49 protein-coding genes (1 of these 49 cut by a window edge) are annotated in these 55,798 nt (G+C 73.2%); 26 read left to right on the top strand and 23 right to left on the bottom strand.

Going from position 1 to position 55,798, the window contains the following annotated elements:
* Positions 1-113, top strand: the 3' portion of a protein-coding gene (locus AB0C59_RS19700; protein ID WP_363006202.1) for a nucleoside deaminase. It extends 454 nt beyond the left edge of the window; 113 of the gene's 567 nt are visible here — the last part of the coding sequence; its start codon lies off the left edge, out of view; the stop codon is at positions 111-113.
* Positions 114-198: 85 nt separating this feature from the next.
* Positions 199-1,005: a maleylpyruvate isomerase family mycothiol-dependent enzyme gene (locus AB0C59_RS19695; RefSeq protein ID WP_363006200.1), complete on the top strand. Its 807-nt coding sequence runs from the start codon at positions 199-201 to the stop codon at positions 1,003-1,005.
* 3 nt (positions 1,006-1,008) lie between these two features.
* Here the strand turns inward: AB0C59_RS19695 and AB0C59_RS19690 are convergent, their stop codons facing one another.
* A complete protein-coding gene (locus AB0C59_RS19690) occupies positions 1,009-1,563 on the bottom strand; it encodes a DoxX family membrane protein (protein ID WP_363006198.1) in 555 nt (184 codons plus the stop codon).
* Positions 1,564-1,736: 173 nt separating this feature from the next.
* Here AB0C59_RS19690 and AB0C59_RS19685 point away from each other — a divergent pair, with 173 nt between their 5' ends.
* Complete coding sequence (locus AB0C59_RS19685) at positions 1,737-4,079, top strand: excinuclease ABC subunit UvrA (protein ID WP_363006196.1); 2,343 nt, start codon at positions 1,737-1,739, stop codon at positions 4,077-4,079.
* A 43-nt stretch (positions 4,080-4,122) separates the two neighbouring features.
* Here the strand turns inward: AB0C59_RS19685 and AB0C59_RS19680 are convergent, their stop codons facing one another.
* Positions 4,123-5,502, bottom strand: a complete 1,380-nt coding sequence (locus tag AB0C59_RS19680; RefSeq protein WP_363006195.1) for a M1 family metallopeptidase — start codon at positions 5,500-5,502, stop codon at positions 4,123-4,125.
* A gap of 90 nt (positions 5,503-5,592) precedes the next feature.
* Positions 5,593-9,468, bottom strand: a complete 3,876-nt coding sequence (locus AB0C59_RS19675; protein WP_363006193.1) for a Pls/PosA family non-ribosomal peptide synthetase — start codon at positions 9,466-9,468, stop codon at positions 5,593-5,595.
* A 344-nt stretch (positions 9,469-9,812) separates the two neighbouring features.
* Here AB0C59_RS19675 and AB0C59_RS19670 point away from each other — a divergent pair, with 344 nt between their 5' ends.
* The 4 genes from AB0C59_RS19670 (at position 9,813) to AB0C59_RS19655 (ending at position 14,468) form a co-directional block, all read left to right on the top strand.
* The gene (locus tag AB0C59_RS19670) at positions 9,813-11,351 is read left to right on the top strand and encodes a multicopper oxidase family protein (protein WP_363006191.1); all 1,539 of its coding nucleotides are present in this window, start codon (positions 9,813-9,815) and stop codon (positions 11,349-11,351) included.
* 57 nt (positions 11,352-11,408) lie between these two features.
* Positions 11,409-12,137 (top strand): hypothetical protein, encoded by a 729-nt coding sequence (locus tag AB0C59_RS19665; RefSeq protein ID WP_363006189.1) that lies wholly within the window; start codon positions 11,409-11,411, stop codon positions 12,135-12,137.
* A 125-nt stretch (positions 12,138-12,262) separates the two neighbouring features.
* Positions 12,263-13,984, top strand: coding sequence for an MOSC and FAD-binding oxidoreductase domain-containing protein (locus tag AB0C59_RS19660; protein WP_363006187.1), 1,722 nt, complete (start codon positions 12,263-12,265; stop codon positions 13,982-13,984).
* A 166-nt stretch (positions 13,985-14,150) separates the two neighbouring features.
* Positions 14,151-14,468, top strand: a complete 318-nt coding sequence (locus tag AB0C59_RS19655) for a hypothetical protein (RefSeq protein ID WP_363006185.1) — start codon at positions 14,151-14,153, stop codon at positions 14,466-14,468.
* A gap of 21 nt (positions 14,469-14,489) precedes the next feature.
* On the opposite strand, the gene AB0C59_RS19650 is transcribed toward AB0C59_RS19655, so the two are convergent.
* Genes AB0C59_RS19650 through AB0C59_RS19640 form a run of 3 tightly spaced genes read right to left on the bottom strand, consistent with a single transcriptional unit; the run spans position 14,490 to position 18,501 of the window.
* Positions 14,490-16,349 carry a GMC family oxidoreductase gene (locus AB0C59_RS19650; RefSeq protein ID WP_363006183.1) on the bottom strand — a complete coding sequence of 620 codons (1,860 nt, stop codon included), beginning with the start codon at positions 16,347-16,349 and terminating at the stop codon, positions 14,490-14,492.
* Positions 16,346-17,755 (bottom strand): hypothetical protein, encoded by a 1,410-nt coding sequence (locus tag AB0C59_RS19645; protein ID WP_363006181.1) that lies wholly within the window; start codon positions 17,753-17,755, stop codon positions 16,346-16,348. Before AB0C59_RS19645 ends, AB0C59_RS19650 begins: the two co-directional genes overlap by 4 nt.
* Entirely contained in the window at positions 17,752-18,501 is a 750-nt protein-coding gene (locus tag AB0C59_RS19640) for an FCD domain-containing protein (protein ID WP_363006179.1), read from the bottom strand. The genes AB0C59_RS19645 and AB0C59_RS19640 overlap by 4 nt, the downstream gene beginning before the upstream one ends.
* 142 nt (positions 18,502-18,643) lie before the next feature.
* Between AB0C59_RS19640 and AB0C59_RS19635 the strand changes: the two genes are divergently transcribed.
* Positions 18,644-19,123, top strand: a complete 480-nt coding sequence (locus tag AB0C59_RS19635) for a hypothetical protein (protein ID WP_363006177.1) — start codon at positions 18,644-18,646, stop codon at positions 19,121-19,123.
* On the opposite strand, the gene AB0C59_RS19630 is transcribed toward AB0C59_RS19635, so the two are convergent.
* Positions 19,076-19,921 carry a SigB/SigF/SigG family RNA polymerase sigma factor gene (locus AB0C59_RS19630; RefSeq protein ID WP_363006175.1) on the bottom strand — a complete coding sequence of 282 codons (846 nt, stop codon included), beginning with the start codon at positions 19,919-19,921 and terminating at the stop codon, positions 19,076-19,078. The genes AB0C59_RS19635 and AB0C59_RS19630 overlap by 48 nt on opposite strands.
* A gap of 240 nt (positions 19,922-20,161) precedes the next feature.
* On the opposite strand from AB0C59_RS19630, the gene AB0C59_RS19625 reads away from it, so the two are divergent.
* On the top strand, positions 20,162-20,599 hold the full coding sequence (locus AB0C59_RS19625; protein WP_363006173.1) for an ATP-binding protein: 438 nt from the start codon (positions 20,162-20,164) through the stop codon (positions 20,597-20,599).
* Between the two features lie 49 nt (positions 20,600-20,648).
* Here AB0C59_RS19625 and AB0C59_RS19620 read toward each other — a convergent pair whose 3' ends face one another.
* Positions 20,649-22,871 carry an MMPL family transporter gene (locus AB0C59_RS19620; RefSeq protein ID WP_363006171.1) on the bottom strand — a complete coding sequence of 741 codons (2,223 nt, stop codon included), beginning with the start codon at positions 22,869-22,871 and terminating at the stop codon, positions 20,649-20,651.
* Positions 22,872-23,085: 214 nt separating this feature from the next.
* Here AB0C59_RS19620 and AB0C59_RS19615 point away from each other — a divergent pair, with 214 nt between their 5' ends.
* Positions 23,086-23,733: a TetR family transcriptional regulator gene (locus AB0C59_RS19615; RefSeq protein ID WP_363006169.1), complete on the top strand. Its 648-nt coding sequence runs from the start codon at positions 23,086-23,088 to the stop codon at positions 23,731-23,733.
* A gap of 67 nt (positions 23,734-23,800) precedes the next feature.
* Here AB0C59_RS19615 and AB0C59_RS19610 read toward each other — a convergent pair whose 3' ends face one another.
* The gene (locus AB0C59_RS19610; RefSeq protein WP_363006167.1) at positions 23,801-24,679 is read right to left on the bottom strand and encodes a YegS/Rv2252/BmrU family lipid kinase; all 879 of its coding nucleotides are present in this window, start codon (positions 24,677-24,679) and stop codon (positions 23,801-23,803) included.
* A 68-nt stretch (positions 24,680-24,747) separates the two neighbouring features.
* Positions 24,748-26,340: an FAD-binding oxidoreductase gene (locus AB0C59_RS19605; protein ID WP_363006165.1), complete on the bottom strand. Its 1,593-nt coding sequence runs from the start codon at positions 26,338-26,340 to the stop codon at positions 24,748-24,750.
* 76 nt (positions 26,341-26,416) lie between these two features.
* Here AB0C59_RS19605 and AB0C59_RS19600 point away from each other — a divergent pair, with 76 nt between their 5' ends.
* The 5 genes from AB0C59_RS19600 (at position 26,417) to AB0C59_RS19580 (ending at position 32,444) form a co-directional block, all read left to right on the top strand.
* Entirely contained in the window at positions 26,417-27,025 is a 609-nt protein-coding gene (locus AB0C59_RS19600) for a TetR/AcrR family transcriptional regulator (RefSeq protein WP_363006163.1), read from the top strand.
* A complete protein-coding gene (locus tag AB0C59_RS19595; RefSeq protein ID WP_363006161.1) occupies positions 27,022-28,608 on the top strand; it encodes a glycerol-3-phosphate dehydrogenase/oxidase in 1,587 nt (528 codons plus the stop codon). The genes AB0C59_RS19600 and AB0C59_RS19595 overlap by 4 nt, the downstream gene beginning before the upstream one ends.
* Positions 28,609-28,776: 168 nt before the next feature.
* On the top strand, positions 28,777-30,999 hold the full coding sequence (locus AB0C59_RS19590; protein WP_363006374.1) for an FUSC family protein: 2,223 nt from the start codon (positions 28,777-28,779) through the stop codon (positions 30,997-30,999).
* 71 nt (positions 31,000-31,070) lie between these two features.
* Positions 31,071-31,475 carry an ATP-binding protein gene (locus AB0C59_RS19585; protein ID WP_363006159.1) on the top strand — a complete coding sequence of 135 codons (405 nt, stop codon included), beginning with the start codon at positions 31,071-31,073 and terminating at the stop codon, positions 31,473-31,475.
* A 108-nt stretch (positions 31,476-31,583) separates the two neighbouring features.
* Complete coding sequence (locus tag AB0C59_RS19580; protein ID WP_363006157.1) at positions 31,584-32,444, top strand: serine hydrolase; 861 nt, start codon at positions 31,584-31,586, stop codon at positions 32,442-32,444.
* 43 nt (positions 32,445-32,487) lie between these two features.
* On the opposite strand, the gene AB0C59_RS19575 is transcribed toward AB0C59_RS19580, so the two are convergent.
* From AB0C59_RS19575 to AB0C59_RS19565, 3 genes are all read right to left on the bottom strand, one after another.
* Positions 32,488-32,955 carry a hypothetical protein gene (locus tag AB0C59_RS19575; RefSeq protein ID WP_363006155.1) on the bottom strand — a complete coding sequence of 156 codons (468 nt, stop codon included), beginning with the start codon at positions 32,953-32,955 and terminating at the stop codon, positions 32,488-32,490.
* Positions 32,956-33,077: 122 nt separating this feature from the next.
* Complete coding sequence (locus tag AB0C59_RS19570) at positions 33,078-34,190, bottom strand: alpha/beta hydrolase (protein ID WP_363006153.1); 1,113 nt, start codon at positions 34,188-34,190, stop codon at positions 33,078-33,080.
* A 140-nt stretch (positions 34,191-34,330) separates the two neighbouring features.
* Positions 34,331-34,720, bottom strand: coding sequence for a nuclear transport factor 2 family protein (locus AB0C59_RS19565; RefSeq protein WP_363006151.1), 390 nt, complete (start codon positions 34,718-34,720; stop codon positions 34,331-34,333).
* 260 nt (positions 34,721-34,980) lie between these two features.
* On the opposite strand from AB0C59_RS19565, the gene AB0C59_RS19560 reads away from it, so the two are divergent.
* On the top strand, positions 34,981-35,793 hold the full coding sequence (locus AB0C59_RS19560) for an SGNH/GDSL hydrolase family protein (RefSeq protein ID WP_363006149.1): 813 nt from the start codon (positions 34,981-34,983) through the stop codon (positions 35,791-35,793).
* A gap of 45 nt (positions 35,794-35,838) precedes the next feature.
* On the opposite strand, the gene AB0C59_RS19555 is transcribed toward AB0C59_RS19560, so the two are convergent.
* Together AB0C59_RS19555 and AB0C59_RS19550 are read right to left on the bottom strand one after the other, a co-directional pair.
* Complete coding sequence (locus AB0C59_RS19555; protein WP_363006147.1) at positions 35,839-36,210, bottom strand: metalloregulator ArsR/SmtB family transcription factor; 372 nt, start codon at positions 36,208-36,210, stop codon at positions 35,839-35,841.
* A 222-nt stretch (positions 36,211-36,432) separates the two neighbouring features.
* Positions 36,433-36,807 carry a hypothetical protein gene (locus AB0C59_RS19550; RefSeq protein WP_363006145.1) on the bottom strand — a complete coding sequence of 125 codons (375 nt, stop codon included), beginning with the start codon at positions 36,805-36,807 and terminating at the stop codon, positions 36,433-36,435.
* A gap of 234 nt (positions 36,808-37,041) precedes the next feature.
* Between AB0C59_RS19550 and AB0C59_RS19545 the strand changes: the two genes are divergently transcribed.
* Positions 37,042-37,875 carry a ribonuclease BN gene (locus tag AB0C59_RS19545; RefSeq protein ID WP_363006143.1) on the top strand — a complete coding sequence of 278 codons (834 nt, stop codon included), beginning with the start codon at positions 37,042-37,044 and terminating at the stop codon, positions 37,873-37,875.
* 92 nt (positions 37,876-37,967) lie between these two features.
* On the opposite strand, the gene AB0C59_RS19540 is transcribed toward AB0C59_RS19545, so the two are convergent.
* From AB0C59_RS19540 to AB0C59_RS19525, 4 genes are all read right to left on the bottom strand, one after another.
* Positions 37,968-40,313: an FtsX-like permease family protein gene (locus AB0C59_RS19540; protein WP_363006141.1), complete on the bottom strand. Its 2,346-nt coding sequence runs from the start codon at positions 40,311-40,313 to the stop codon at positions 37,968-37,970.
* A complete protein-coding gene (locus tag AB0C59_RS19535) occupies positions 40,310-41,002 on the bottom strand; it encodes an ABC transporter ATP-binding protein (RefSeq protein WP_363006139.1) in 693 nt (230 codons plus the stop codon). The genes AB0C59_RS19540 and AB0C59_RS19535 overlap by 4 nt, the downstream gene beginning before the upstream one ends.
* Complete coding sequence (locus AB0C59_RS19530) at positions 40,999-41,523, bottom strand: PadR family transcriptional regulator (protein ID WP_363006137.1); 525 nt, start codon at positions 41,521-41,523, stop codon at positions 40,999-41,001. The genes AB0C59_RS19535 and AB0C59_RS19530 overlap by 4 nt, the downstream gene beginning before the upstream one ends.
* A 105-nt stretch (positions 41,524-41,628) precedes the next feature.
* Positions 41,629-42,780, bottom strand: a complete 1,152-nt coding sequence (locus tag AB0C59_RS19525; protein ID WP_363006372.1) for a low temperature requirement protein A — start codon at positions 42,778-42,780, stop codon at positions 41,629-41,631.
* A gap of 370 nt (positions 42,781-43,150) precedes the next feature.
* On the opposite strand from AB0C59_RS19525, the gene tgmA reads away from it, so the two are divergent.
* Genes tgmA through AB0C59_RS19510 form a run of 3 tightly spaced genes read left to right on the top strand, consistent with a single transcriptional unit; the run spans position 43,151 to position 45,176 of the window.
* Positions 43,151-43,342 carry a putative ATP-grasp-modified RiPP gene (gene tgmA, locus AB0C59_RS19520; protein ID WP_363006370.1) on the top strand — a complete coding sequence of 64 codons (192 nt, stop codon included), beginning with the start codon at positions 43,151-43,153 and terminating at the stop codon, positions 43,340-43,342.
* 16 nt (positions 43,343-43,358) lie between these two features.
* On the top strand, positions 43,359-44,309 hold the full coding sequence (gene tgmB / locus AB0C59_RS19515) for an ATP-grasp ribosomal peptide maturase (protein WP_363006135.1): 951 nt from the start codon (positions 43,359-43,361) through the stop codon (positions 44,307-44,309).
* Positions 44,310-44,360: 51 nt separating this feature from the next.
* Entirely contained in the window at positions 44,361-45,176 is an 816-nt protein-coding gene (locus tag AB0C59_RS19510; RefSeq protein WP_363006133.1) for a Cof-type HAD-IIB family hydrolase, read from the top strand.
* 35 nt (positions 45,177-45,211) lie between these two features.
* On the opposite strand, the gene AB0C59_RS19505 is transcribed toward AB0C59_RS19510, so the two are convergent.
* On the bottom strand, positions 45,212-46,201 hold the full coding sequence (locus AB0C59_RS19505; protein WP_363006131.1) for an aldo/keto reductase: 990 nt from the start codon (positions 46,199-46,201) through the stop codon (positions 45,212-45,214).
* Positions 46,202-46,665: 464 nt separating this feature from the next.
* Between AB0C59_RS19505 and AB0C59_RS19500 the strand changes: the two genes are divergently transcribed.
* From AB0C59_RS19500 to AB0C59_RS19490, 3 genes are all read left to right on the top strand, one after another.
* The gene (locus AB0C59_RS19500) at positions 46,666-47,337 is read left to right on the top strand and encodes a hypothetical protein (RefSeq protein ID WP_363006129.1); all 672 of its coding nucleotides are present in this window, start codon (positions 46,666-46,668) and stop codon (positions 47,335-47,337) included.
* A 167-nt stretch (positions 47,338-47,504) separates the two neighbouring features.
* Positions 47,505-47,921 (top strand): hypothetical protein, encoded by a 417-nt coding sequence (locus AB0C59_RS19495; RefSeq protein ID WP_363006127.1) that lies wholly within the window; start codon positions 47,505-47,507, stop codon positions 47,919-47,921.
* A gap of 108 nt (positions 47,922-48,029) precedes the next feature.
* Positions 48,030-48,203: a CsbD family protein gene (locus AB0C59_RS19490; protein ID WP_363006125.1), complete on the top strand. Its 174-nt coding sequence runs from the start codon at positions 48,030-48,032 to the stop codon at positions 48,201-48,203.
* 87 nt (positions 48,204-48,290) lie between these two features.
* Here AB0C59_RS19490 and AB0C59_RS19485 read toward each other — a convergent pair whose 3' ends face one another.
* The gene (locus AB0C59_RS19485; protein ID WP_363006123.1) at positions 48,291-49,352 is read right to left on the bottom strand and encodes an NAD(+)/NADH kinase; all 1,062 of its coding nucleotides are present in this window, start codon (positions 49,350-49,352) and stop codon (positions 48,291-48,293) included.
* Positions 49,353-49,409: 57 nt separating this feature from the next.
* Positions 49,410-52,265, bottom strand: a complete 2,856-nt coding sequence (locus tag AB0C59_RS19480) for a SpoIIE family protein phosphatase (RefSeq protein ID WP_363006121.1) — start codon at positions 52,263-52,265, stop codon at positions 49,410-49,412.
* A 458-nt stretch (positions 52,266-52,723) separates the two neighbouring features.
* Between AB0C59_RS19480 and AB0C59_RS19475 the strand changes: the two genes are divergently transcribed.
* Together AB0C59_RS19475 and AB0C59_RS19470 are read left to right on the top strand one after the other, a co-directional pair.
* Complete coding sequence (locus AB0C59_RS19475; protein WP_363006119.1) at positions 52,724-53,716, top strand: CorA family divalent cation transporter; 993 nt, start codon at positions 52,724-52,726, stop codon at positions 53,714-53,716.
* A gap of 184 nt (positions 53,717-53,900) precedes the next feature.
* On the top strand, positions 53,901-54,068 hold the full coding sequence (locus AB0C59_RS19470; RefSeq protein WP_363006117.1) for a hypothetical protein: 168 nt from the start codon (positions 53,901-53,903) through the stop codon (positions 54,066-54,068).
* A gap of 26 nt (positions 54,069-54,094) precedes the next feature.
* On the opposite strand, the gene AB0C59_RS19465 is transcribed toward AB0C59_RS19470, so the two are convergent.
* On the bottom strand, positions 54,095-54,934 hold the full coding sequence (locus AB0C59_RS19465) for a hypothetical protein (protein ID WP_363006115.1): 840 nt from the start codon (positions 54,932-54,934) through the stop codon (positions 54,095-54,097).
* 224 nt (positions 54,935-55,158) lie between these two features.
* Here AB0C59_RS19465 and AB0C59_RS19460 point away from each other — a divergent pair, with 224 nt between their 5' ends.
* Positions 55,159-55,662 (top strand): universal stress protein, encoded by a 504-nt coding sequence (locus tag AB0C59_RS19460; RefSeq protein WP_363006113.1) that lies wholly within the window; start codon positions 55,159-55,161, stop codon positions 55,660-55,662.
* Positions 55,663-55,798 lie beyond the last annotated feature (136 nt).

The raw sequence follows: 55,798 nt of genomic DNA, 5'->3' as shown, positions 1-55,798 counted from the left end.
ACTTCACCCGTCCGCTGAGCGAGCGCCGGATCCATGTCGAGCAGCTCCACCCGGAGCTGGGCGCGAAGGCGTACGCGGCCTGGTCGGGAAAGCCGGACCGGCACCCCTACTGACACTCCGGCACCCCCGCCGACACGGGGAAGCCCGCCGCGTTCACACTGGTCAGGACGACATCGGTGATGCGGAAAGGCGCGGCACATGGAGACGACGAGCGGCGCGGGGCACCCCCTGCCGTACGACAGCTACCGGCAGGCGATCGAACAGGAGACGCTGCGCCTGGTCGAGCTGGTCAAGGGCGCGGACCCCGCCTCCCCCGTGCCCGCCTGCCCCGGATGGACACTGGCCGTGCTGACCCAGCACGTGGGCGGGGTGCAGCGCTGGTTCTCGGCTCTCCTGACCCGGCGGGTGCGCCAGGTGCCGACCAGCCGCGACATCGATCTGGGGCTGCCCGAGCGGGCCGAGGAGTACGCCGACTGGCTGGCGGCGGGCGTCCCGGACGTGGCGGACGTGCTGCGGTCCACCGACCCCGAGGCCGCGATGTGGGCGTGGGGCGAGGACCAGCACGCCCGGTTCTGGGCCCGGCGGATGCTCTTCGAGACGCTGGTGCACCGGATGGACGCGGAGCACGCCGTGGGGCGCCCGGCGGAGGTGGAGGCGCTGCTCGCCGCCGACGGGGTGGACGAGTTCCTGGTCAACCTTCCCCACGCGGGGATCTTCGCTCCCCGGGTGAAGGAGCTGAGGGGTGGCGGCGAGACCGTCTCCTTCCGCTGCCTGGACGCCGGCGCCGGGGCCGGCGAGGAGTGGCGGGTGCGGCTGGACGCGGACGGCTTCCGCCTCCTGCCGCGCGCGGACGTTCCCGGCACGGAGGCGACCGCCGCGGTACGGGCGACGGCGGCGGACCTGCTGCTGCTCCTGTACGGGCGGCGCTCCCACGAGGAGAGCGCCTTCGACGTCTCGGGTGACACCGCGCTGCTGGAGCGCTGGTTCGCCCACACGGCGTTCTGAGGGTCACAGACCCAGCGTGATCGCGGCGGCCGCTCCCCCGAGTCCCAGGGCGAGAGCGGCCGCCGCCCAGCCGCCGTCGCGCCAGGGGAAGATCCGGTCGACGGCCACCCGGCCGGGACCGGTGGCGGCCAGGGCGAGGGCCACGACGGCGATGCACACGTTGTACTCCACGCCGCCGTCCGTCTCCCACAGCCCGTGCGCGGCGGTGACGTCCACCATGGCGTTGATCATCACCCCGATGATCGCGGCGGCGGCGAGCGGGGTGAGCAGCCCGAGGGCGAGGCCCAGGCCGCCGAGCAGCTCGGCGAGGCCTCCGACGGTGGCGAACGCCTTTCCCGGGCGGTATCCGAGGGACTCGAATCCCTTCGCGGTGGCCGTCAGGCCCGCTCCCCCGAAGAGTCCGAAGAGTTTCTGCGCCCCGTGCCCGGCCATCAGCAGCCCGAAGGCCAGACGGATGAGCAGCAGCCCCCCGTCACGGGCGGACAGCCATGATGCGGGGGCAGGGTGAACGGCCGGGCCGCCGGGGGGCGCGGGCCGGTCCGTGCTGTGGTTCGTCATCTGATGTGCTCCGGCGGACACAGGACATCCGGAGCGGACCACCACCTCCGATCCTTCCCGATCGCGGGCGGTCACGCACCTCGTCCGGGTCCGCCGCGCGGGCGCGCACCCCCGCGCGTAGAATCGCGGGGTTTGCCCCCGCCCCGCGTAGACCGTACGGAGTGGTCCTTCCCATGCACAGCGAGAGCGCGCACGACCCGTACGTCCGTGTCCGCGGCGCCCGGGAGCACAACCTCAAGGGGGTGGACGTCGACATCCCCCGGGACGTGCTGGCGGTGTTCACCGGGGTGTCCGGCTCGGGCAAGTCGTCCCTCGCGTTCGGCACCGTCTACGCGGAGGCGCAGCGCCGCTACTTCGAGTCGGTGGCGCCGTACGCCCGACGGCTGATCCACCAGGTGGGGGCGCCGAAGGTCGGCGGGATCACCGGGCTGCCACCCGCCGTGTCGCTCCAGCAGCGCCGCGCGACCCCGACGTCCCGGTCCTCGGTCGGCACCGTGACGACCCTGTCCAACTCGCTGCGGATGCTGTTCTCCCGTGCGGGCGACTACCCGCCGGGCGCCGAGCGCCTCGACTCGGACGCGTTCTCGCCGAACACGGCGGCCGGGGCCTGCCCCCGGTGCCACGGGCTCGGCCGGGTGCACCGGACGAGCGAGGAACTGCTGGTGCCCGACCCGTCGCTGTCCGTCCGCGAGGGCGCGATCGCCGCCTGGCCCGGCGCCTGGCAGGGCAAGAACCTGCGCGACATCCTGGACGCGCTCGGGTACGACGTGGACCGGCCGTGGCGCGAACTGCCCGCCGGGCAGCGGGAGTGGATCCTGTTCACGGACGAGCAGCCGGTGGTCACCGTGCACCCGGTGCGCGAGGCGAACCGGGTGCAACGGCCCTACCAGGGCACGTACACGAGCGCCCGGCGCCATGTGATGAGGACGTTCTCGGAGTCCAGGAGCACCGCTCTGCGGGCGAGGGCGGAGCGCTTCCTGACCAGCGCGCCCTGCCCGGTGTGCGAGGGGAGCCGGCTGCGCGCCGAGGCGCTGGCGGTGACGTTCGGGGGCCGCACCATCGCCGAGCTGGCCGCCCTGCCCCTGGCCGAGCTCGCCGGGGTGCTCGACGCCACGACGGAGACCGCCCGGGTCCTCACCGAGGACATCAGGTCCCGGATCGCGCCCGTCGTGGAACTGGGCCTCGGCTATCTGAGCCTGGACCGGGCGGCCCCGGCCCTGTCGGCGGGTGAGCTGCAACGGCTGCGCCTGGCCACCCAGTTGCGCTCGGGGCTGTTCGGAGTGGTGTACGTCCTCGACGAGCCGTCGGCCGGCCTGCACCCGGCCGACACCCAGGCGCTGCTCACGGTGCTGGAGCGGCTGAAGGCGGCGGGTAACTCGGTGTTCGCGGTGGAGCACCACCTCGACGTGGTGCGCGCCGCCGACTGGCTGGTGGACGTCGGGCCGGCGGCGGGCGACCAGGGCGGCCGGGTGCTGCACAGCGGTCCCGTGGCCCAGCTCGCCGGGGTCGAGGGATCGGCGACGGCGCGCTTCCTGTTCGGCCGCTCCCCCGCCCCGGCGCGCGAGGTCCGCGAGCCGCGCGGCTGGTCGACGGTGGGGCCGGTCACCCGGCACAACCTGCGCGCGGTGACGGCCCGGATACCGCTGGGCGCGTTCACGGCCGTCACCGGTGTCTCCGGTTCGGGCAAGTCGACGCTGATCGAGGCGATCACGGAGGAACTGCCCGGTGTGGACCGGCTGGTGGCCGTGGACCAGAAGCCGATCGGCCGCACGCCCCGCTCCAACCTGGCCACGTACACAGGGCTGTTCGACGACGTGCGCAAGGTGTTCGCGGCCACCGACGAGGCCCGCGCGCGAGGTTTCGGTGTGGGACGGTTCTCCTTCAACGTGGCCGGCGGGCGCTGCGAGACCTGCCAGGGCGAGGGGTTCGTCAGCGTGGAGCTGCTGTTCCTGCCGAGCACCTACGCTCCGTGCCCGTCGTGCGGCGGCGCCCGCTACGAGCCCGACACCCTCCGGGTGGGCTACCGGGGGCGGAACATCGCGCAGGTCCTGGACCTCACGGTCGAGACGGCGGCGGAGTTCTTCGCGGACGTCCCGGCCGTGGCCCGCGGCCTGTCCGCGCTGCTCGACGTCGGACTGGGCTATCTGCGCCTGGGCCAGCCCGCGACCGAGCTGTCCGGCGGCGAGGCCCAGCGGATCAAGCTGGCGAACGAGCTGCAGCGCGGCCGGCGCGGCCACACCCTGTATCTGCTGGACGAGCCCACGACCGGTCTGCACCCGGCCGACGTGGAGGTGCTCACCGACCGGCTGCACACGCTCGTGGACGGGGGGCACACCGTCGTCGTGGTCGAGCACGACATGTCCGTGGTCGCGGGCGCCGACTGGGTGATCGACCTGGGCCCGGGCGGGGGCGACGCGGGCGGGCGGATCGTGGCGGCGGGCGTGCCGGCCGACGTGGCCCGGGCCGACGGGAGCGCGACCGCGCCGTACCTGGCGCGCGAACTCGGGCCGCGGTGAGCCGGGCGCCCGCGCGCGGCCCGCGGGGGCGCGGGCCGCGCCCCTACGCCGAACTCGCCCGGCCCGGCGGGTAGGGCGGGCGCAGCGGGATCGCGGTCGTGGGGGACGGCAGCGGGGGCAGCGCCTCCTGTTCCACCCATGCCGTGAACAGCTCGTCCAGGGAGGTGGTCGCATACCGTGCCACGTGCGCCCTGAGCGCCGCGGTCGTCACGGTCCCGCCCCGGTGCACGCCCGCCCAGGCACGCAGCATCCGGAAGAACGCCTCGTCGCCGAGCCCGCAGCGCAGCGCGTGCAGCACGAGACCGCCGCGCTCGTAGAGGCGGTCGTCGAACATGCGCTTGCGGCCCGGGTCGGACAGCCGCAGGTCCTGCGGCAGCAGGGTCAGCTGCCGGTGCGCGACCTGGGCCAGCCGGGCCGCGCTCGGGCCGCCCGAGCGCTCCGACCACAGCCACTCCGCGTACTTCGCGAAGCCCTCGTTGAGCCAGATGTGCCGCCAGTCGGCGATGGTCACGCTGTTGCCGAACCACTGGTGTGCCAGCTCATGGGCGACCAGCCGCTCCGAACCCCGGGCGCCGTCCACGTGGTTGGCGCCGAACAGGGACAACCCCTGGGCCTCCACGGGGACATCGAGCTCCTCCTCGGTCACCACCACCGCGTACTCGGCGAAGGGGTAGGGGCCGAACAGCTCCCGGAAGAGGTCCATCATCGCGGGCTGGCGCGCGAAGTCGCGGGAGAAGCGGGGAAGCAGGTGCGCGGGGATGTGCCCGTGCTGCGGGACGCCGTCCTCACCCGGGTCGCCGAGCAGCACCGTCTGGTACCGGCCGATCGACAGGCCCACCAGGTAGCTGGAGGTGGGCACGGGCTGCTCGTACACCCAGGTGGTGGTGGACGCCTTGGTGGTGCGGGTCAGCAGCCGTCCGCCGACGACGACCGAGTAGGCGGAGGGGGTGGTGACCGAGAGCTGGTAGGAGGCCTTGTCGGCCGGCCGGTCGTTGCAGGGGTACCAGGAGGGGGCGCCGATGGGCTGGCTCGCCACCAGCGCCCCGTCCTCCAGTTCCTCCCAGCCGATGCCGCCCCAGGGGCTGGGGACCGGCTTCGGGTTGCCCGACCAGTGCACCTCGACGGTGAACGCGGCACCGGCCCGGACCGGCTTGGGCGGGCGGACGCGCAGCCGTCCGCCGCGGTGCGTGTAGTGCGGTGCCCTGCCGTCGACCCGGATGCGGCCGATCCGGAAGTCGGCGAGGTTCAGCTGGAACTCGGTGAGCTGGGCCGGTCCCGCTATCGCGTTGATCCGGGCGGTCCCGGCGAGCCGGTTGGGTCCCGGTCGGTAGTCCAGCGTGAGCTCATAGCGGTGCACCCGGTAGCGGGGGTCGCCGCTCCCGGGGAAGTACGGGTCTGCCTCCGTCTTGTGCTGCGGGCTCACGCTTGCGTCTACTCCCTGCGCCGTGCTCGTGCGTCGTGCCGGTGTCCTGCCCCTGGGGGCCGCGCACGCCCCGGGGACGAGGCCTGCCGTTCACGTGCGGGGACGCCATGCCTCGATCGGGTTGCCCAACCAGCGGGTGTCGTCGGGCACGGACTCCGCCGCCATCACGAGCGAGGCGGGCCCCAGGGTGGTGCGGGCCCCGACCGTGCTGCCGGGCAGGACGATTCCGCCAGGGCCCAGTGTCGCGCCCTCACGGAGGACCACAGTATCCGTCCTCAAGATCCGGTCGTGGAAGAGGTGTGTCTGCAGGACGCAGCCGCGGTTGACGGTCGCCCCGTCCTCCAGTGTGACCAGGTCCGCCTCGGGCAGCCAGTAGCTGTCCACCCACACGCCCCGGCCGATCCGGGCGCCGAGGCCGCGCAGCCACAGGTTCATCAGCGACGTCCCGGGCACGGCGCCGGCCAGCCACGGCACGGCCAGCACCTCCACGAACGTGTCGGCCAGCTCGTTGCGCCACACGAACGAGCTCCACAGGGGGTGCTCCCCCGTGCGGTGCCGCCCCACCAGGAGCCACTTCATCACGACGGACACGGCACCGGCCAGCAGTCCGGCGCCGAGGAACACCACGCCGGCGAGCGGCCACGCCCAGACGCCGAGCGCGCTGAGCGCCGCGGCCGTCAGCAGGGCGAGCCCCGCCGAGCAGAACACGGGCACGATCCGGCACAGCTCCACGAGCCCGCGCGCCCACAGCAGCGCGGCCGGCGGCTCGTAGGTGCGGCTCTGGTCCCCGGCGGCCACCGGGCGCGGCAGTTTCACCGGCGGCAGCCCCAGGTACGAGGTGCCCTTCTTCGCCTTCTTCGGCGTCGCCGACAGCACACCCACCAGGCCGCCGTCCGGCACGCTGCGGCCCGGCGCGGTCATCCCGGAGTTGCCGAGGAACGCCCGCCGCCCGATCTCGGCCCGCCCGACACGCACCCAGCCGCCGCCCAGCTCGTAGGGCGCGGTCAGGGTGTCGTCGGCGAGGAACGCGCCGTCACCGACCGTGGTCAGGCTCGGCAGCGCGAGGACGGTGGACACCTCGGCGCGCCGCCCGACCCGCATACCCAGCAGCCGCAGCCACACGGGCGTGATCAGCCCCGCGTACAGCGGGAACAGGACCTCGCGGGAGCGGTCCATCAGCTGGGTCACGGTCCAGGCCTGCCAGCCGATCCTGCTGTGCGTGGGGTGCGTGCCCTCGCGCAGTCCGACGCTGGTGAGCCGTACGGCGATCAGCAGGGTCAGCGCGTACGTCAGCCCGTAGGCGAGGGTGGCGGGGACCAGCGCCGCGGCGGCGCCGGCGAGGGCGGCGCCGAGACCGGCCGCCGGGTCGACGAAGGCGTGCGCCACCAGGAGCGCGGACAGGGCCGCGGGCACCGAGAGCACGGTCATCGCGAAACCGGTGGCGCCGTACATGGCCCGCCACCAGGTGCCCCGCCGCGGGCGTTCCTTGGGCCAGTTGCGCTTGGCCTTGCCGAGCTTGTGCGCGGGCGCACCGGCCCAGCGCTGCCCGGTGGGGACCTGCCCGGCGACCGCGGAGCCGGGCGCCACCTCGGCCCGCTTGCCCACGCGCGCGCCCGGGAAGAGCATGCTGCGGGTGCCGACCACGGCGTGCGCGCCCACCTTGACCGGGCCGATCTCCAGCCGGTCGCCGTCCAGCCAGTGGCCCGAGAGGTCCACCTCGGTCTCGACGGCCGCGCCGCGGCCCAGCTTGAGCATGCCGGTGACCGGCGGCAGGGAGTGCAGGTCCACGTCCGGACCCACCTTGGCGCCCAGTGCTCGCGCGTACCGCTCCAGCCAGGAGCCCGTCAGCGTGGTGGCGCCGCTTGCCTCGGCGAGGCGTTCGGCCGTCCACAGCCGCAGGTGGACGCCGCCGCCACGGGGGTAGCGGCCGGGCTTGAGGCCGCGCAGCAGCAGCCGCGCTCCGCCCGCCGCGATGGCGAGCCGGCCGGGCGGGCTGAAGAACAGCAGGGCCCCGGCCGCGACCGCCCACCAGGACGTCGCCGGCGCCCACGGGTAGGGGCCGAACCAGTGCAGGGCGTTGCCGAGCGCGGCCAGCACCACCGTCCAGCGCAGTCCGAGCACGGTGAAGAGCGGGATCAGCAGCAGGAGCTGGAGTGCCCGGGCGCGCGCCGGCACCGGGGCGATGTCGCGCCGCGCCTCGTCGTCGTGGGCCGACGCCTCCAGGTGGCGGGCCAGCTTGCGCAGGGTCGGCTGCTGGTAGATGTCGAGGACGGCCACGCTGGGATAGCGGGTGCGCAGCCGGGTGGTGAGCTGTGCGGCGGCCAGGCTGCCGCCGCCGATCGCGAAGAAGTCGTCGCCCGCGTCGGCCACCGGGATGCCGAGGACCTCGGTCCACTGCTCGGCGAGCCATGCCTCGGCGCCGTACAGCTGGGCGGCGGTGCTCTCGACACCCTCCAGCGGCCAGGGCAGGGCGTTGCGGTCGACCTTGCCCGAGGTGCGGGTGGGCAGGTCGGCCACCGGGGCCAGCAGCGGCACCAGGGCGGCGGGCAGCGCGGCGCGCAGTTTCTCGACGGCCGCGGTGTGGTCCCAGCCGTCCTGGGTGACGACGTATCCGACGAGGAGCTGGTTGCCGCCGCGCGCGGTCCGTACGGCCGCCGCCGCGCCGGCCACGCCGGGCAGGGCCTGGAGTGCCGCGTCCACCTCGCCGAGTTCGATGCGCCTGCCGCCGAGTTTGATCTGCTCGTCGGCGCGCCCGAGGAAGACCAGGCCCTCGGGGGCGGCCCGTACCAGGTCACCGCTGCGGTAGGCCCGCTCCCAGCCGAGGGGCTCCAGGGGTGCGTACTTCTCGGCGTCCTTCGCGGCGTCGAGGTACCGGGCGAGCCCGACCCCGCCGATCACCAGCTGTCCGCTGTCGCCCATGGCCACCGGATGCCCGGCGTCGTCCACGACGGCCAGTTCCCAGCCGTTCAGCGGCAGCCCGATCCTGATCGGCTCCTCGCCGGTGAGCAGGGCGGCGCAGGCGACCACGGTGGCCTCGGTGGGCCCGTAGGTGTTCCAGACCTCGCGGCCCTCGGTGACCAGCCGCTGCACCAGCTCGGGCGGGCAGGCCTCGCCACCGAAGATCAGCAGGCGTACGTCGTTCAGCGTCTCGGGCTCCCAGAGCGCGGCCAGGGTGGGCACGGTCGAGACGACGGTGATCTCCTGCTCCACCAGCCAGGGGCCGAGGTCGGCGCCGCTGCGCACCTGTGCGCGCGGTACCGGCACCAGGCAGGCGCCGTACCGCCAGGCCAGCCACATCTCCTCGCAGGAGGCGTCGAAGGCGACGGACAGGCCGGCCATGACCCGGTCGCCGGGCCCGATGGGCTCCTCCTGGAGGAACAGGTCCGCCTCGGCGTCCACGAAGGCGGCGGCGCTGCGGTGGGTGACGGCGACGCCCTTGGGCTTCCCGGTGGATCCGGAGGTGAAGATGATCCAGGCGTCGTGCTCGGCCCCGGGGCGGGCCGCGGGAACGCCGGGGTCCCCCTGGACGGTGATCCGATGCCCGGCGCCGACGACCGCGCGCACCCGGGCCTCGCCGAACACCAGGTCGGCGCGCTCGTCCGGGTCCTCCGCGTCCACGGGGACATAGGCGGCACCCGCGGCGAGGACGGCGAGGATCGCCACATAGAGGTCGTTGCTGCCGGACGGCACCCGCACCCCCACCCGGTCGCCGAGGCCGACTCCGGCGTCCGCGAGGCGGCGCCTGAGGTTCTCGACCTCGGCGGCCAGGGCGCGGTAGGTCAGGCTTCGGCGACCGTCGTCCAGGGCCGGCTCGTCGGGGAAGGCGCGTACCGTGGCGTCGAGGACGTCCACGAGCGTCCGGGGCGGTGCGGCGGAGGCGGCGAGGAAGCGTGCGCGACCGCCGGGCTCGGCATGCTTCTCCTCGTCGGACAGCGCGAGCGCGGGGCCTTGCTGGAGGGCTGCCATCGGGTCCTCACGTGTCGTTCCCGGAATACTCCGGGGCGCTGGTGGGCCCGCAGGGATGCCTGGGATCTTCCGTCCAGCTCCAACCAAGCGGGGAATTTTAGTACGACGCTAGTCGCGGACGGGTCCGCGAGCCATCCGGAGGGCGTCCGCCGACGCCCGGCCCCGTCCCTTGCGATCCCCTGACCTGCGACTGTGACAGCGCGACGAGACGTACCCCACACATCGTCACACCGACCGGGCGGACGGCGGCGAGGGCCTTCGGTCGCGCGCGGCGGCGTCGCTCATCAAGGTGATGAGCGGGCCACCCTTCCGGGTCATGTCCGTTTTCGAACGATTCGCGGTGCATGATGGCGGCTCGCACGGCAGCCCCGCCCTGCGTCACCGTCGCCTGGGAGTCCAGTGTGTCCTCGCACGCCCGTCGGACGCTGTCCGTCTTCGGTCCCGCGCTTCTCGCGCTCGCCCTGGCCGCGGGCTGCAAGGCGACCCCGCCGACGGACGTGCCCGGCCGGGCGGGGCCGTCGCCGACCGCGCCCTGGGCCATGACACCGTCACCGGCCCTGACCGCGAGGGCGACGGAAGACCTGCGCGACCCCCCGGAGATCGTGAGCCGGGGAGGGCTGCTGCGGACGAGGATCGTCGTCGAGCGCAAGAAGGTGTTCCTCGCCGGCCGCGTCCTGTGGGCGCTGACGTACAACGGGCTGTACATGCCGCCCACCCTGCGCCTGCGGCCCGGGGACCGCATGGAGATCGAGTTCGACAACAGGCTGGAGCAGCGGACGAACCTGCACGTGCACGGTCTGCACGTCTCTCCCGGCGGCGCCGCGGACAACGTCTTTCTCGACGTCCAGCCGGGAAAAACGTTCACCTACTCGTACACGTTCCCCAAGGACCTGGCCCCGGGCACCTACTGGTACCACCCGCACCCGCACGGGCTGTCGACCGCCCAGACGGCGGGCGGGATGTCGGGCCTCATCGTGGTGGACGGCCTCGACAGGTTCCTTCCCGCGTCGCTGCGCGGCGTCACCGAACACGTCGTCGCCCTCAAGGACTTCCAGCTCCTCGGCGACCAGATCAAGACCCTGGGCCTGAAGATGAGCGCGCCCACGACCCGTACCGTCGACGGGCAGCTGAACCCGCGCATCCACATCCGGCCCGGCGAGACCCAGCTCTGGCGGATCGCCAACATCGGCGCGAACATCTTCTACAAGGTGGCGCTGCCGGGCACGAGACTGCACGTCGTCGCCCAGGACGGCTTCCCGGTGAACAAGGTGTACGCGGCCGACTCCCTGGTCGTTCCGGCCGGGGCGCGCTACGACGTCCTCGTCCAGGGCCCCAGGGCGGGCACCTCGGAACTGGTGACCCTCCCCTTCAGTTCCGGCAGGGCCGGGAGCAAGGCCGGGAACCAGTTCCCCAGGGCGACCCTCGCGACGGTCGAGTCCGGGGGCACCCCGGTCCGGGCCGCCGCCCTGCCGACGCGGTTCGCCCCGGTGACCGACCTCGGGACGGAGCCCGTCGCGGGGCGCAAGACGATCACCTTCACCGAGAACAGGGCGGGCACCGCGTTCTTCATCAACGGCAGGCAGTTCGACCACCACCGCGTCGACTTCCGGTCGCGGCTGGGCACCGTGGAGGAGTGGACGATCAGGAACGACAGCGACGAGATCCACTCGTTCCACGTGCACACGAACAACTTCCAGGTGATGAGGATCAACGGCGAGCGCCAGACCAACCACGGCCTCCAGGACACCGTGGACGTCCCCCCGCGCGGCACCATGGTCATCCGGATCCGCTTCCTGGACTACACCGGCACCACGGTCCTGCACTGCCACATCATGAACCACGAGGACTCGGGAATGATGTCGGTGCTGCGGATCGACAAGTAGCGTCCGGCCTCGGGGGCGGTGCGGACCGGTGGGGCCCGGCCTGCGACCATGGAGCGCATGCGAGACAACGGTGCGATACGCGCGGCCACGGTGGCCGTCTGCGGTGCGTTGGCCATCCCCCTTGCGGCATGCGGTACTTCGGGGCACAGCGGCGCCTCGGCGGCCCGCGACCAGGGCGACCACGCGCCACCGCGGACGACCGACCTCAAGCGCATACCGGGCATCGGCGACCGGCTGTGGCGGCAGGTGCCGTCCGGCTCCCGCCAGGTGGTGGCCGTCTACGGCGCGGGCCGAAACTCCCCCGACTCCACCGTCACGCTCTACACCAAGCACGGCTCCACCTGGAGGGCCGAGCAGTCCTGGGCGGCGCACAACGGGCGCAAGGGCTGGACCACCGACCACCGCGAGGACGACAAGCGCAGCCCGGTGGGCGTGTTCACCCTCAGCGACGCCGGCGGGGTGCTCGACCCCCCGGCCACCAAGCTGCCCTACACCAAGTCGGCCTCGTTCCAGGCCCCGCACACCTGGGCCAAGCCGTACTGGCACGACTTCGACTACGTGATCGCCATCGACTACAACCGGGTCAAGGGCACGCCGCCCAACAGCTCCGTGCGCCCGCAAGGGGAGTCGAAGGGCGGCAACATCTGGCTGCACATGGACCACGGCAGCGGCACCTCGGCGTGCGTCAGCCTGCCCAAGTCGGCCATGGAGCGCCTGATCCACACGCTCGACCCGGCGCAGCACCCGGTCGTCGTGATGGGGGACAAGGCGGAGCTGGAGAGCTGACCGGCGTCCCGCCCCACCGGCCACCGCATGTCCGGTTTGCCGGTTTCTGGGGCTAGACTCGGTCGCGGTGCGCAAGGCCCGGCGCCAGGAGGGGCGACCCCGCCGTCCACGTCAGGAGAACCGCGATGGCGACACTGCTGTCCGTCAACGTGGGGATGCCCAGGGACGTGTCCTGGCAGGGCAGGACGGTCCGCACCGGAGCGTGGAAGACGCCGGTCCGGGGCTCCACGTGGGTGGCGCGGCTGAACCTCGACGGCGACGGCCAGGGCGATCTGGCCGGCCACGGCGGTGAGATGCGTGCCGTCCTCGTCTACCAGGCCGAGTCCTACCGGTACTGGCGCGAGCAACTGGGCCGCGGCGACCTGGCGTTCGGGATGTTCGGGGAGAACTTCACCGTCGAGGGGCTGCCCGACGACGAGGTGTGCATCGGCGACCGGTACCGCGTCGGCGAGGCGGAGTTCGAGGTCACCCAGCCGCGTGTCACCTGCTACCGCGTCGGTATGCGCCTCGGCGAACCCTCGATGGCGGCCCTCCTCGTCGCGCACCACCGTCCCGGGTTCTACCTGCGCGTGCTCACCGAGGGCCGGGTCCAGGCGGGCGACGGGATCACCCTGGTCGCCCGGGGGCCGCACGAGCTCAGCGTCGCCGACACGGACGCGCTGCTCTACCTTCCGGACCGGGACCCGGACAAGCTGCGACGCGCACGGGACATTCCCGCCCTGAGTCCGGGCTGGCAGCGGTCCTTCCGCGAACTGGCCGAGGCCGCCCGCCCCCCGGAGCGCCAGGGGTGGCCGGGATTCAGAGCCCTGCGGGTCACCCGGATCGTGCCGGAGACCGACGCGGTCACCTCGCTCCACCTCGGCACGACCGACGGTTCGGCGCTGCCCGAGGCCCTGCCGGGCCAGTACCTGTCCCTCCGGATCCCGGACGGCGACACCGGCTCGACGGTACGCAGCTACTCCCTGTCCTCGGGCCCCGGCACGGACGCCTACCGCATCAGCGTGAAGCGGGAGCCCGAGGGCAGGGTCAGCGGCTACCTCCACACCCGCCTGCGCCCCGGAGACCTCGTGGAGACCGCCAGTCCGCGCGGTGGGTTCGTCCTGGAACCGGGCACGCACCCGGTCGTCCTGGCATCGGCGGGCATCGGTGCGACGCCCGTGCTCGCCATGCTCCACCACCTGGCCGCGACCGGGGACCCGCGCCCGGTGTGGTGGGTGCACGTCGCCCGCGACCGGGCCCACCACGTCTTCGCCCAGGAGGCCCACGCGTTGCTGGCGCGGCTGCCCGTCGCGCACGAGCACATCCACTACACGGCCCCGGGCGAGGCCGACCGGCCACCGCGGGACCCCCGCTTCCACCAGGGCCGCCCCACCGCCGCCGCGCCGGCGCGGATGGGCGTGCCCACCGACGCCGACGCCTACCTGTGCGGCCCGACCGGCTTCATGGAGGCTTTCGGCGGCCGGCTGAAGGACCACGGCCTCAGCCCCGACCGGATCCGCACCGAGGCCTTCGGCGCGCTGCCCGCGATCAACCCCGGCGTCACCGCGACCGCCGCGGTGCGCCCGCACCGGCCCGCCGGCCCCGCCGCCACCGGCCCCCTGGTCACCTTCGCCCGCAGCGGGGTCCGCACCCCCTGGTCGCCGGACCACGGCACCCTGCTGGGCCTCGCGGAGGCCTGCGACGTCCCGACCCGCTGGTCCTGCCGTACGGGCGTCTGCCACACCTGTGCCACACCGCTGGTCTCGGGCGACGTCACGTACACCACCGAGCCCCTGGAACGCCCCGGGGACGGCACGGTCCTCGTCTGCTGCTGCGGCCCCCGGGGCGAGGTCGTGCTCGACCTCTGACCCCGGGCGCGCGGCCGCCCCGGTGTGAACGCCGCGCAACGGTGGTGTGAGCGCCCGGTACGAGTCCGACGTACGCGTCGCGGGTCACAACTCGGACACGTCGTCACACGAAGTGTCCTTTCGGATGCATGATGCCACCCACCACCCTGGTCGTCCGAGGAGCACCATGCGCCACACCGCCACCGCCTGCCTGTTCACCGCCGCCGTCCTCACGCTGACCGGCTGCTCGCTCGCCGGCTCGGGCGGCGACGGTCCCGCCAAGCCCGGTTCCGGCGCGTCCGCGGCAGCCGCCGGCGCGGAGCAGATAGCCGCGTGCAGAGACGCGATCGTCGCGCAGAAGGACAACAGCGCGGACAACGGCCTGCCCCAGTGCGCGCAGCTCTCGCCGGACGACTACCTCAAGGCCCTCAAGGAGGCCGACCAGCAGGGCAAGGGCACGGTGCAGAAGGCCCCGGCCCAGGACTCCACGTCCGCCCAGCCGTGATCGGGCGGGCCGCGCCCCGCTTCAGCGCGCGCCCTCCAGTCCGCGCCTGGTCACGGCCGACGCCGCCGCCATGATGCTCAGTTGCGGGTTCACCTCCGGGCAGCTGGGCAGCACGGAGCCGTCGGCGATCAGGACCCCGCTCACCCCTCTGAGGCGGCCCTCGGGGTCGGCCGGCGCCCGCTCCGGGTCGCCACCGGCGGCGACCGTGCCCGTGGGGTGGAACGCGGACACGTGCAGATGGCTCGCGGTCACCGCGTCGAGCAGCGCCTCCAGTTCGGCCGGGGAGCCGGCCCGCGGCAGGTGCGGCACTCCGGTGAGCACCTCCTCGGCGCCCGCGGCGAACAGCAGCCTTCCCATGGCCCGCCCGGCACGCAGCAGGCGGCCCGCGTCACGTGGCGCCAGGTCGTAGCGCAGCAGGGTGCGGTCGCGGCCCAGGACCCGGCCCGAGGGGCGGTCGGCGATCATGGCGCCGAGCGTGGCGAGGTGATCCGTCGCCTCCAGTTCGCGGCGCAGTTCCCTTCCGACGCCCGGCAGGACGAACGAACTCATGCCGGGCGGTGCCGCGGTGGCCTCGATCAGGATGCCGTCGGCGTGCAACCGCTCGACCCCGACGCTCTGCAGTACGCCCTGCCAGCTTCGGACGGGGTCCCTGAAGCGGCCCGCGACGCTGATCGCCGGGTGCACGCTGAGGTTGCGCCCGAGCCGCGGGTGTCCACCGAGGCCGGAGCGGCGCAGCAGCTGCGGGGTCTGGAGGGCACCGGCGGCGACCACGACGAGCGGGGCGAGGATCTCCAGTTCGCTGCCGTCGGACCGGCCGACCCGGACCCCGGCGGCCCGGGGGCCTCCCGGCCGGTCCGGGTCGGTGAGGACGCGCCGCACCCGGGCGCCGGTGACGATGCGTGCCCCCGCGGCGCAGGCGTCGGGCAGCACGGACAGTTGCACGCTCTGCTTGGCGCCGGTGGGGCAGCCGACGACGCACTGGCAGGAGCCCCTGCAGCCGGGCGCGTTGCGGCGCAGCGGGGCCGCGTCCCAGCCGAGTTTTCCGGCCCCGGCGAGGGCCAGGCGACCGTTGTCGCCGAGGACGTCCAGGGGCTGCCTGGCCACCCGCACCGTGCGTTCGGCCTCGTCCAGCTCGCTCCCGAGGTCCTCGGCCGCCGTGAACCCGTGGTGGTCGCGCCAGCGGGTGAGGACGTGCTCCGGTGTGCGGTAGCAGGTGCCGGAGTTGACGACGGTGGTGCCGCCGACGGCGCGTCCCACCGGCAGCACCAGGGGCGGGTTGCCGACGGCGAGGGTCGCGCCGGCGTCGCGGTAGAGGTCGGTGAAGCGGTCCAGGGGCGTGCGTCGCGCGAACGAGCGCGTGGTGTGGTGCTCCCCTTCCTCGAGTACGACGACACGCAGGCCCGCGCGGGCCAGGGTCCGCGCGGCCATGGCGCCGCCCGCGCCCGATCCGACGACCACGGCGTCGGCGGTGGACCGTGTGGGCCACTCCCGGGAGGGTGTGCAGACCAGCGGGGGGTCGTCGGGGGCGGGTACCGCCCGGGCGGGGGCCAGGCGCAGGGTCCGTTCGGTGCCGGCCGCCAGCAGCAGCGGCACCTTGACCGCGTCCAGCAGGGGAAGCAGGGCGCGGCGGGCGCTCAACGAGGCCATGACGTCCTCCCGTTCGGACGGGTGGAGGGCCGCCAGGCGTCTGCCGGTCCGGGCCAGGGCGTAGGCGTCGATCGCTCCGGCCGCCGCGCGCACCGCGGTGCGCGCCGGGGCGGGCATGGCGTCGAGCAGCGTCTGAAGCCGGCGGGGCACGGCCCGGGTCCAGTCGGCGGTGCCGTCGTCGGCGAGCAGGGCGGCGGTGAGTCCGCTCAGGTAGGTGGGGGCCGGGCGGCTCATCGCTCACCGACCTCCGCGTGCGCGGTGCCCGACAGCCGCCAGGTCCTCTCGGGCCGCCAACGGCCCCACCAGCGTTCGAGCCGTACCACCGCGTCCGCCGTCTCGCTGTTGCGGCACACGGCTCGCGAGCCGTCGGGGTCGGTGTAGTCGAGGGCCAGCGTGCGCTCGGGCGGCTGGGTGACGGTGACGTGGACGCGCCGCGCTCCCACCGTGCCCGTGACGTGCCACTCGGGCAGGCCGAGGTCCGCCCGGAAGCGGCCCGCTCCCGCCCAGCCCACGGCCGACCGCTCGGCCCGGCGGGGCCAGGTGCGGCCGCCGTGGCGCAGCCGCAGGAACACCAGCGGGGGCAGCCGGTCCAGTCCGCGGCGCGTGGACACGGCGGCGACGATCTCCAGGACGTCTCCCCCGCCCAGGTCGGCGTGGAGCCAGGCCCAGCGGCGGGCGTTCCCGTGTCCGTAGATGCGGGCGCTCGCGCCCGGGGCGTCGTCCAGGCGCAGGGTGGTGGTGCCGTACCGGACGGTTCCGCTGTAGCGGGCGCGGGCGGCGGGCAGCATCTGGGAGGCGGGCAGCCAGGGGCGCCGCCAGGACCAGCGGGGGAAGGTGTGCAGCGGGGGGCCGTCGGGGTCTTCGGTGAGGTCCCAGGCGAAGGTCCCGGCACGGCCGGTGAGTCGGCCCGGCAGGGCGCACACGGCCTCGGTGGTGAAGCCGTGCGGGTGGCCCTGCCAGGGGACGGGCCCGAAGCGGTGGTGCTCGGGGGCCGCGTCGCGCGGGAAGACGGCGGCCCAGCCGTGCGCGTGGGCGCCGGTGCCGTCGGTGGGGGCGACCAGTTCGTGGTGCAGCCAGATCCCGGTTCCGGTCGAGGTGTCGGTGAGTGTCGTGTACCAGACCTCGGTGCGGCCCGGCTTCCCGTCCCAGCGGGGCGCGAGGTGCCCGGAGGCGGCGTCGCGGGCAGGGGCGCCGGCCGCCGCCCGGGGGAAGCGGAAGCTCGTCAGGAAGGGCACCAGGCCGGTTGCGAGCGGGAAGCGGAGGGTGCCCTCGCCGACGCGTCCGCCGTCCTCGTACAGGGTGTACGGCAGTACGGTCATCGAGGTGAGCGGGTGCCTGGGCGAGACGGACTTCCAGCCGTCCAGGGTGAGTTCGCGGCCCTCCATGGTGAAGGTGAGGCGGTAGCGGATCCGGTGGCGGGCGAGCGGCGAGATCTCCATGTCGCCCTCGGCGCCCGCGTCGTCGGCCCGCCCGGCTATGCGCACCCGCCCGGTCACCCGGGCCCGTGTCGTGCGGTGCGGCAGCAGGACCCCTGCGGTCCTGACCCGGAGGTCGAGCCGCAGTGGACGGTCCTGCTCCTCGTCCGACAGGCGCACGCCTCCGAGCATCGTCTCCTCGAACGTGGTGCCGCGCGCCGTCACCGGGCACCGTCCTGGCGCCGCCGTGCGAGCCCTTCGAGCATGATGCGCTCCGTCGTCGAGAGGTAGTCGCCGGCGGCGACGCGCGCCGCCCGCTCGTCGCGGGCCGCCACGGCGTCCACGACCGGGGCCAGCCGGTCGTGCGCGACCCCGGAGTCCTCGAAGGGCCCGACCAGCGCCGAACGCACGGGCAGATACGCGTTGAACAGGGTGTTCGTCAGCAGGACATACACCCTGTTCCCGGTGGCGCGGGCCAGCGCCCGGTGCACCTCGGCGTCCGCGAGCTGGACCCGGTCGCCTCCCTCGGCCCGTCCGACGGCCGCGAGCAGCAGCCGCAGTTCGGCGACCTGCTCCGGGGTGGCGCGCCCGGCGGCGCGTTCCGCGATGAGCGCGCCGACGCTGCGGCGCACCTCGAAGATCTCGCCGATCCAGTCGGGGCTGTGCCGCACGAGCATCGGCAGCAGGTCCGCTCCGCCCAGGCGGAGGAAGTCGCGTACGCGGGTGCCCACCCCGTGCCGTGTCTCCAGCAGTCCGGCGTTCACGAGTCTGCCGAAGGCGTGCTTGAGCGTGGTGCGGGTGACGCCGAAGCCGTCGGCCAGTTCGCGTTCGGGCGGCAGATAGCTCCCGGCCGGGTGGCGTCCGGCGAGGATGTCCTCGCGCAGTCGCTGCTCCAGGACATCGACGATCGTCTCGCGCGGCAGTTCTTCCATTCCCGCCCCCCGCATCAGGTGGTTGAGTGGCTCAGCCACTCAACCACTTCCTCGACGCGGGGTCAACGGCCGCCCTGTGCTGCGTCTCACGTCCGAAATGCCTGTTCAGGGTGCGGGACAGGAAATACCGAAGGGCTTGTGCCCGGTTGACGCCGGTGTCGGCGGACGCTCGGGAGGCGCTATGGACACCGGCCGAAGGGCGACCGAGGACCGCGACGAGCGGCGCCGCCGGCACGCGGTCGAGCTGTTCGCGGTGTCCGCGCTGGGACTCGTCCCCTGGACGGTGCTCCTGGGCCTGAAGTTGCCCTCCGACCACCAGGTGCACGCGTGGCGCACGACCTGGGTCGGGTTCGACGTCATGCTGCTCGTGGCGCTGGCCGCGACCGCCGCCCTCGGCAGGCGGCGCCACCGCGCCGTGGTGATCCCGGCGCTGGCCAGCGCCGTACTGCTGGTGTGCGACGCCTGGTTCGACGTGTCGCTGGAGTTCGGCACCCCGGACGTGTGGGGGGCGGCCGCGCTCGCCGTGTTCGTCGAACTGCCCATGGCGGCCTTCATCGTCCACCGGGTGCGCAGGGTGCTGCGGTCGCTGTACGCGCCGCCGCCCGCCGGCGGCTCAGCTCGTGCTGAGCAGGCCCTCGCGCAGCCGGCCGAGCAGACGTGACAGCAGCCGCGAGACGTGCATCTGCGAGACGCCCAGGAACTCGCCGATCTCGGCCTGGGTGCGCTCCTCCACGAACCGCATGTGAAGAATGCACCGGTCCCGTTCGTCCAGCTCGGCGATCATCGGGGCGAGTGCGTGGAAGTCCTCCACGAGCTCCAGCGCACCGTCCTCGGCTCCGATGAAGTCCGCCAGGACGCTCTCGCCGTCGGGGCTCGCGCCGATCGTGGCGTCCAGCGAGGCGGAGTTGTAGCCGTTGGAGGCCAGCCTCGCCTCGACGACCTCCTCCTCGGCCAGGCACATCAGCTGCGACAGCTCCCGCACCGTGGGGGTGCGGCCGAGCCGGCTGCGCAGTTCCTCGGTGGCGCGGGCCAGCTGCACGCGAGCCTCCTGCAGACGCCGCGGCACGTGCACGGCCCAGGAGGTGTCACGGAAGAACCGCTTGATCTCGCCCACGATGTACGGGATCGCGAAGGACGTGAACTCCACCTCGCGCGACAGCTCGAACCGGTCGATCGCCTTGATCAGCCCGATCATCCCGACCTGGACGATGTCCTCCATCTCCTCCGGCCCCCGGCTACGGAACCGGGACGCCGCGAAGCGCACCAGGGACATGTTCATCTCGATCAGCGTGTTGCGCGCGTAGCTGTACTCCGCCGTCCCCTCCTCCAGCACGGCCAGCTGGTCGAAGAAGAGCCGGCTCAGCCGACGCGCGTCGCGCGGCGCGACCTGTGAAGGGGTGTCGACCTCCGGAAGCCGTGCCGTCTGCGTGTCAGCCTGCCTCGCCGCCACCATGGACATGTCGTGCCTCCCAGTTCGCCCGCCGTGAGTCCGTCACCGTGAGCTGCCGGTACCCGCGGTCGCCGGGCGCACACACCGCGTACCGGATCGGGCGTCGTCGTGTACGGCGATTGGCGTACGTCACCCTCGGCGGCGGGCCGACATGACCACCGCGACGACGGGTAAGCGAATGCAAAGCAGCACAACCCCGGATCATCACGGAAACACCGAGGAACCACGACCACGCAAAGGGTACAGACCATGGCCATACCGCTGAGGAATCCGGGAGCCGGGCGACGGACGCAGCTGCTCGGCTCCCTGCGTTACAGCGCCGACTGGGGCACCGGCGCCGTGCGCGCCTCGGACGCCAGGGGCGCCGTGACGGCAGTCCTGGCGCAGGCGGGCCACACACCGGACCGGCGCCCGACCCAGAACGCCCAGCTCGTCGTCAGCGAACTGGTCACCAACGCGCTGGTGCACGCCCCGGGCCCCAGTGGGCTGCGGCTGGAGCTGACCCCCGAGTCCCTGCTGATCACCGTCTGGGACAGCTCCCCGCGGCCGCCCCGCTCGCGGGCTCCGGACCCGGGGCGGATCGGCGGGCACGGGCTGCACCTGGTCACCGCGCTGAGCGAGGACCTGCGGACCACGGCCACGCCGAGCGGCAAGCGCGTGACCGCCACCGTCCGGCTCAGCGGCTGAGCGGGCCCGGGGGATCGTCCGGCAAGGTGACGGGTCCGGCCCGTCGCCCTCAGGCGTGCATGCGCGGCAGGATCCTGTCGAGCCGGCGGGGCATCCACCAGTTCGCCCTGCCCAGCAGGAACATGGCCGACGGGACCAGGACGAGGCGCACGAGGGTGGCGTCGAGGACCACGCTGATCGCGAGACCGAGGGCGAGCATCTTCACGACCACCGTGGGTGAGACGGTGAACGCCAGGAACACGGCCGTCATGATGAACGCGGCGCTGGAGATGACGCGTGCCGTCGCGGACAGGCCCTCGCTGACGGAGCGCCGGTTGTCTCCGGTGCGGCGCCAGGCCTCGGCGATGCGGGACAGCAGGAAGATCTCGTAGTCCATGGACAGGCCGAAGACGATGGCGAACAGCATCATCGGCACGTAGGACTCGATCGGCACCGGTTCGGACAGGTCGAGCAGCCGGTCGCCCCAGCCCCACTGGAACACGGCGACGAGGATGCCGTACGAGGCGGCGGTCGTGAACAGGTTGAGCACCACGGCCTTGAGCGGGATGACGACACTGCGGAAGACGGCCGTCAGCAGCAGGAACGCCAGGACCAGGACCACGCCGATGACCACGGGCAGGCGCCGGCTGACCACATCGTGGAAGTCGGCCTGGCCCGCGGTGGTCCCGGTGAGATAGGCCTGGGCGCCGGTGTCCTTGAGGGCGTCCGGCAGAGCGGTGTCCTTGAGGTCGGCGAGCAGGGTGCCGGTCGCGGCGTCCTGCGGGCCGGTGGTGGGGGTGATGGTGGTGACCAGGACCTTTCCGTCGGCGCTCGGCGTGACGGGACCGAACCGGGCGACCCCGTGGGTGTCGTGCAGCGCCTGGGCGATGTCGGTGGAGATCCGCGAGGGCGACGCGTGGGCGTGGCGCAGGTCCACGACGGCGACGACGGGTCCGTTGGCACCCGGTCCGAAGCCGGGGCCGTCGCCGTCCGCGATCCAGTCGTAGGCCAGGCGGGCGGAGGTGCCCGGCTTGTCCGCGCCGGAGTCGACATGGCCGAGCCGCATCGACAGCAGCGGCAGCGCGCAGACCGCGAGGACGACGGTGCCGATGCCGAGGAACAGCCAGGGGCGGCGGGAGACGACCTTCGCGTACCGGTACCAGGCGTCGTTCTCGCCCGTGCTCTCGGCGACGGGGCGGCGCACCCCCCAGCGGTCGATACGGCGGCCGACCAGCCCGAGGGCCGCGGGCACGAGGGTGAGCGCGGCGGCTCCGGTGATCACCACGGCGATGGTGCCGGCGAGGCCGAGCTTGCCGATGAAGGTCAGCCCGCACGCGTACAGGCTGAGCATGGCGACCGCGACGGTCAGGGCGGCCACCAGGACGGCCCGTCCGCTGGTGTGGGCCGTCCGGGCGGCGGCGTCGACCGGGTCGCGGCCCTCCATCAGGTCCTGCCGGAAGCGGGTGGTGAGGAAGAGCGCGTAGTCGATGCCCACGCCCAGGCCGATCATGCTGGCGAGGGTGGGGGCGGCAGTGGCGAAGCCCACGGTCGCCGCGACGACGCCGACCACTCCGATCCCGGTCCCCACGCTGATCAGCGCGGTGAACAGGGGCAGCAGGGCGGCGAGCACACTGCCGAAGCCGACGAGCAGGATCAGGAGCGCGGTGCCCAGGCCGACCAGTTCGCTGAGCCGGTCGTTCGCGGGGGCGCGCACGACCTCGCTCAGGTCGCCGCCGTAGGCCACCTGGAGGCCGTCGGCCCGGGCGGGGCCGGTGGCGGTGTCGAGTCGGTCGGTGTAGTCGTGCCCCAGGCTCTTGGTGGGCACGTCGAAGGTGACGGTCGTGTAGGCCGTCCGCCCCTCGGAGCTCGTCACCATGGCGGAGACCGCCGTGACGTGCGGCAGCTCGCGCAGCTTCGCCAGCGTCCGGTCGACGGCCGGGCCGTGGGCGGCCACGGCCCCGGAACCGGCGTGGAGGACCACCTTGCCGTTGGGCTCCCCGGCGCGGGGCTCCGATGCCGCGAGCAGGTCGGCCCCGGTCTTCGACGGGGTGCCCGAGAGGGTGATCTCGTCACTGAAGACCGGTGCGGCGACGTGCCTGCCGACGAGGGCGGCCGCCAGCAGGAGCAGCCAGGCGCCGATGACCAGGGCGGGGCGGCGGGCGCAGAACGCGCCGAGGCGGGCCAGGGCGCCTCGCGCCTGCGGGTCGGGCGAGGGCGGCCGCCGCTCGGCGGCCTCGGCCTCGACCTCGGGTTCGGGCAATACGGGGGACTGCTGCCGGGGACGGGGCGCCACCACGACCTCCAGAGAAAAGTGTCACGACTGACAGGAACTGTAGGGCAATCTGGCACGACTGCCAATTGGCATGTCGGACACTTCCGATCTTGGTGAGGGAGGGCCGTGCGGGAGACCGCGGGGTTCGCCACCAGCACGCGCGTGTCCGCCAGGCGGCCGAGATGGCACCCATGTCAATTGACACTCGGCCCGGCGATGGCGGAGGCTTTCCCGTATGCCGAGTGAGACCGCCGAGCCAGGACTGCGCGAACGGAAGAAGGAAGAGACCCGGCGCCTGCTGCGCGAGGGAGGGGCGCGCCTGTTCAGGGAGCGCGGCTTCCACGGCACCACGGTCGCCGACATCGCCGCCTACGCGAACGTCTCGGTCCGGACGTTCTTCCGGTACTTCGAGAGCAAGGAGGCGCTCCTGCTCCCCGACAGCCTCGAACTGTTCGACTACGTGGAGCGGGCGCTGGCGGAGCGCCCCGCCGACGAAGCCCCGCTGGACGCGGTGTGCAACGCGCTGCTCACCGCCGCCAAGCCCTTCGCCGCCTCGACCCTCACGGCGCTCTCCCATCCCTTCGAGGGCATGGAGAACCTGGTCGCCGCCCTCCTCGTGCAGTCGTTCACCGACTTCGAGGACCGTCTGACGGCGCTCGTGGCGCGGCGCATGCCCCCGGAGACCCCGGACGGCGACCTGAAGGCCGCGGTGATCGCCTGCGCCGCGCTGTCGGCGGTCCGCGCCATCCTGCGCACGCGCCGCGCCCGCCGCGCCGCCGGCAACCCGGACACCGGACCGGCACCGCTGAGTCAGGCGCTGGCGTATCTGAAGGAGATCGGGACTCCCGTCCCCGGGGAGCGGCGGAGCGCCTCCTCGGCGTGAGCGCCACCGGGGACCGGGGCGCCCCGCCCGCCCGTCCCCCGTCGGGCGGGTGGGGCTGACGCCGTGCTCAGCGGAGCACGGCGAGCGCTGCGGGCAGGACCCTGGCGGTGACGGGGAGGACGGCGTCGACCTCCCCGTCGGTGCCGAAGGGCACCTCCCGGTCCGCCTCGATACGGATCTGGCGGCCCTGGGCGATCCGCACCTCGGGCCGGTTCACGTGCGCGCCAGTCTTGAGCTCGTTCATGAGCGTGAAGAAGAGGCGGCGCGGAGCCTCGCTGATCATCACCAGCTGGAGCAGCCCGTCGTCGAGCCGGGCGTCGGGGGCGATGATGCGTCCTGATCCGTAGTAGGCGGAGTTCGCCGCGACCACCGTGTAGCCGCGGTGGTCGAGTTCCTCACCGTCGACGGTGACCTTGTAGGCGGCCGGGCGCCAGGTGGTCACCGCGCGCAGGCCGCCCATGTAGTAGGAGGCGGCCCCCTTCAGCACCCTCGCCTCGTTCGCGTGCCGGTTGGCCAGCGCGTCCACTCCGGCGTAGACGCTGCCGAGGGCGACCGTGCGGCCGTGGGCCGACTCCACCTCGATGGTGTCGACGCGGCTGGGCTCGCCGTGGAGCAGGGTCTTCGCCAGCGCGGCCGGGTCCGTGGGCAGGCCGAGCGCACGGGCGAAGTCGTTGCCCCGGCCGGCGGGCACGATGCCGAAGAGCGCGTCGGAGCCGCTGAGGGCGCCTCCGATGCCGCCGACGATGCCGTCCCCGCCGACGGCGAGCACCACCCGCCCGCGCCCGCCGGCCTCACGCGCCAGTTCCTGGGCGTGGGCCAGACTGCGGCTGTACTCGGTCTCCAGCTCGGCGCCCGCCTCCCTCAGCAGCCGCCCCACCTGGAGCAGCGCCGCGACCGAGGTGGAAGCGCCCGCGGTTGGGTTGACGATGGCGGTGAACTGTCGCATCGGTGTGCCTCCGAGGGCGCCTGGCGGGTCGTGGACGGACGGGGTGGGGACGCTGCCGGTTCGGTATATCAGTCGACCGGCAGCAGGACACCGGGGTTGACCAGCCCGGCGGGGTCCAGGCTCCGCTTGACGGCCTTCAGGGCCTCGACGCCGAGCGGTCCGGCCTCCCGGACGTACCAGTCGCCGTGGTCCGTGCCCACGCCGTGGTGGTGGCTGATCGTGCCGCCCGCGGCCAGGATCGCCTCGTTGGCGGCGTGCTTGGCGGGCTCCCAGTGCGCGACGGGGTCCTCGCCCTGGGCGGAGACCACCGTGAAGTACAGCGAGGCGCCGTTCTCGTAGACGTGGGAGATGTGGCACATCACCAGCGGGGGCGTGCCGGCCTCGGTGAGCGTGCCGGTGAGCGCCTGGCGCACGGAGGCGTACAGCTCGGGCAGGCGCGACCAGAACGCGGCGGTCTCCAGGGTCTCGGCGAACGCGCCCGCGTCGAGCAGCGAGTCGCGCAGGTACGGCGCCGAGTAGCGGCCCGCCGCCCAGTGTTCGCCGGGCTCGCTGCCCGCGAAGGTGCCTCCGCAGGCGCGCAGGACGGCGGCGGCGCTCTCGCGGCGGTGCGCGGTGTCCTGCGGCGTGCCCTCGTAGCCGACGATGGCCTGGCATCCGGCGCCCTGCGGGTCCGAGGAGCCGATGGCGTCGGGCCGGGCGAGGCCGATCAGCGTCTCGGTCTCGTCGGACAGCCGCAGCACGGTGGGGCGCGGCCCGTCCTGGGCGAGGCGCCGCAGGGCGGCGGAGCCCGCCTCGAAGGAGTCGAAGCGCCAGCCCTCGTAGATCCGCGTCTCGGGGACGGGCCGGATCCGTACGGTCACGGAGGTGATGACACCGAACGCGCCCTCGGAACCGAGGACGAGCTGGCGCAGGTCGGGTCCGGCGGCCGAGCGCGGCGCGCGGCCGACCTCCAGGGTGCCGGAGGGGGTGGCGAGGGTGAGGCCGAGCACCATCTCGTCGAAGCGGCCGTACCCGGCCGACGCCTGCCCGCTGGAACGTGCCGCGGCGAAGCCGCCGATGGTGGCCCACTCGTAGGACTGGGGGAAGTGGCCGAGGGTGAAGCCCTGTTCGGCCAGCAGCGCCTCCGCGTGCGGGGCCCGCAGTCCGGGCTGCAGCGTCGCCGTGCGGGAGACCGGGTCGAGGTCGAGCAGGCCGTCCATGCGGCGCAGGTCCAGCGCGACGAAGGCGCCGCGCGACGCGGGAGCCAGGCCGCCGACGACGGAGGTGCCGCCGCCGAAGGGGACCACGGCCACTCCGTGCTCGGCGCAGACGCCGAGCACGGCCGCCACCTCGTCGTGGCTCCCCGGAAGGACGACGGCCGCGGGGGTGTCGGTGACATCCCCCTCACGGATGCGCAGCAGGTCCGGGGTGGACTTGCCGCGGGTGTGCCGGACGCGGGACTCGGCGTCCGTCCGCACGTGCTCCGCCGAGCCGACCGCGCCCCGCAGCGCCTCGCGCACGGCGGGCGCCAACGGCGAGTCGGGTACGGGGATCTCCTCCAGCGTGACCGGCTCGGCGCTGCGCGGCTTGACCCCGAGCATGTCGCGCAGCAGCCCGATCACCGTGTCGGGCAACGGCGTAGCCCTCGTCGGGTCTCCCCAGCCACTCCACAGCATGTCCATGGCGCTTGTCCTCACCGGTCGTTCCGAATCCGTGCCGTCTCCCCCGCGTCACCGCAGGGGCGTTACACTGTTACACATGACGCCTATTCGTCACAACACCTCGGACGCCTCGGACAACGACCCGGTGCTCGACGCGGTCCGCGACTGCGTGCTCGCCGTCGGCGTGCGGCGCACCACGCTGACCGACGTGGCCCGCCGAGCCGGCGTCTCCCGTATGACGCTCTACCGGCGCTGGCCGGACGTACGCACCCTGGTCGGCGACCTGATGACCCGGGAGTGGATCGACACGGCCGCGCGCGCGATGCGTGTGCCCGGGCGTCCGGCGGACGCGCGGACGCTGATGGTGGACGGCCTCGTCGAGGGCGTGCGCGCCTTCCGCGGCCACCCGCTGTTCCGCAAGATCCTCGACGTCGACCCCGAACTGCTCCTCCCCTACGTCCTGGACCGGCGGGGAGCCAGCCAGGACGCCCTGCTGGAGCTGATCACCGACGCCGTCGAGGCCGGCCACGCGGACGGATCCGTACGCGCGGGCCATACCCGGCGGCAGGCCCGGTCCCTGCTGCTGATCGCCCAGTCCTTCACCCTCTCGCTGCGCACGATGACGGACGAGGACGACACCGAGCTCGGCGCCGAGGCCTTCTACGCGGAACTGCGGACCATCCTGGAGAGGACCCTGACGCCATGAGCCCCAGCAGCACCCCCGCCGCCACGGGCGAGCCGGCACCCGGCTCGTCCCTGAACGCCGCCCGTCGCCGGCGCGAACTGGCCGAGGCCACCGACGGCAGGACCGTCGACGTCCTGGTCGTCGGCCTCGGCGCGACCGGTGCCGGTGTCGCGCTCGACGCCGCCGCGCGCGGACTGTCCGTCGTCGCCGTGGACGCCCACGACCTGGCCTTCGGCACCTCCCGCTGGAGCTCCAAGCTCATCCACGGCGGACTGCGCTACCTGGCCTCCGCGCAGCTCGACGTGGCCCATGAGAGCGCGCTGGAGCGCGGCGTCCTGATGGAGCGCACCGCCCCCCACCTGGTGCGCGCCCAGCCGTTCGTCCTGCCGCTGACCCCCCTGGTCACCCGCGGTCAGGCCACGCTGGCCTGGGCCGGGTTCCGCGCCGGCGACGCGCTGCGCCTCGCGGCCCGCACGGCACGGTCGACGCTGCCCGCGCCGCGCAGGATCTCGGCCGCCACCACCCGCCGCTTCGCCCCGGCGCTGCGCGCCGACGGGCTGCGCGGCGGGCTGCTGTCCTGGGACGGCCGCGTCACCGACGACGCCCGCCTGGTCAGCGCCGTCGCGCGTACGGCCGCCGCGCACGACGCCCGGGTCCTCACCCGCGTCCGGGCGCTCGAACTGACCCGGTCGGGCGCGCGGATCCGTGACGAGCTGACCGGCCAGGAGGGCGAGATCCGGGCCCGCGCGGTGATCAACGCCTCCGGGGTGTGGGCGGGCGGCCTGGTCGACGGCGTCCGCATCCGGCCCTCGCGCGGCACCCATCTGGTGCTGCGCGCGCAACAGCTCGGCTCCCTGCGCGCCGGTCTGCACGTGCCGATCCCCGGTGAGACCAACCGCTTCGTGCTCGTCCTGCCCCAGGGGGACGGCCGGGTCTACGTCGGGCTCACCGACGAGCCCGTGGACGGCGACATCCCGGACGTCCCCGACGTGCCCGAGACCGACATCGGCTTCCTGCTCGACGTCCTCGGCTCGGCCCTGAAGGTCCCGGTCCGCCGCGAGGACGTGGTGGGCGCGTTCGCCGGGCTGCGGCCGCTGCTGGACACCACGCGGGAGGGTGCGCCGGGCGCGTCGGGCGGCACCGCGGACATCTCGCGCAAGCACGCGGTGCTCACCTCGTCGGAGGGCGTGATCACCGTGGTCGGCGGCAAGCTCACCACCTACCGGCGGATGGCCGAGGACGCGGTCGACGCGGCGATCACCGCGCACCGGCTGACCGAGCGCCCCTCCCCCACCGCCTCGCTTCCGCTGGTCGGCGCGGCGGCACCGCAGGCGCTGGCCGCGCTGGGCGCCCCGGAGCGGCTCGTGAGCCGCTACGGCACCGAGGCGCCGGGCGTGCACGCGCTGGCCCTGCGGGACCCGCGGCTGGCCGAGCCCGTGCTCGAGGGGTACCCGGTGACCCGGGCCGAGTTGCTGTGGGCCGTGCGGCACGAGGGGGCGCTCGACGCGGGGGACCTGCTCGACCGCCGGACCCGGATCGGGGTGATTCCCGCGGATCGGGCTCAGGCGCTGCGGGCGGTGGACGGGTTGCTCGAAGACGCGTGATCCACGATCGACCCGTGACCCGCGATCGAGCCGTGGACCGCGCCCCGGTCCGCCTCGCCCCGCCCCGGGGCGCGGCGGACCCGAACCGGTGGGTGTAGTGCGGCGGGAGGGTGGGGAGGGGATCCTGGGAGAACCGGGTGATCGTGGGGCGGAGTCAGGGTGGTGTCGGTGCGGGTGGCGTTGCGGGACCGCGTCGCGGCGTCGGACCCGGGGCTGCTGCGGCTGACGGCCGGTCTGCGGACCGTGTTCTCCATCGCGCTCACCCTGGCCGCGCTGGCCCTGATGCGGGTCGGCGTGACGGATCTGGTGGCCGGAGCCATGTCGGCGATGGTCGCGACGTTCGCCATCCAGGAGAAGGAGCGCTCCCCGCAGGCGGTCACGCTCGCCCTGGGCCTGCCCGTCGCGCTGGCCTCGGTGTCGCTGGGCGCGCTGCTGCACTCCCGCGTGGTCTCCGGGGACCTCTTCTTCGTCCTGCTCATCTTCTGCGCGGTCTACGGCCGCCGCTTCGGCGACCGGGGCACGGGGCTCGGGCAGATCGGGTTCCAGGTCTACTTCCTGTCCCTGTTCGTCGGCGTCACCGTCGCCACCCTGCCGCGGCTGTGCGGTGTGATCACCGTCGCCTTCGCGTGCGGCGCCCTGGTGCGCTTCGCCCTCCTCCCCGTCACCCCCTCGGGCATCCTGGTCCGGCTGCGCCGCGCCTTCCGGGCCCGCCTCGCCCAGCTGATCGCGGCGCAGATCACGCTGCTCGACGCCGACCCCGACGACCGGGGAAAGGCCCTGGCGGAGACACGCCGCCGCACCGCCGCCCTCCACGAGACGGCCATCATGATCCAGGGGCGGCTGGAGCAGGGGACCGCCGACCGGACCACGGCCCGGCTCGTCCAGCGGCGTATCGCCGACGCCGAGATCACCGCCGAGCGGCTCGGGCTGCTCCTGCTCACCGCGAGCGGCGCGCAGCGTGCCGACACGCTCACCATGCATCTGCCCGGTGCGCCCCTGCCCTCCGGCGGCCCGCTGTCCCGGCAGGACGAGACGACCGCCCTGCTGCGCCGGGAGCTGGAAGCCCTGCGGCTTCTGGTGCTGCGGCCGGTCGCGCAGGGCGAGGGAGCCGCGCTGTCCCGGGTGCGCAACCGACTCCTCGGCTACCGGGAGGAGGAGCACCTGCCGCCCGCCCCGCCCTCCGTCCAGGACGTCTTCAGGGGGATCGGCGAGGCGTCACGGGCGGTCCTGGGACTGCGCATGGCGCTGGGCGGGTCCCAGGACGAGTCCGACGACACCCCGGCCACCGCCCGCTCCCGTGAGGAGCTGGACGCGGAGGACGCCGCCCTCGGGGGCGAGGAGGAGGCGGAGGACGAGGCGCAGCCCACCGGGCTGCGGCGGCCCAGCACACGCGCGGCCGTCCAGGTGGCCGTGGGCTCGGCCCTCGCCATCGTCGGCGGGGAGCTGCTGTCCAGCCACCGGTGGTACTGGGCGGTGCTGACCTGCTGGATCGTGTTCCTCAACACCGCGTCCACCGGGGAGATCCTCGTCAAGGGGTACCGGCGGCTGCTCGGCACCGTCCTCGGCGTGGTCGCCGGCATCGCGCTGGCCGGGCTGATCGGACACCACACCTGGACCGCCTTCGCCCTGGTGCTGCTGTTCATCTTCGCGATGTTCTACACCGCGCCGCTGTCCTACACGCTGATGTCGTTCTTCGTCACCGCGATGCTGGGCCTGCTCTACACCCTGCTCAACACCTACAGCGCCGCCGTGCTCGTCCTGCGGATCGAGGAGACGGCGCTGGGCGCGGTCTGCGGCATCGTCGCCGCGGCGCTGATCCTGCCGGTCGACACCGACCGGCGCACCAACGAACTCCTCGCCACGGTGCTGGACCGGCTCGCCGAGGTCACCGACGCCGCGGTCGACCAGCTCAGCGGCGGCCCGGCGAGGGACCTGCTCGACAAGGCCCGCGATCTGGACCAGGCGCTCGCCGATCTGCGCTCCTCCGTGCGGCCGCTGACCCATCCGATCACACCGATGCGGGGCCGCCGGGACACCGCGCGCTATGTCGTCGCGATGCTGGAGACCTGCGCGTACCACGCGCGGGCGCTCGCGGCCACCGCCGAACTGCTGCCGGAGCATCCCTCGATCGCGGCCGATCCGCGTCTGCGGGCGGCGGGGCGGCGGATCACCGGCACCATCGAGGCGATCGGCGCGCGGGTCAAGGATCCGCGCAGCATCGCGGCGGTGGGGGCGGCGGGCTCCAGCATCGTGGCGATGCTGGAGCCGGGCACCCTGGCCGCGCCCCGGTACGACCGGGTCACGGACCGGGTGCTGCGGCACCTCCAGCGGCTGGACGAGGCGGTGTCCGGGCTGGCCCGGCCGCTCGGGGTCCCGTCCCTGGCACCGTGACGTCCCGCGGGCGTGGGCGCCGGTGCGGCGGGTAGACGCGGGAGTGCAGCCACACAGGAGGGAGGGACGCGATGAGTGGGTCGTCCATGAGGGCGGTTGGGTGGGCTAGGTCTCTGCCGCTGGACACCGGGGTGAAGGCGGCCCGTGACTGGGCTCGCCTGCACGTCGAGTCCCTGGAGTGGGCCCGGCACGCGCCCGGGACCGTGGACGCGGTCCTGCTGACCGTGTCGGAACTGGTGACCAACGCGCACGTCCACGCGCACAGCCCCGCCCAACTGGTGCTCACCTGGGACACCGCCTGCCTGCATGTCGCCGTCCACGACAACTCCAGCGATCTGCCCACGCAGCGGGCGCCGAGCACGCAGCGGCTCGGCGGGCGGGGCATGCTGCTGGTCGACGCCCTGGCCGACGAGTGGCAGGCCCGGCCGTGCCTCGACGGGAAGATCGTCCACGCGTGCTTCAGGCCGCCCGTGTGACGTCACTCATACCTCAGGTGTGACGGCGCCCACCTCGGTCGGCTGGTGTTTTGTCTACTTTCACAGTTCCGTGTCCCTTTCGACATGAACTGCCGAGGCGAGCACCCCATGCACAGCAGACTCCCGACCCTGTCCCGGCCCACGACGGCGGCCCGAGGCCGCGCCAGGCGCGCACTCGCCTGCGCGGCGGTCCTCGCGACATCGGTGACGGCCCTGTTCACCGCCGGCGCGCTGCACCCCACCCCGGCCCGGGCCGCGACGCCGGCACCGGCCCCGGCCACGGCCGCCCCCGCGCAGGTCACGGCCGCGGTGCTCGACCTGGACGGCGCCGGGCGCCGGCCCGCGGTGTTCGGTGACGACACCCCGTACGACACCGCCAGCATCATCAAGGTCGACATCCTCGCGAGCGTGCTGCTCCAGGCGCAGGACGCGGGGCGGGACCTGACCGCCGAGGAGCAGGCCCTGGCCGAGAAGATGATCGAGCACAGCGACAACGCGTCGGCGACCACCCTGTGGCAGCGGATCGGCGAGGCGCCGGGCCTCGAGGCGGCGAACCAGCGGCTGGGGCTGACGTCGACCGAGGGCGGCGCGGGCCGGCTGTGGGGGCTGACCCGGACGACGGCGAGCGACCAGATACGGCTGCTGCTCGCGGTGTTCGACGACGGGGCGTCGAAGGGCGGCTCCACGGCGCTGAACGAGAGTTCGCGCGGCCGCCTCAAGACGCTGATGAGCCGGATCGCCACCGAGCAGTCCTGGGGCGTCTCGGCGGCCGGCGACTCCGGCTGGGCGCTCAAGAACGGCTGGCTGCAGCGCAGCGCGACCCAGCTGTGGGACATCAACAGCATCGGCGAGGTCACGGCGCACGGGCACCGGTACCTGGTCGCCGTCCTCTCGAACGGGAACGCCTCGATGCGGGACGGCATCTCCCTGGTGGAGCGCACGGCACGGTCGGCGGTGGCCTCGGCGTAGGCCCTATAGGGCCTGGGCGGGCGGCGGGCGTTCGTGGCGCGACTCAGCGCAGGGCGAGGCGGAGCCGGTCGCAGACCTCCTCGATCCGCGCCGGGTCCGGGAAGCGGCCGTCCTCGGCCATGGCCCTCTGCAGCCCGGGGCCGAAGGCGTCGTAGCGGCTCATGTCCTCGCGGACGGCGGGCTGGACGACGAAGTGGACATGGCCGGGCACCCCGCCCGCGTGCGACCACAGGCACACGTAGACCTGGTCCGGGTCCATGACGGAGGTGACGGCCGCGCTCACCCGCCTCAGCAGCGGCCCGAGTTCCGCGGCCTCCGCCGCGGTCAACTCCGCCACGTGCTCCACATGCCTGACCGGTTTGACCACGACGGTGCCCGTGCCGAACGGTCCCACGCAGTGCTCGACGGCCCAGCCTCCGTGGCGCAGCAGCGGCCCACCGGGCAACTCGGCCTCGCCGCTGAGGAGATCGCATGCCAGGCACCCGCCGTCCACGCCCCCGTGGTCGCCCACCGTCGCCCTCCGTCCGCCCGGGTCCCGGGCGTGTGATCCGCTGATGGATCGACACCCTAGCGCCCTGCCTCGGCGGACGAGCCCGTCGGGGCCCGCCCGCCGAGGGGCGAGGGGGCGGCGGCTCAGCTGTGCAGCGCCTGGCGCAGGGCCGCGTTGGCCTTGGCGACCGCGTCCTTGGCCGCGTGGGTGCCGGCGAGCCCGTTGAGCATCACGAAGTCGTGCACGACACCCGGGTAGTTGACGTAGGTGAGGGGCACACCGGCTGCGCGGAGCTTGTCGGCGTAGGCGTGGCCCTCGTCGTTCAGCACGTCGCTGTCGGTGATCAGCAGCGCCTTGGGCAGGCCCTTCAACTGGTCCTTGGTGGCGCGCAGCGGGGAGGCCATGGGCTGGTTGCGCACGGCGGTGTCGGGCGCGTACTGGTTCCAGAACCACTTCATGCCCGCGGCGGTGAGCCAGCACCCGGTGGCGAAGCGCCGATAGGTGGCGGTGTCGAAGGAGGCGTCGGTGACCGGGTAGAACAGCACCTGCTGGGCCAGCTTGGGGCCGCCGCGCTGCTTGGCCATCATGGTGACGGCGGCCACCATGTTGCCGCCGACGCTGTCACCGGCCACGGCCATCCGCGATCCGTCGACGTCGATCTCGTCGCCGTGCTGGGCGACCCACCGGGTCGCCGCGTACGCCTGCTCGTCGGCCACCGGGTACTTCGCCTCGGGCGAGCGGGTGTAGTCGACGAACACCACCGCGGCCCTCGCTCCGTTGGCGATCTGCCGTACCAGCCGGTCGTGGGTCGAGGCGTCGCCCAGCACCCAGCCGCCGCCGTGGAAGTACATCACCACGGGCAGCTTGCCGCGCACTCCGTGCGGCCGCACGACGCGTATCGAGACCTTGCCGCCCGAGCCGGCGGATATGGTGCGCGTCGTGATGTCGGCCGGGAGCTTGGGGACCGGGTAGGCCGCCTGGAGGTCGAGGAGGGACTGGCGGGCGGCGGCGGGCGTCAGGGTCTGGATCGGCGGCCCGTCCGCCGCGGCGAGCTTGTCGAGGAACGCCTGGGCCGCCGGTTCGAGCTTCACCTGCGGGTCGCCGCAGGGCGCCTTGGGGGCCGCCGCGGCATCGGCCGGTGCCGCGAGGGCCGGGACGGCGGCGGCGAGCGCGGCCGTGGTGAGCAGGGCCGTCGCGCCGGACAGGGGCCCGCGCAGACACGCGCGAAGGGAGCGGGAGCGTCGGGTGGCGCTCATCGAGGTCCTCCTTCCGAGGGAACACTTCTGCAGTGAGCCTTGAGCGGCGCCCCGCGCGCGGCCCGCCGGACCGGACCGAAGGAGTGGTCCCGCTCACCTGCGTGGGTGAACGGGACCGGAAGGCGGTTTGGGAACCGCCGTCACCCGGACGCCTCGCGTGCGATCCGCTCGAACTGCGCGCCCATGGCCTCGGCCAGCGCCTGCGCGCCGGACAGCGGCCGAACCATCACCGTGAAGTCGTCGATCCTGCCGTTCTCGTCGAAGTGCAGGAAGTCGCAGCCGTTCACCTCCCGGCCGCCGACCGTGGCCCGGAACACCAGCGCCTGGTCCCGGCCGTCCGCCCCGACGATCTCGCGCTCGTAGCGGAAGTCCTCGAAGACCCGCGTGACGCCGCGCAGGATGGCGGCGGTGATCGGCTTGCCGGAGTACGGCTTGAAGGCCACCGGGCTGGTGAAGACGACGTCGTCGGACAGCATCTGCTCGATCGCGTCGTGGTCGCCGGCCTCGACGGCCTCGCGGAACGCGCCCATCGGAACCCCTCCAAGTCAATTAATTGAATAGGTGCCGTGGAGGCTATCCGGGATGCGCCCACCCGTCCATCGCGGTGACCGCCGTACGGGTGATGTCCCCCGCCCTGCCCCGAGCGCGCTCACGGCCGCCGCGACCTCCGAAGTGCACTCCCCCACAAGCGGGTTGGGAGTGTCCGCGGGTGTCCGCGCGAGCCGACACATGCCGTCGGGCGGCGGTCGGCCGCTCGGTCCGCGCGATCCACGCGTGCTATGCGAGGGGTATGAGTCCGTCCAGATTCGCGGTACGCGCGTCCTCGCTCCTCCTCGCCCCCGCCCTCGCCCTCGCCTCCTCCGCCGCGGCGACCGCGGTCCCCCACCAGCGGGCCGCCCGGGGCTACGTGGCCCTGGGCGACTCCTACTCCGCCGGGGTCGGAGCGGGCGACTACATCGGCTCCAGCCACACCTGCCTGCGCAGCACCCGGTCCTTCCCCGCCCTGTGGGCCGCCGCCCACAAGTCCTCACCGTTCAGTTTCCCGGCGTGCAACGGCGCGCGCACCACCGATGTGCTGAGCGGCCAGCTCGGCGCGCTCGGTCCCCGTACCGGACTCGTCAGCATCACGGTGGGAGGCAGCGACGCGGGCTTCGGGGAGGTCATGACGACCTGTGTGCTGCGCGGCACCAAGGCCTGTGTGACCGCGACGGCCGAGGCCCGCACCTACATGGAAACCACGCTCCCCGGCGACCTGGACCGGCTCTACTCGGCCATCAGGAGGAAGGCGCCGGCCGCCCATGTCGTCGTCCTCGGCTACCCCCATCTGTACAAGCTCAGGGGAAGCTGCGCGGGGGGCCTGTCCGACACCGCGCGGGGTGCCGTCAACACCTCCGTGAACCGCCTCAACACGGTGATCGCCAAGCGCGTCGCCGACCACGGGTTCACCTTCGCCGACGTCAGGCCGGCCTTCACCGGGCACGAGATCTGCTCCGGCAGCCCCTGGATCCGCAGCGTCAGCCTCCTCGCGTACGTGGAGTCCTACCACCCCACGGCCGTCGGGCAGACCCACGGCTATCTCCCGGCGTTCGACCACGCGTCCTGAGCACCGCGCGCCACCGGCCGCGCGGGTCCACGCCGCCCGCCGCGGTCAGGAGGTCCGGCCCGCGTCCTGAGGGACGAGGGCCGGTTTCCGGTCGGCCTGGCGCAGCTCGGCGAGCAGCTCGGTCTGCCCGGCGAGCAGTTCGGTCAGGATCCTGCGGGCGGCGCGCAGGAGTTCCGCGACATCGCCGCCGGCGAGCGCGTAACTGACGGTGGCCCCCTCCCGGATGGACACGACGATCCCGGAACGACGCAGCACGGCGAGCTGCTGGGAGAGGCTGGAGGGTTCGATCTCGATGTCGCAGAGCAGGTCGCGCACGGGGACGGGGCCGTTCTGCAGGAGTTCGAGCACCCGGATGCGCACCGGATGCCCGAGCATGCGGAAGAACTCGGCCTTGGCCTGGTAGAGGGGGACCTGCATCGTGTATCGCTCGCTCCCTGCCGCGTTCGACGGGCTGTTCGGGGGCGCGGCGGCCCCTGCGCGTCGCCGCGTCCGGTGTTGCGGACCGATCCTCGCGGCTCCCACCCCGCACGCCCAAGGGGATTGGCCGGAGATGGATGTGGCCAGATCTCCAGGTGCCCAGATCCCCAGATGAAGAGTTCTTCAACTTGTGGGCGTGCGGAGGCGTGAGTGAGCCGCCTGCTACACCTCCAGCTCGGCCTCGATCCGCTTGAGCTGGTGGCGGGCCATGGCCAGGTTGGACTTCGCCCTGTCCAGGGCGAGGTAGAGGAAGAGGCCGTTGCCGCTGCGGCTCCTGAGGGGCCGGATGATGTGGTACTGGTCGCTGAGCGTGATGAGCATGTCCTCGACCTGCCCGTCGAGGCCGAGGTGCTCCATGGTGCGGGCCTTGGCCCGGATCACATCGGTGTTGCCCGCCGCGGCGATCGTCAGGTCGAGATCCTTGCCTCCCCCCAGGGTGCCGAGCGCCATGCCACTGGTGTAGTCGACCAGGGCGGCCCCCAGCGCGCCGTCGATCGAGGTCATCGTCTCCTTGAGGGAAACTTCCACATTCGCCACAGTCGCGTCTCCTCCTGCTCCGGTTCCCTGCACGGCACGGGCGTTCTCCGTCCGGCCGGTGACCCGGACCTTATGCACGGCGCCCGACGGAGATCCGGGATGTTCCGAGACTGATCACCGCAGCCCCGAAACGCCGCCTCTCGCGACTCTTTCGATCACTCATGTGATCACTCACGTACGCCGAATGATCGCGTCCGGGTTTCGCCGGCTCACGGGCCGGGAACCGAGGGACCCATGACGGGTTCCTCAGGCCCGCCCCAGGACGAACGCCCCGCCCACCACCGGCTGCGTGCCCGCTGGCACGGATCGGCCGCGGGACGGCTGTGGCAGCACGGCACCGAGATGGAGCTGCTGCACCGCTCCATGGGCCTGGCCGCCCTGGCCCTGGTCACGCTCGCCCCGGTGCTGATCGTGATCGCCGCCGCCTCCCCCTTCCAGCATCGCGGCTTCGCCTCGTGGGTCATCGACGGGATGAGCCTGTCGGGACATCCCGCCGTCGTCGTCCGGAACCTGTTCGCCGCGCCGCGCAACGTCCTCAGCGCGACCGGTGTCTTCAGCGTGCTCGCCCTCGCGCTGTTCGGGCTCACGTTCGCCTCGAGCGTGCAGACGGGCTACGAGAGGGTCTGGGACCTGCCCGCGGGGCGGTGGCACTCCGTGTGGCGCCGGGCCGTGTGGCTGGCGGGTCTGACGGCCTACCTGTTCGCCGAGGTGCAGAGCGGCACCCTCCTGGGCGACGGAACGGTCGAGTCCGCCGTCCGCATCACCCTGACCGTGTTCTTCGGCATCCTCTTCTTCTGGTGGGGCCAGCACTTCCTGCTCGGAAGCCGCGTCGACTGGCACGCGCTGCTGCCCGGGGCGGTGGCCACCATGCTGGGTCTCGTGGGCCTGCGCTGGTTCTCCTACCAGGTGTTCTCGCCGCTCATCGTGAACAACGCGGTGACCTACGGCGCCATGGGCACCGTCCTGGTCGTGCAGTCCTGGCTCATCGGGGTCGGCTTCGTGGTGTTCGGGGGCCCGCTGCTGGGCCGGCACATCCACGACGCCCACGCCCGACGGGAGCGGCGCTGAGCCGTCGCCCCGGCGTCAGGACGCGGCCGTGGGCTCCCCCCGACCGGCTGACAGGCCGACGGGAGGAGCCCACTTCACGGGACGGCTCGGGGCTACTCCGTGCGCAGGCCCTCGGGGCGCATCATGCGCAGCAGCGGCGGCAGGCTGAGCAGCGTGACCACGCCGACCACGGCCGCGCCCACACCGGTCATGGTGAGCACGCTCGCCCAGTCCATGGTCACCGGTGTACCGCTCATCTTCAGCAGGACCGCGCCCAGGGTGACGCCGATCGTCGTGGCGAGGACGAGGCCGAGTCCGACGGGCAGGCCCGTCTGCCACAGCACGGACAGGCTGAGCGTGCGGCGCCGGGTGCCGAAGGCGACCAGCGCGGAGAGCAGCTTCCTGCGCTCGCGCAGCTGTTCCAGCTGGGAGACCAGCAGGCTCGCGCCGATCAGTACCAGCACGAAGGCGGAGCCGACGAGCAGGCCGGTCCGGATGGAGGCGTACTTCGCGTCCTCCTGGGTCGCCGTCCAGCCGTAGATCTGCGCCAGGGGGTCGACGCGGGCGACGGCGTTGCGCACGTACTCCCGCGAGTCCGGCACGGACGGGTCCAGACGCACGTAGACGCCGTCCGAGGCGATCGCGGGTGCGGCCCTGTCGGGCAGGGCGGCGGGGGTGACCAGCAGGCTGTTGTAGTTCGGCAGTGAGTCCGTGCGTGCGTCCACCACCCGGAGGTTCGCCGGGACGGTCCAGGGCACTTCGAGGCCACGCGCGGCGCCGTCCTGCGACGGCTGGAGGTAGAGCAGCCGGCCGGGCTTCACCAGGGCGATCTCGGCGGCGTTGTCGGGGTCGGCGTAGCCTGCCCTCGTTCGCGTGACGAACACGTCGCCGTCCTTGCAGGAGGGCAGCGTGGCGACCTCGCGCAGGGCGTCGCAGTCGCCCACGGTCGCGCCGTTGCCGTTCTTCGGGTTGCGGCGCGCGTCTCCGTACTCCACGCGGGCGAGGGCCACCGCGGCCCGCACCCCCTTGGTGCCGGTCAGGGCACCCGCGACGCCGGACAGCGGCCTGGGGTCGCTGAAGTCGACCTGCATCTGGACCCGCTCGGGGTTCTTGCCGGTGGACTTGGTGTACTGGCTCTGCGTTCCCGTGAACAGCATCTGCAGGGCGATGGCCCCGGCCACGGCGACGGCGATGCCGTTGACCATGCGGGCGGCCGTGCCGCTGCTCAGCTGCAGCCGTCGTACCGCCAGCTGCCAGGACACGGAGCCCTTGCCGAGTCGGACGACGGCCGCTTCCACGACCCAGGGCAGCAGGGCGGTGATGCCGATCAGCAGGAGGAGCACGCCGCCGATGACGAGGTACTGGTTGAAGTCCCCGTTCTTGTGGCCCTGCCCGACCATCGGGTAGAGCATCGCGAGGCCGGCCAGCGGCGGCAGCAGCCGCCACCACAGCCTGCGGCGGCGCTGTCTGGCCGCGCGCACGACGCCGAGGGGTTCCACCACCACGCCGCGCATCGCGAGGAGCGTGACCAGCACGGCCGCGACCGGGACCGTGACCGCGACCAGCGCGGCGAGCCCGGGAGAGGGGTCGAGGTAGCTGGGCCAGACGCTCACGCCCAGTATTTCCACGGTGCCGAGGGTCTGGCGTCCGAGCAGGAAGAAGCCGGTGCCCACGACCAGGCCGAGCACGGCTCCGGCGAGTGCCTCGCCCGCCGCGATCCGGCGGGTCATGTTGCGGTCCGAGCCGACCAGGCGCAGCGCGGCCAGTCGACGGTCGCGGCGTTCGCCGCCGAAGCGGACGGCGGCCGCGATGAACACGGCGACCGGCGTCAGCAGCACCACGAACACGACCAGGACCATCATGATCAGTACCGGGTCGGTCTTCCCCGGCTGAACGTCCGGTTTGGCGTACCTGCTCAGCCGCGTCACCGAGGAGAGCCCGGTGGCCTTCATTCCCGAGGCGCCCGCGTAGTAGGCCAGTTCGTGCGAGCCGATGAGCCCGCTCTCGCCGATCGTGCCGGTGATCCGGTACGGCAGCCGCTCCCGCAGCAGCTTCGCGTCGGCCGATTCCAGCAGGTCCCTGAGCGCCGGGGAGACGACCATCTCGCCCTTGGCCGGGAAGCTGTCGACTCCGGGGGGCAGCGGCGCCGCCTCGCCCTCCGGTTCGAGGAGCCGGCCGCGGATGTCGTCGTCGTGCCAGGTGGTGTCGGTGTGGGCCACCAGGAAGGTGTTGTCGGCCTTCGCCGGGGGCTTGTCCGCGTACGCGTAGTCGTAGCGGGAGTTCTCCACCTCGCCGCGGGCGGCGAACACGTGGGGGATCGCGGTGCACAGCAGGAGCAGGGCGACGCCGAGGCCGACGCCGACCGCCGTCAGCGTCATCCGGAGCCAGCCCTCGCGCCCGCCGCAGACGGCGAACCGGGCTCCCATGGCCAGGTCCTCGGCCCACTTGCGCGGGGTCATATGGCGCGCTCCATGTCCCGGGTGCGGCCGTCGCGCACGACGATCTCGCGGTCGGAGTAGGCGGCCACCCGTGCCTCGTGGGTGACCAGGACGACGGCGGCGTTGGTGGAGCGCGCCGCGTCGGTGAGCAGCTCCATCACCCGCTCGCCGTTGTAGGAGTCGAGCGCGCCGGTCGGCTCGTCCGCGAACACCACCCGCGGTCCGGTGACGAGCGCACGGGCCACGGCGACCCGCTGGCCCTGGCCGCCGGAGACCTCGCCCGGCCGCTTGCCCTTCAGGTCGTCGACCTCCAGCCGCTCCATCCAGCCGAGCGCGGTCCGCTCCGCCTCCTTGCGGGAGGTGCCGTTCAACCGCAGCGGCAGCGCGACGTTCTCCACACAGGTCAGCTCCGGCACCAACTGCCCGAACTGGAACACGAACCCGAACTCGGAGCGGCGCAACGCGCTGCGCCGGGCGTCGCTCGCCCTCGCCATCTCCTGCCCGTTGTAGGTGATCGACCCGGAGTCGGGCGGCACGATGCCCGCGAGGCAGTGCAGCAGCGTCGACTTGCCGGACCCGGACGGGCCCATGACGGCGACGACCTCGCCGGGGTGGATGGAGAACTCGGCGCCGTCCAGCGCGTGCGTCGGCCCGTACGCCTTGCGCAGGTCGTGCGCGGTGAGCAGGGAACCGGAAGGAGGGATCGTCATCGGGCCACAGCCTCACGGAGCTTGTCGAGTCGGGCGGCGGTCAGCTCCAGCCAGCGCAGGTCCGCCTCCAGGTGGAACAGGGCGTGGTCGCAGACCAGCTGGTCCGCCAGATCACCCCTGCGCTTGCGATCGGTCAGGATGCGCATGCTGCGCAGGTGCTCCGAGCGCTGGGTGTCGAGGATCTCGGTGGCGTCGCGACGGGTCAGGAGGGCGAGGACGACCTTGGTGTAGAGGGTCGACTGGAGGTACTCCTCCGGCTTCTCCGGGGACGCGAGCCACCGCTCCACATCGGTGATGCCGGCGTCGGTGATCGCGTAGCGCTTGCGCTCGGGGCCGCCGCCGGTCTCGATGCCGTCGACCTCGACGAGGCCGTTCTTCAGCAGCCGGGACATCGTCGAGTAGACCTGGCCGTAGTGGAGCGGCCGGTCGTGGCCGAATTTCTCGTCGAAGGCCCGCTTGAGGTCGTAACCGTGTCGCGGGCCGGACTCCAGGAGTCCCAGAAGGGTGTGACCGATGGACATGGCCTTACTCTACACACCGTGTATACCCGGCATGTATACACCGAGTGTGCAGGTCATGGCGGGGTGTACGACCGCGCAGGTGAGCAGGGGTGCGAGGCCCGACGATCACGGTTTCGACACGAGCCGCGCCCGGGGTGCGGCGGCCAGGGCCAGGGACACGCCCACGCCGAGTGCCGCGGCGAGCCCGGCGCACAGCACCGCCCATCTCCCCGCGAACGTGCAGGCGAGGATCGCGGCCGCGGTCAGCGGCAGGACCGCCTGCCGCCCGGCGGACGGCTTGTGGTGGCGGGCGTGCAGCAGCCAGGTGAAGAGGACGAAGCCCGCCGTGGGCACGGTGACCGCCAGCGCGCCGCCCGTGGTGCCGATGGGGGCCAGGCCGGTGACCTGCTCGATGGCCACCTGCAGACCCGCGCCGATGGCGGCCGCCAGGGAGAAGACGAGGTAGTGGCCGTAGCCCCACAGGAAGGCGCGCCGGCTCGAACTGAGGTGTTCGTGGATGGGCACGACGAAGTAGATCCAGTAGGCGCAGAACACGATCAGCAGCCCGCCCGCCGCGATGGGCAGCAGCTCCGTCGAGCCGCCCCGGTCCAGGGCCCGCTGCACCGCCGCGGTGGCCGCGGCGATCGTCTCGCCGAGGACGATCAAGGTGAACAGGCCGTAGCGTTCGGCGATGTGGTGGGGATGCCACGGGGTGGGGCCGCTGCGCTCGGCGAGCACCGGCACGGCGAGTTCCGCCGCCACGAGCACCAGGAACACCCACAGTTGGGCGTCGCCGCGCGGCAGGAGGCCGAACGCCACCCAGCCGCTCTGCACCAGGACGACACCGCCGGCGTAGCGCAGGGCGGTGGTGCGGGCGCCGCCCCGCTCACCGCGGGCCGCCCGCAGCCACTGGGTGGTCAGCGCCAGTCGCATGACGACATAGCCGACCACGACGATCGAGTAGTCGGCGGTGTCGAAGGCGCGCGGCACCCCGGCCGCCAGGATGAGCACGCCCGCGATCTGCACCAGCGTGGTGACCCGGTAGGGCACGTCGTCGGTGTCGTACGCCGAGGCGAACCAGGTGAAGTTCATCCAGGCCCACCAGATGGCGAAGAAGATCATGGCGTACCCGGCGACGCCGTGCCCGGCCCGGCCCTCGGCCACGGCGTGCACCAGCCTGCCGCCGGCCTGGGCGACGGCCACCACGAAGCAGAGGTCGAACAGGAGCTCCAGCGGGGTGGCGACGCGGTGCGGTTGGGCCGGATCGCGCCGGACCATCGTGCGCAGCCAGTCCCCGGCCCGGACACCGCCGCCCGTGGCGTCCGTGGGTTCGCTCATGGTCTTCGCTCCCTTCACGCGGCGGCGCCCTGCCGCAGCGGGTGACCCTACCGGCGTCGGGCGCGCGGGATCCGCGAAGCCCCGGCACGCGTCACGGGCGGCGGAGTGCGCCCGGCCGCGGGTCCGGCGGGGCCGCCGGGGCGGAAGAGGCGAGGGCGGCCCACCGTGACACACCGTGAGGCAACCATTCACTCGTTCGATTCGTATAACTCCGTGGGAACCCCTGGAAGGACCGCGCCCGGCAGTTGGGTGTCAACTGCGGAGCGTGACCATCCGCTTGCTCGAAAGAAGCTCCGAACAAGGAGAGACCATGCGGCCGTTCGCACTCAACTACGCTCGCCGTGCTGAGGATTCGAATGTCAGCACTCCGTACAGCTACGATTCCGGACTGCAGTTGAACGTGCTCGCGGATGGCCGGATCGCCGCCCATGCATACGCGGTGTTGCGGGACTGGGCGGCCACGACCTCCACCGCCGGGTCGAAGACCCACTTCGACGACTGAACGCGGACCGCCGAAGATGACCGTGCTGATCCTTACGTGTCAACAGGATGTGACGGCCGACATGGTCGTCGCGGAACTGAACGGGGCCGGTGTCCCGCTGCTCCGGCTCGACCCGGCGGACTTCCCCGGGGGCATCGCCCTGTCGGGCGAGTACGCCGACGGAGCCTTCGAGGGGCACCTGCGGGTCGGTGACAGACGGGTGAGCACCCGGGAGGTGCGGTCCGTCTGGGTGCGCAGGCCCGGCGACCCCGGCTCGTCGGCCGCCGAACCCTCGGCCTGGCTGACCGAGGAGTCCTCGCAGGCTCTCTACGGGATGCTGGACGCCACCGGCACCCGCTGGATGAACCGTCCCGACGCGGCGCGCCGGGCCCGCCGCAAGCCCTGGCAGCTGCGGGTGGCCCAGCACAGCGGCCTGCCCGTGCCGGCCACCCTGATCACCACCGTCCCCGGAGCCGCCCGGGACTTCGCCGCACGCTTCGGGGACCTGGTGGTCAAGCCCGTCTCCGGCACCCACCCCACCGATCCCCCGATGGCGGTGCCCACCACCCGGATCGCCCCGGACACCGACTTCTCCGCGGTCGCGTTCGGGCCCACGCTGCTCCAGCGGCGGATCGCCAAGAGCGCCGACATCCGCCTCACCGCCGTGGGCGACCGGCTGCTGGCCGCCCGCAAACCGGCCGTCCCGGACGCCGAGGACGTGGACGTCCGGTTCGCGCCCTCCACCGGCCCCTGGCGCCCGGTCACCACCCCGCCCCGTGTCGCCGAGGCCGTGCGCGCCTATCTGCGCCAGGCCGAACTCGCCTACGGGGCCTTCGACTTCGCCGAGGACGCGGACGGGGTGTGGTGGTTCCTCGAATGCAACCAGTCGGGCCAGTTCGGGTTCGTGGAACTGGACACGGGCCAGCCGATCGCCCGGGCCCTGGCCGAGTGGCTGGCGCGCGAGGACGCGGGCCCGGCGACGAGGTGAGTCCCTGAGGTGCGCGGCGCGCCGGGCCGCGGCGGGGGCTACGATGCCGCGGTGCCCACGCGCCCGCCCAGGCTGATCGCCACCGACCTCGACGGCACGCTGCTGCGCCGGGACGGCACCGTCTCCCCGCGCACCCTGCGCGCACTGCGCACCGCGGTGGCCGCGGGCGCGGACGTCGTCGTCGTCACCGCGCGCCCGCCGCGCCACGTGGACGCGATCGCGGCCCGCACGGGGCTCGGCGGATCGGCGATCTGCAGCAACGGAGCGCTGGTCTACGATCTCGGGTCCCGGAGGGTCGTCCGCTCCCGTCCGCTCACCGTGTCCGCCGCCCGCGCGGTCGCCACCGCCCTGGCGGGGGCCGTCCCGGGCATCGGCTTCGCGGTGGAGGCGGGGCTCGTCGTCCACTACGAACCGTCCTACCGGATACGGCACTCCCCCGGCGGGGAGGCCGAACGCGCCGTGCCGCGCCTGGCCGACCTGTGGACGCTCGACTCCCCCATCGTGAAGCTCCTGGCCCACTCCGCCGAGCACGAGGCCGAGTTCCTGCTCGCGCTCGCGCGGCGCGATGCCGCGGGCCACGCGCACTTCACCCATTCGGGAGGCCGCGGACTGCTGGAGATCAGCGCGCCCGGGGTGACCAAGGCCGACACGCTCGCCGCGTTGTGCGCGTCCCGGGGGCTGACCGCCGAGGACGTGGTGGCCTTCGGGGACATGCCGAACGACCTGGCCGTTCTGCGGTGGGCGGGGTCCGGCTACGCCATGGCCAACGCCCACCCCTCGGTGCGTGCCGCGGTGCGGCACCACACCGTGTCCAACGAGGAGGACGGGGTGGCCGTGGTGCTGGAGCGGCTCTTCCGCGACCGCTGACCCACCCCGTCACCCCGTCACACCCCGTCGGCGGGTCAGCGGTTCACGGACCGCATGCCGGCCTCGTCGTAGCGCTGCCCGGCGACGTCGGGGAGTTCGGCCTCGATCGTCGCGAGGTCGTCCTTGGTCAGTTCGACGTCCGCCGCGGCGGCGTTCTGCTCCAGGTAGGAGCGCCGCTTGGTGCCCGGGATGGGGACCAGGTCCTCCCCCTGCGCCAGCACCCAGGCGAGGGCGAGCTGCGCCGGCGTCACGCCCTTGTGGGCCGCCAGTTCCTTCACCTTCTCGGCCAGACGCAGGTTCGCGGTGAGGTTGTCCCCGGTGAACCGCGGGCCGCCACGCCGGAAGTCGCCCTCGTCGAGGTCGTCCGGGGAGGCGAAGCGGCCCGCGAGGAACCCGCGTCCCAGGGGCGAGTAGGGCACGAACCCGATGCCCAGCTCACGGCAGGTGGGCAGGACCTCGGCCTCGACGTCGCGCGACCACATCGAGTACTCGCTCTGGACCGCCGTGATCGGATGGACGGCGTGGGCGCGGCGGATCGTGTCCGCCCCCGCCTCGCTCAGGCCGATGTACCGCACCTTGCCCTCCGCGACCAGTTCCGCGAGCGCGCCGACGGTCTCCTCGATCGGTACGTCCGGGTCGACGCGGTGCTGGTAGTACAGGTCCACGTGGTCGGTGCCCAGCCGCTTGAGCGAGCCGTGGATGGAGTCGCGCACATGGTCCGCGGAGCCGTCCTGGCGCCCGATGGAGCCCATGTCGCCGGGGACGGCGTCGTCCATGCGGTAGTTGAACTTCGTCGCGATCACGTACTCGTCGCGGTGCCCCTTCACCGCCTGGCCGATCAGCGTCTCGTTGGTGAGCGGCCCGTAGAGCTGGGCGGTGTCGAGGAAGTCGACGCCCAGTTCCAGGGCGCGCCGGATGGTCCTGACGCCCTCCTCCTGATCGGTGGTGCCGTAGAAGGCGGACATTCCCATGCATCCGAGACCGATGGCCGAAACCTCCAGGTCCCGCAGCCTGCGCTTGTTCATAGTCGTCCCAGCCCTTTCCCGTGTCGGTGTCGTCCGGTCGACGGCGCGCCTGCCCGTGGACGTGGAAGGAACGCTAGGACTTCGTGTGCGCTCGAAGTCAAGGCGACCCCGTCCCGGACCCCGGAGGCGGGCCGGGCCACCCGGACGGACCAGAGAGCGCGCGCCGATTCCGGTGTTCCGCCCGGGGGACGGGTCCGGGCCGCCGCGCGGGCGCCGGCGGCGAATCGCGTGGTGGGCGCCCCGGCCCCGCGCGCGGCGCCCGCGCGGGGCCGTGCCGGGCACCGCACGGCGGGCACCGGGCCGCCGGGCGATCTCGGGCCGGTTCGCACACGCTGGGCAGGGATCCCGCCGCAGCCTCACCCAGGGTGCCGGGCTCCACCGGCCCGTCTCCGGCCGGTCACTCAGCCGTACGCGGTGGCCCGGACCCCGAGGTCACCACGGACGCCACACGAGGAAGTACGGCAATGACAGTGACGACGCACGCCCTCATCCCTGCGCTCCAGGACGCCCGGGACACCCACGCCGCGGTCATCGACAGGTTCCGGATGGACATGGCCGTCACCCCCGCCGGCCCGCACCGCCGGGCGATGCAGCGCCACCTGGCCCGTACCCAGGGCCACATGGCCCGCATCGACGACCATGTACGGGCCGTGCGGCCGCGCCGTCTGGCGGGCGACGCCGCCGCCATCGCGCGCACCCTCGCGGCGGGTGCCATCCGCGCCGCGCATCTGCCCATCGAGGTCTGCGCCCTGCTCGCCGCCGGGGTGCTGCTGGGCGGGCGGCCGGCCGACACGCGCCATCTGCTGCTCCTGATCGAGGGCGAGTACGCGGCCACCGCCCACGCCCTGGCGGCCTGCCGGGTCGGCGAGAACGTCGCCGCCCTCGCCGACGACGAGCGGGCCATGGAATTGCTCGGCGCGCTGCGCCGCCAGGACGAGGAGCTTCTGGACACCCTGGAGGCCGGCCTGGACGAGCTCGCCAGGGCGCTGGTCGACACGGTCCCCCGGGACGTGCCCCGGACCACGGCGCGGATGTCCGTGGTACCCGGCGACCGGCCCTGGCCCGGACCGGTGACGCCGGCGGCGTGGCCCGGGTCCCTGGGCATGGCCGGGAACGGGACGGACACCACGGGCTGAGCGCGGCTTTGCTCCGTATCGGTACCGGTCGGGTGAGCCTGCGCCATACAAGTGGTGCATCCCCCGGCAGGGCCGTAACGTCGTCACGGAATCCCTCGGCGAGGGCACGGACCGGAGCACGTCGACCGGGAGCGGATATGCGCAGTCGTACGGTCAGTACAGCGGTCATGACCTGTGCCGTCCCGGCGCTGGTCGCGGCGACGGGAACGGCGTCCGCCGCCCCGGCCCCCGTACCGGCGACGCGCGCGCGTCCCGTGGTCGTCGACTGCATGTGGCATCCGCAGGTGCGACCGGGCGACTTCCTGATCGCCTGCGGCGACGGCAACTCCCGTCTGGTCTCGCTCAGCTGGTCGCACTGGGGGTCGACCTCGGCCGAGGCCCGGGGCGTGAACGTGGTGAACGACTGCAAGCCCTACTGCGCGGCGGGCACGTTCCGCTCGTACCCGGTCATCGTGCGGCTCGACCACCCCGCGCCGTGGAAGAAGCATCCTCAGACGCGGCACTACACCCGGATGAGCCTCGTCTACCCGCAGGGCAGGCCGGAGGGGTTCGGCCCGGTCGTGAACTATCCGCTGTGGGACTGATCCGGGACTGATCCCGCGAGGCGATGTGGCGCGACGAGGTTTACGCGGCGCGCATTGGATCACCCGGTTCTGTGACGCTGAAGCCTAGTGCGAGTGGAGTGATCGACGGTGGCTGGAGACCAGAAGGCCAAGGCCAAGATGGAGCAGGCCCAGGGCAAGGCCAAGGAGACGGTCGGGCGTGCGGTCGGGAACGAGAAGATGACCGCCGAGGGCAAGGCCAAGAAGGCCAAGGGCGACATGCGGCAGGCCAAGGAGAAGGCGAAGGACACCTTCAAGGGCTGACGCGCGGAGCGCCGCACCACACTTCCAGCGGGGTCACCGTCCGATCGTGGACGGTGACCCCGCTGTCGTGCTTCGTCGTGCGCCGGCTCACGGGGGCGGGGGGAGCTGGAGATGGAGGTGGCGCAGGTCCTCGGGGAGGGGGCTGGTGGGGCGGAACATCGGCGCCGCCTGGCCGTCCGCCGCCGTCGCGGGGGCGTCGGTCAGGCGCATGCGGTCGCGCAGGCGGCCGTAGAAGTCGGCCGGGGAGAGTCTGACCAGGCGCAGCGGGCGTGGGGCCGCGAGGACGCCGATCCAGTCCCCCGGCTCCAGGATGCCGCGCGGCTGCCCGTCGACGCTGACCGCGGCGCGCCCCGAGTGGCGCAGCACGCGCAGGGCGATCGGCTCGTCCGCGTTGGCGATCACCGTGCGGTTGAAGGTCATGTGCGGGGCGACGGGGGTGAAGACGACCGCCCGCATCCGGGGCGAGAGGACCGGGCCGCCCGCGGCGAAGCTGTAGGCGGTCGAGCCCGTGGGGGTGGCCAGGATGACGCCGTCGGCCGAGTACGCGGCGAGCAGTCGGCCGGCGATGTACACGCCGACGCTGACCTGGCGGTCGCGGGCCAGTTTCTCCACCACGATGTCGTTCAGGGCGGTGACGTCCAGCGCGATGCCCCAGGAGTCGTCTCCGTCCGTGTCGGGCTGCGGCTGCGGGGGCGGCAGGGCCGGGCCGCGCCCGTAGCAGAGGATCTCCTCCTCCTCGGTGGGCATCTGCAGCAGCCGTGAGGAGCGCATCGTGAGCGTCATGCGTTCCTCGCACGCGGACTCCCCCGCGTGCACGGCGTCCAGTGCCCGTTCCACCTCGCCGACCGGTGTCTCGGTGAGGAAGCCGACCTTGCCGAGGTCGACGCCCAGGACCCGGACGTCCTTCTGGGCGGCGACGCGCGCGCCCCGCAGGAACGTGCCGTCCCCGCCGAGCGTCATGATGAGGTCGAGGGCGCCGGCCGCCCGTGCCTCCTCGCGGGCGTGGTGGCGGCTGCCCTGCCCCTTCCACACGTCGATGTCGACGCAGACGGCGTCGTGCCGCGCGCACCAGGCGCGCACGGTCGCGGCCCCGGCCACCGCCTCCGGGCGGCCTTGGTGCACGACGATTCCCATTCGGCTGATCGGCATGTCGACTCCCAGGGACTCCACCCATCGTCACAGCTGTGCGGGCCGCCTGCCACGGGATCACACCGGAGCCTGCGAGCCGCCGTGCTGTTCGTCCGGTGCCGTGTCCTCGGCGAGGGGCTCGCCCGGCCCGGACCCGTCGCAGGCGGCCTCCTCGGTGAGGGGCTCGTCGGCCAGGGCCGCCAGGGACTCGTCGCTGAGGGACCCGTCCTCGTCGGGCCGGACGAGGCCGAAGTCCCCCGGCGCCTCCGGCACGGACTGCTCGGCCCAGATCACCTTGCCCTGGGGTGTGTAGCGCGTTCCCCAGCGTTCGGTCATCTGGGACACCAGGAACAGTCCGCGGCCTCCCTCGTCCATCGTCGCCGCGTACCGCAGGTGCGGTGAGGTGCTGCTGCCGTCGGACACCTCGCAGGTCAGCGTGCGGTCCCGGATCAGCCGGACGTGGATGGGCTCGGAGCCGTAGCGGATGGCGTTGGTGATGAGCTCGCTCAGGACGAGTTCCATGCCGAAGCCGAGTTCGGCGATCCCCCACTCCTCCAGCTTGTCGGACAGGGCGAGGCGCATCCCCGAGACGGCGGCCGGATCCTGGGCGACGTCCCAGTCGGCCACATGGTCGGCGGGCAGTCCCCGGGTACGGGCGATGAGCAGGGCGACATCGTCCTTGGGGCGTGCGGGCAGCAGTTCGTCCAGCACGGCCTGGCAGCTCTCCTCCGGCGTCCTGTCGGGGTGCCCGGCCAGGGCCTCGCGCAGCATCTCCATGCCCACGTCCAGGTCGCGTCTGCGGTCCTCGATCAGGCCGTCGGTGTACAGGACGAGCTGGGCACCCTCGGCGATGTCGAGGTCGGCCGTCTGGAACGGCATGCCGCCCAGACCGAGCGGAGGCCCGGTCGGCAGGTCGGGGAAGGTGACGCTGCCGTCGGGGTGGACGAGCGCGGGCGCCAGATGCCCGGCCCGCGCCATGGTGCAGCGGCGCTCCACCGGGTCGTAGATCGCGTACAGGCAGGTGGCGCCCACCACCCCGGCCGGCTCGCCGCTCGCCTCGTCCTGGTCGATGCGGCCGACGAGGTCGTCCAGATGGCTCAGCAGTTCGTCGGGGGGCAGGTCGAGCGTGGCGAAGTTGTGGACCGCCGTACGCAGCCGTCCCATGGTGGCGGCGGCGTGGAGCCCGTGTCCGACCACGTCGCCGACGGCCAGCGCCACCCTGCTGCCCGGCAGCGGGATCACGTCGAACCAGTCCCCGCTGACGCCCGACTGCGCGGGAAGGTAGCGGTAGCCGACCTCGAGGGCGCTCTGCTCGGGCAGGGCTCTGGGCAGCAGGCTGCGCTGCAGGGTGACCGCGAGCGCGTGCTCGCGGGCGAACCTGCGGGCGTTGTCGATGCTGACGGCGGCGCGGGCCACCAGTTCCTCCGCGAGCGACAGCTCCTCCTCGTCGAAGGGCTCGTGCCGCTTGCCCCGCCAGAAGTTGGCCATGCCCAGCACCACGCCGCGGGCCTGGATCGGGGCCGCGATCAGGGAGTGGATGCCGTAGTCGATGATCTCCCTGGTGCGCTGGGGGTCCTGCGCGTGCCAGCCGGTGGCCGTCGACAGGTCGGTGACCAGGGAGGAGCGGCCGGTTCCGTAGGAGCGTGCCTGGGGCGTGGAGGGCAGGAAGTCGATCAGCCGCCCCTTCTCGTAGAGCGGGGCGTCGTCCCGGATCCCGCACACGGCCGTGCGCCGCATGTCGGTGGCCGTGGCGGCCGGCTCCTCGCCGTGCAGGACGGCGTCGGCCAGGTCCACGGTGACGAAGTCGGCGAAGCGCGGTACGGCCACCCGTGCCAGCTCGTCGGCGGTGCGTGCCACGTCCAGGGTGGTTCCGATGCGCAGGCCGGCGTCGTACAGCAGTTTGAGCCGTTCGCGGGCGACCTCCGCCCGCCCGGTGACGGCCTGGAGTTCGGTGGAGTCGCGCAGCGTGACCACCGTTCCCTTGGGGCCTCCGGCCTTGTCGGTGGGCCGCTGGTTGACCGCGAGCAGCCGCTCGCCGGAGAGATGCACCTCGTCGGTGGCTTCGCGGCCGGAGACGAGCAGGGCCGTGGTCTCGGGTTCGAGGGTCCCGAGGTCCTTCACGCGCCGCCCCTCGGCGTCCGCCGGGAGTTCCAGCAGCCTGCGGGCCTCGTCGTTGGCCAGCAGCAGCCGCCCGTCGCCGGACACGATGAGCACGCCCTCGCGCACGGAGTGCAGCACCGCGTCGTGGTGCTCGTACATACGGGTCATCTCGGCCGGGCCGAGGCTGTGGGTCTGGCGGCGCAGCCGTTTGCTCACGAGGGCGGTCACGCCGGTGGCCAGGGCGAGCGCGCCGGCGCCCGCGGCCAGGATGATCGGCAGCTGGCGGTCGACCTCGTGGGCCACGTTCTTGACCTTGAGGCCGGCGGAGACCAGCGCGATGACCTTGCCCTGGTCGTTCCTGACGGGGACGGTGGCCTGCACCTCCTCGCCCAGGGGGCCGTGGACGCTCTCGGTGTAGACCTTGCCGGCCAGGGAGGGGCCGATGGTGCCCACGAAGCGCTTTCCGATGCGGCTCGGAATGGGGTGCGTGTAGCGGATGCCCTTGGTGTTCATCACCACGATGAAGTCGACGCCGGCCGTCTTGCGCCCCTCCTCGGTGAGCGGTTGGAGCTCCTTGGACGGATCGGGGCTCTGGAGCGCCGACTGGAGGCCGGGAGCGTGCGCGAACGTCTGGGCGACGGCTATGGAGCGGCGCTTGGCCTCCTCGCCGGTGTCGCGTTCCGACTGCAGGACGAGGGCGAACACCGCGCAGAGCACAAGGAGGACCACGAGCGCCACCTGCAGGACGAACACCTGCCCGGCGACGCTTCGCGGGCTCTTGCCGGCGAGCGACCGCAACGGTATGCGTCTAAACCGGGCGAGAAGGTTCGCCATGGGATATTTCTAGCACTCGTGATCCTCGGGTGGCCATGGTCCGACCTGGCCAAGGATCTGCCCGCACGTCGTCCGCGGTCCTCACCAGACCGGTGCGGGGGTCCCCGCGCGGCCCGTCCGTGCCGAGCCCGAACGCGGTCCGCCCGCGCGGCGTACCGCCGGGCACTCCCGCCGCCGCGCCGTGTCCTCGTCCGCGGTCCGGGGGCCCGGGGCCGCCGTGCTCGTCCTCGGTCACACTTCGAGCCTAGGCCCTGTCATCGGGTTCCCGCCTGCTCCCGGGCGCCCCGCACTCGGTCCCCCGCCCCGCAGGTCCGGCCGCCGCGGACCGGACCCGCCCGCCGTGCGCGGCCCTCACCCGTTCGGGGTCCGCCACGCGGCGCGAAGGGCCCTGTGCGTGTGCGAGGCGCCCGGGAGCTGCGCAGGCTGGACGCAGCGCAGCCGATCCATGGTGAGGGGCGATGATCGTATCGGTCGTGACCATCCCGGACGGGGTCGTCGTTCCCATCGGGGTGTCCGAGGCGCGGGAGCGCCTCGCGGCGGCGTCCTGCCTGCTCGTCGACGTCGAGCTGCCCGAGGAGCCTCCACCCGGCGAGCGGCCGGTCGCCCACGAGCTCGGACTGCAGCCGGAGGAACTGGCATGGCTCGGCCGGGTGGGCGAGGCGGTGCGCGCGGACTATCTGGGCGACAGGGCCGGGTTCATCGCGCCGGTGATGGTGGAGGGCGACCGGGTCAGCCATGTCCATGTCTTCGTGACCGAGCGCTTTCTGGTCGCGGTGCACCGCGGACCGATCGGACTGCTGCGGAGCCTGGCCGCCCGGATGCCCCACGAACGCCCCGCCGACACGGTGGCGGTCCTGTTCCTCCTGCTCCAGGAGGCACTGGAGACCTTTCGCCGGACGGCGCTGCGGGCGCGGCTGTCCGTGGAGGACCTCGAGGACGCCATGTTCGAGCAGCGGCGCCCCGAGCAGGTCTACCGCCTGGCCCGGCTGCGGCGGCACGCGGCACTGCTGCACCACACCCTGCTGCCCTACCTCCAGGTGGTGGACGAGACCCTGACGCGGAGGATGATGAGCCGCAGCTTCCCGGAGGAGCGCAAGCAGCAGACCTACGCGTTCCAGCAGCAGGCGAGGCTGGTGCTGACGGACATCGAGTCCCTCCAGGACGCCACCCGCCGGGCTTTCACCAGCTACTCCTCGCTCGTGTCCGGTGAGCAGAACGGGGTGATCAACCGACTGGCCATCGTGTCCACGATCTTCCTGCCGCTGACGTTCATCACCGGGTTCTTCGGCATGAACTTCACCTTCATGACCGACGAGCTGGAGAGCAGGGCCGTCTTCTGGCTGCTCGCCGTGGGCTTTCAGGTGATCGTCCTGCTCATCGCCCTGTACGTGCTGCACCGCACGCGGCTGTGGCGCAAGCTGCGCGACGACAACGGCGGCGCCGAGCGGTGAGCCCGGCACCGCGCCCCGCGCGGAGGCGCGTCGCGGGGAAGGCGGGCGTAGAGTTGCCTCGTGGTCCTCGCGCGCGTGCTCGCCGCGCCCAGACCCACCTCGTCGCATGGCCCGAGAGCCGACCGGACACCGGCCATCACCAGCAGTCGTCATCCGCAGCAGCGCCCCAAGGATGTGGTTTCCCATGGCGCTCTTCCTGCTCGTGGTCCTCGCGGCGGTGGTGCTTGGCTTCGTCGGCCTGGTGCTGGCGGTCCCCCACTTCCTGGCCATCGCCATCGTGATCATCGTGGCCGACCTCCTTCTGTTCGGCCTGCACTGGGCTCGCGAGTCCGACCGGCACCCCGCACGCTGACGTCACGCCGCCGTCGCCTCACCGGCTCATCGCGGGGTGCTCATCTCCTCGCCCGTCGACGCCGCCGCGCCGGGGCGGGACAGCGGCTGCCCGCCGTGGGCCCGGGGCACCGGCACGGACACAGGTACGGTGCGGACCGCCCGCCGCCCGGCGGCGCGACGGGGCCTGGGCCACGGCAGCAGCAGCGCGATCCACCGACGCACCGCGGTCGAACGCCCGTGGAGCAGCCCGAGGACGATCGCCGCGCCGACCGCGATGAGATGTTCTCGGCCCGCGAGATTGGGCTCGACGATCGACTCCACGATCATCGAGCCCCCCGTGAGGGTGAACACGACGGGGGCGCGCCGGATGACCGACAGATAGGTGAACAGGCCCACGACCGCGGCGGACGGACCGGTGTCCAGCACCTGGCCGGTCTCGGGCGGAAGCCCGAATCCGAGCCAGCCCGGGCCCGCGGCGATCATCACCCGGACCGTCAGCGTGCCGGCCAGGGTGGTCGCGTACGACACGGCCAGCGTCCGTCCCCGGCCCAGCGCGAGTTCGGCGAGGGCGAACGCGAGGAACAGCTGGGTGATGCCCGCCCACACCGGGAGGTCCAGGGCGGGCACGTACAACGACACGGGGGTGCGCAGCAGCGCCAGCCACAGCGGCAGGTCGGCGGTGACGCCGCCCAGCAGCCGGACGACCACGACACCCGTCCGGTGCTGGGCGATCCCATGGAAGAAGACCACCCCGAACGAGGCGACGAAGGCCAGCGTGAGCGCGGGCAGCCCGCGCAGCAGCAGCTGCCGCGCCGGGTCGAGGACGATGCCCTGTAACTCTCCGCGCAGGGTGCGCGCGACCCACCTCGCGCACCGGACCAGCACGGCGACGGCGCACCGCGGCCGCGTGTCGCTCCCTGTCGGGCCGTGTCGTCTTTCCACCCCTTGGCGCAACTTCCCCCCAACGTCCCTAGAACACGCAATCGTATAGATCGCAATGCCCCTCGCGACAGGGCGGGTCCGCGCATGCCGCGCGGGTGCGGTGGGGGATGCTGCACCCGATCGCCGCGCACCGTCGGTGTCGCCGACCCGGAGAGCCGGAGCCGTCCATGAGCGTTGTCGTCTGGATCACCGAGGGCACCTGGCCCGCCTGCGTGGAGGCCGCGCTGGCCCGCGCCCGGCCGGACGAGGAGGTCGTCCTGCTCTTCGTCCACGACGACACGGTGGCCGAGACGGCACACGGGGCCTTCGCCGGGCTGCTCGGCCGCGGCCACCCCGAACGCGATCCGGGCGACCGGATCGAGGTGCTGTCCGAGTCGGCGGCGCGCGAGCTCCTGGACGCCGCCGCACGGCGTCTGGACCGTCCCGCCCGCCGGGTCCTGCGGCACGGGCGCCGGGAACGCGAGGTGGTCGAGGCCTGCGTGGACGCCGGACTGCTCGTGTGCGCGCGGGACGGCGACCGCTCCCGGCTGGGTCCGCACAGCCTCGGGCCCGCCACCCGTTTCGTGGTCGACCACGCGCCCTGTCCGGTCCTCCTGGTCTGGCCGGGCGAGGCCCCGCCGGCCGACCTGCCGCCTCCCCCGCCCCGTCCCGCACCGGGTCCGCACCACTGAACAGGCCTGCCCCCAAAAGCACCTGGGGCCCCGGCCGCCGTCGCCGGCGGGGGCGCGGCCCCCGGGGCGCAGACCACCCACAAGACGGGAAGAGTGGGGGGAGGGGTGATGAGATGTTGTGAGTTGTTGATAAGAT

The organism is Streptomyces sp. NPDC048664 (assembly GCF_040650555.1).
Taxonomy (GTDB): Bacteria; Actinomycetota; Actinomycetes; order Streptomycetales; family Streptomycetaceae; genus Streptomyces.
This window is presented reverse-complemented; position numbering and strand designations above follow the sequence as displayed.

What these genes read in the sequence shown, in the direction of transcription:
- AB0C59_RS19545 (WP_363006143.1), top strand. Translation starts at nt 37,042, where the DNA reads ATGACGGGTTCCTCAGGCCCGCCCCAGGACGAACGCCCCGCCCACCAC.
- AB0C59_RS19505 (WP_363006131.1), bottom strand. Translation starts at nt 46,201, where the DNA reads ATGAACAAGCGCAGGCTGCGGGACCTGGAGGTTTCGGCCATCGGTCTC.
- AB0C59_RS19480 (WP_363006121.1), bottom strand. Translation starts at nt 52,265, where the DNA reads ATGGCGAACCTTCTCGCCCGGTTTAGACGCATACCGTTGCGGTCGCTC.
- AB0C59_RS19610 (WP_363006167.1), bottom strand. Translation starts at nt 24,679, where the DNA reads ATGCGACAGTTCACCGCCATCGTCAACCCAACCGCGGGCGCTTCCACC.
- AB0C59_RS19475 (WP_363006119.1), top strand. Translation starts at nt 52,724, where the DNA reads ATGATCGTATCGGTCGTGACCATCCCGGACGGGGTCGTCGTTCCCATC.
- AB0C59_RS19690 (WP_363006198.1), bottom strand. Translation starts at nt 1,563, where the DNA reads ATGACGAACCACAGCACGGACCGGCCCGCGCCCCCCGGCGGCCCGGCC.
- AB0C59_RS19685 (WP_363006196.1), top strand. Translation starts at nt 1,737, where the DNA reads ATGCACAGCGAGAGCGCGCACGACCCGTACGTCCGTGTCCGCGGCGCC.
- AB0C59_RS19495 (WP_363006127.1), top strand. Translation starts at nt 47,505, where the DNA reads ATGACCTGTGCCGTCCCGGCGCTGGTCGCGGCGACGGGAACGGCGTCC.
- AB0C59_RS19635 (WP_363006177.1), top strand. Translation starts at nt 18,644, where the DNA reads ATGGACACCGGCCGAAGGGCGACCGAGGACCGCGACGAGCGGCGCCGC.
- tgmA (WP_363006370.1), top strand. Translation starts at nt 43,151, where the DNA reads ATGCGGCCGTTCGCACTCAACTACGCTCGCCGTGCTGAGGATTCGAAT.
- AB0C59_RS19630 (WP_363006175.1), bottom strand. Translation starts at nt 19,921, where the DNA reads ATGTCCATGGTGGCGGCGAGGCAGGCTGACACGCAGACGGCACGGCTT.
- AB0C59_RS19470 (WP_363006117.1), top strand. Translation starts at nt 53,901, where the DNA reads ATGGCGCTCTTCCTGCTCGTGGTCCTCGCGGCGGTGGTGCTTGGCTTC.
- AB0C59_RS19675 (WP_363006193.1), bottom strand. Translation starts at nt 9,468, where the DNA reads ATGGCAGCCCTCCAGCAAGGCCCCGCGCTCGCGCTGTCCGACGAGGAG.
- AB0C59_RS19535 (WP_363006139.1), bottom strand. Translation starts at nt 41,002, where the DNA reads ATGACGATCCCTCCTTCCGGTTCCCTGCTCACCGCGCACGACCTGCGC.
- AB0C59_RS19655 (WP_363006185.1), top strand. Translation starts at nt 14,151, where the DNA reads ATGCGCCACACCGCCACCGCCTGCCTGTTCACCGCCGCCGTCCTCACG.
- AB0C59_RS19485 (WP_363006123.1), bottom strand. Translation starts at nt 49,352, where the DNA reads ATGCCGATCAGCCGAATGGGAATCGTCGTGCACCAAGGCCGCCCGGAG.
- AB0C59_RS19670 (WP_363006191.1), top strand. Translation starts at nt 9,813, where the DNA reads ATGATGGCGGCTCGCACGGCAGCCCCGCCCTGCGTCACCGTCGCCTGG.
- AB0C59_RS19625 (WP_363006173.1), top strand. Translation starts at nt 20,162, where the DNA reads ATGGCCATACCGCTGAGGAATCCGGGAGCCGGGCGACGGACGCAGCTG.
- AB0C59_RS19500 (WP_363006129.1), top strand. Translation starts at nt 46,666, where the DNA reads ATGACAGTGACGACGCACGCCCTCATCCCTGCGCTCCAGGACGCCCGG.
- AB0C59_RS19695 (WP_363006200.1), top strand. Translation starts at nt 199, where the DNA reads ATGGAGACGACGAGCGGCGCGGGGCACCCCCTGCCGTACGACAGCTAC.
- AB0C59_RS19540 (WP_363006141.1), bottom strand. Translation starts at nt 40,313, where the DNA reads ATGACCCCGCGCAAGTGGGCCGAGGACCTGGCCATGGGAGCCCGGTTC.
- AB0C59_RS19525 (WP_363006372.1), bottom strand. Translation starts at nt 42,780, where the DNA reads ATGGTCCGGCGCGATCCGGCCCAACCGCACCGCGTCGCCACCCCGCTG.
- tgmB (WP_363006135.1), top strand. Translation starts at nt 43,359, where the DNA reads ATGACCGTGCTGATCCTTACGTGTCAACAGGATGTGACGGCCGACATG.
- AB0C59_RS19555 (WP_363006147.1), bottom strand. Translation starts at nt 36,210, where the DNA reads ATGCAGGTCCCCCTCTACCAGGCCAAGGCCGAGTTCTTCCGCATGCTC.
- AB0C59_RS19560 (WP_363006149.1), top strand. Translation starts at nt 34,981, where the DNA reads ATGAGTCCGTCCAGATTCGCGGTACGCGCGTCCTCGCTCCTCCTCGCC.
- AB0C59_RS19660 (WP_363006187.1), top strand. Translation starts at nt 12,263, where the DNA reads ATGGCGACACTGCTGTCCGTCAACGTGGGGATGCCCAGGGACGTGTCC.
- AB0C59_RS19580 (WP_363006157.1), top strand. Translation starts at nt 31,584, where the DNA reads ATGCACAGCAGACTCCCGACCCTGTCCCGGCCCACGACGGCGGCCCGA.
- AB0C59_RS19600 (WP_363006163.1), top strand. Translation starts at nt 26,417, where the DNA reads ATGACGCCTATTCGTCACAACACCTCGGACGCCTCGGACAACGACCCG.
- AB0C59_RS19595 (WP_363006161.1), top strand. Translation starts at nt 27,022, where the DNA reads ATGAGCCCCAGCAGCACCCCCGCCGCCACGGGCGAGCCGGCACCCGGC.
- AB0C59_RS19585 (WP_363006159.1), top strand. Translation starts at nt 31,071, where the DNA reads ATGAGTGGGTCGTCCATGAGGGCGGTTGGGTGGGCTAGGTCTCTGCCG.
- AB0C59_RS19565 (WP_363006151.1), bottom strand. Translation starts at nt 34,720, where the DNA reads ATGGGCGCGTTCCGCGAGGCCGTCGAGGCCGGCGACCACGACGCGATC.
- AB0C59_RS19460 (WP_363006113.1), top strand. Translation starts at nt 55,159, where the DNA reads ATGAGCGTTGTCGTCTGGATCACCGAGGGCACCTGGCCCGCCTGCGTG.
- AB0C59_RS19650 (WP_363006183.1), bottom strand. Translation starts at nt 16,349, where the DNA reads ATGAGCCGCCCGGCCCCCACCTACCTGAGCGGACTCACCGCCGCCCTG.
- AB0C59_RS19530 (WP_363006137.1), bottom strand. Translation starts at nt 41,523, where the DNA reads ATGTCCATCGGTCACACCCTTCTGGGACTCCTGGAGTCCGGCCCGCGA.
- AB0C59_RS19570 (WP_363006153.1), bottom strand. Translation starts at nt 34,190, where the DNA reads ATGAGCGCCACCCGACGCTCCCGCTCCCTTCGCGCGTGTCTGCGCGGG.
- AB0C59_RS19665 (WP_363006189.1), top strand. Translation starts at nt 11,409, where the DNA reads ATGCGAGACAACGGTGCGATACGCGCGGCCACGGTGGCCGTCTGCGGT.
- AB0C59_RS19615 (WP_363006169.1), top strand. Translation starts at nt 23,086, where the DNA reads ATGCCGAGTGAGACCGCCGAGCCAGGACTGCGCGAACGGAAGAAGGAA.
- AB0C59_RS19605 (WP_363006165.1), bottom strand. Translation starts at nt 26,340, where the DNA reads ATGGACATGCTGTGGAGTGGCTGGGGAGACCCGACGAGGGCTACGCCG.